Annotated in this window: 56 protein-coding genes and 1 pseudogene (1 of these 57 only partly in view); 32 read left to right on the plus strand and 25 right to left on the minus strand. The window is 67.9% G+C overall.

All coding sequences use genetic code 11. From position 1 onward, the window contains the following. The 8 genes from ACWIGI_RS34840 to ACWIGI_RS34875 all read left to right on the plus strand — a co-directional run. The coding region (locus tag ACWIGI_RS34840; RefSeq protein WP_454207653.1) for an SDR family oxidoreductase at positions 1-180 on the plus strand (180 nt) is incomplete at its 5' end. Continuing rightward, positions 177-1064, plus strand: coding sequence for an NAD(P)-dependent oxidoreductase (locus tag ACWIGI_RS34845; RefSeq protein WP_454207655.1), 888 nt, complete (start codon positions 177-179; stop codon positions 1062-1064). The genes ACWIGI_RS34840 and ACWIGI_RS34845, both read left to right, overlap by 4 nt. Beyond that, positions 1061-2533, plus strand: coding sequence for an FAD-dependent oxidoreductase (locus tag ACWIGI_RS34850; protein ID WP_454207657.1), 1473 nt, complete (start codon positions 1061-1063; stop codon positions 2531-2533). Before ACWIGI_RS34845 ends, ACWIGI_RS34850 begins: the two co-directional genes overlap by 4 nt. Before the next feature lie 33 nt (positions 2534-2566). Next, positions 2567-3421 (plus strand): LLM class F420-dependent oxidoreductase, encoded by an 855-nt coding sequence (locus tag ACWIGI_RS34855; RefSeq protein WP_454207659.1) that lies wholly within the window; start codon positions 2567-2569, stop codon positions 3419-3421. A 55-nt stretch (positions 3422-3476) separates the two neighbouring features. Continuing rightward, positions 3477-4355, plus strand: coding sequence for an SDR family NAD(P)-dependent oxidoreductase (locus tag ACWIGI_RS34860; RefSeq protein WP_454207661.1), 879 nt, complete (start codon positions 3477-3479; stop codon positions 4353-4355). A gap of 78 nt (positions 4356-4433) precedes the next feature. Continuing rightward, positions 4434-5969: an aldehyde dehydrogenase family protein gene (locus tag ACWIGI_RS34865; protein WP_454207663.1), complete on the plus strand. Its 1536-nt coding sequence runs from the start codon at positions 4434-4436 to the stop codon at positions 5967-5969. Positions 5970-6001: 32 nt separating this feature from the next. Next, positions 6002-6502 (plus strand): SRPBCC family protein, encoded by a 501-nt coding sequence (locus ACWIGI_RS34870; RefSeq protein ID WP_454207802.1) that lies wholly within the window; start codon positions 6002-6004, stop codon positions 6500-6502. Between the two features lie 192 nt (positions 6503-6694). Further along, positions 6695-7021 carry a transposase gene (locus tag ACWIGI_RS34875; RefSeq protein ID WP_454207665.1) on the plus strand — a complete coding sequence of 109 codons (327 nt, stop codon included), beginning with the start codon at positions 6695-6697 and terminating at the stop codon, positions 7019-7021. Between the two features lie 181 nt (positions 7022-7202). Here the strand turns inward: ACWIGI_RS34875 and ACWIGI_RS34880 are convergent, their stop codons facing one another. The 3 genes and pseudogenes from ACWIGI_RS34880 to ACWIGI_RS34890 all read right to left on the minus strand — a co-directional run. Beyond that, positions 7203-7727, minus strand: a complete 525-nt coding sequence (locus ACWIGI_RS34880; protein WP_454207667.1) for an SRPBCC domain-containing protein — start codon at positions 7725-7727, stop codon at positions 7203-7205. Positions 7728-7782: 55 nt separating this feature from the next. Further along, entirely contained in the window at positions 7783-8175 is a 393-nt protein-coding gene (locus tag ACWIGI_RS34885) for a VOC family protein (protein ID WP_454207804.1), read from the minus strand. Between the two features lie 72 nt (positions 8176-8247). After that, a pseudogene (locus tag ACWIGI_RS34890) lies at positions 8248-8517 on the minus strand (ArsR/SmtB family transcription factor); the annotation flags it as partial. A gap of 189 nt (positions 8518-8706) precedes the next feature. Between ACWIGI_RS34890 and ACWIGI_RS34895 the strand changes: the two are divergent. Together ACWIGI_RS34895 and ACWIGI_RS34900 are read left to right on the plus strand one after the other, a co-directional pair. Further along, complete coding sequence (locus ACWIGI_RS34895; protein ID WP_454207669.1) at positions 8707-9315, plus strand: TetR/AcrR family transcriptional regulator; 609 nt, start codon at positions 8707-8709, stop codon at positions 9313-9315. After that, complete coding sequence (locus ACWIGI_RS34900; RefSeq protein ID WP_454207671.1) at positions 9312-9899, plus strand: GNAT family N-acetyltransferase; 588 nt, start codon at positions 9312-9314, stop codon at positions 9897-9899. The genes ACWIGI_RS34895 and ACWIGI_RS34900 overlap by 4 nt, the downstream gene beginning before the upstream one ends. Positions 9900-10093: 194 nt before the next feature. On the opposite strand, the gene ACWIGI_RS34905 is transcribed toward ACWIGI_RS34900, so the two are convergent. The 4 genes from ACWIGI_RS34905 to ACWIGI_RS34920 form a co-directional block, all read right to left on the minus strand. Next, entirely contained in the window at positions 10094-10666 is a 573-nt protein-coding gene (locus tag ACWIGI_RS34905) for a GNAT family N-acetyltransferase (RefSeq protein ID WP_454207673.1), read from the minus strand. A 261-nt stretch (positions 10667-10927) separates the two neighbouring features. Continuing rightward, positions 10928-12175, minus strand: coding sequence for a YncE family protein (locus ACWIGI_RS34910; RefSeq protein WP_454207675.1), 1248 nt, complete (start codon positions 12173-12175; stop codon positions 10928-10930). 87 nt (positions 12176-12262) lie between these two features. Beyond that, a complete protein-coding gene (locus ACWIGI_RS34915) occupies positions 12263-13213 on the minus strand; it encodes a TY-Chap domain-containing protein (protein WP_454207677.1) in 951 nt (316 codons plus the stop codon). A gap of 125 nt (positions 13214-13338) precedes the next feature. Beyond that, entirely contained in the window at positions 13339-14064 is a 726-nt protein-coding gene (locus tag ACWIGI_RS34920) for a hypothetical protein (protein WP_454207679.1), read from the minus strand. A gap of 592 nt (positions 14065-14656) precedes the next feature. Between ACWIGI_RS34920 and ACWIGI_RS34925 the strand changes: the two genes are divergently transcribed. Next, positions 14657-15625 (plus strand): oxygenase MpaB family protein, encoded by a 969-nt coding sequence (locus ACWIGI_RS34925; RefSeq protein WP_454207681.1) that lies wholly within the window; start codon positions 14657-14659, stop codon positions 15623-15625. A 313-nt stretch (positions 15626-15938) separates the two neighbouring features. After that, positions 15939-17021: an alpha/beta hydrolase family protein gene (locus tag ACWIGI_RS34930; RefSeq protein WP_454207682.1), complete on the plus strand. Its 1083-nt coding sequence runs from the start codon at positions 15939-15941 to the stop codon at positions 17019-17021. Between the two features lie 28 nt (positions 17022-17049). Here ACWIGI_RS34930 and ACWIGI_RS34935 read toward each other — a convergent pair whose 3' ends face one another. Beyond that, on the minus strand, positions 17050-17847 hold the full coding sequence (locus ACWIGI_RS34935; protein ID WP_454207684.1) for an SDR family NAD(P)-dependent oxidoreductase: 798 nt from the start codon (positions 17845-17847) through the stop codon (positions 17050-17052). A gap of 292 nt (positions 17848-18139) precedes the next feature. Between ACWIGI_RS34935 and ACWIGI_RS34940 the strand changes: the two genes are divergently transcribed. After that, positions 18140-19501, plus strand: coding sequence for a WS/DGAT/MGAT family O-acyltransferase (locus ACWIGI_RS34940; protein ID WP_454207685.1), 1362 nt, complete (start codon positions 18140-18142; stop codon positions 19499-19501). A 12-nt stretch (positions 19502-19513) separates the two neighbouring features. On the opposite strand, the gene ACWIGI_RS34945 is transcribed toward ACWIGI_RS34940, so the two are convergent. The 13 genes from ACWIGI_RS34945 to ACWIGI_RS35005 all read right to left on the minus strand — a co-directional run bounded on the left by ACWIGI_RS34945 (position 19514) and on the right by ACWIGI_RS35005 (position 32321). Continuing rightward, positions 19514-20752, minus strand: a complete 1239-nt coding sequence (locus ACWIGI_RS34945) for a TetR/AcrR family transcriptional regulator (protein WP_454207687.1) — start codon at positions 20750-20752, stop codon at positions 19514-19516. A 222-nt stretch (positions 20753-20974) separates the two neighbouring features. Further along, positions 20975-22177 (minus strand): TetR/AcrR family transcriptional regulator, encoded by a 1203-nt coding sequence (locus ACWIGI_RS34950; protein WP_454207689.1) that lies wholly within the window; start codon positions 22175-22177, stop codon positions 20975-20977. Between the two features lie 38 nt (positions 22178-22215). Then, entirely contained in the window at positions 22216-22923 is a 708-nt protein-coding gene (locus ACWIGI_RS34955) for a hypothetical protein (RefSeq protein WP_454207691.1), read from the minus strand. Positions 22924-22935: 12 nt separating this feature from the next. After that, complete coding sequence (locus tag ACWIGI_RS34960; RefSeq protein ID WP_454207692.1) at positions 22936-24114, minus strand: MCE family protein; 1179 nt, start codon at positions 24112-24114, stop codon at positions 22936-22938. Beyond that, on the minus strand, positions 24111-25268 hold the full coding sequence (locus ACWIGI_RS34965) for an MCE family protein (protein WP_454207694.1): 1158 nt from the start codon (positions 25266-25268) through the stop codon (positions 24111-24113). Before ACWIGI_RS34965 ends, ACWIGI_RS34960 begins: the two co-directional genes overlap by 4 nt. Beyond that, entirely contained in the window at positions 25265-26371 is a 1107-nt protein-coding gene (locus ACWIGI_RS34970) for an MCE family protein (RefSeq protein ID WP_454207695.1), read from the minus strand. Before ACWIGI_RS34970 ends, ACWIGI_RS34965 begins: the two co-directional genes overlap by 4 nt. After that, a complete protein-coding gene (locus tag ACWIGI_RS34975; RefSeq protein WP_454207697.1) occupies positions 26371-27396 on the minus strand; it encodes an MCE family protein in 1026 nt (341 codons plus the stop codon). The genes ACWIGI_RS34970 and ACWIGI_RS34975 overlap by 1 nt, the downstream gene beginning before the upstream one ends. Then, positions 27387-28409 (minus strand): MlaD family protein, encoded by a 1023-nt coding sequence (locus ACWIGI_RS34980; RefSeq protein ID WP_454207699.1) that lies wholly within the window; start codon positions 28407-28409, stop codon positions 27387-27389. The genes ACWIGI_RS34975 and ACWIGI_RS34980 overlap by 10 nt, the downstream gene beginning before the upstream one ends. 3 nt (positions 28410-28412) lie before the next feature. After that, positions 28413-29855, minus strand: a complete 1443-nt coding sequence (locus tag ACWIGI_RS34985; RefSeq protein WP_454207701.1) for an MCE family protein — start codon at positions 29853-29855, stop codon at positions 28413-28415. A 4-nt stretch (positions 29856-29859) separates the two neighbouring features. Beyond that, positions 29860-30723 carry an ABC transporter permease gene (locus ACWIGI_RS34990; protein ID WP_454207702.1) on the minus strand — a complete coding sequence of 288 codons (864 nt, stop codon included), beginning with the start codon at positions 30721-30723 and terminating at the stop codon, positions 29860-29862. Between the two features lies 1 nt (position 30724). Further along, on the minus strand, positions 30725-31543 hold the full coding sequence (locus ACWIGI_RS34995) for an MlaE family ABC transporter permease (RefSeq protein ID WP_454207806.1): 819 nt from the start codon (positions 31541-31543) through the stop codon (positions 30725-30727). Positions 31544-31907: 364 nt separating this feature from the next. Beyond that, a complete protein-coding gene (locus ACWIGI_RS35000; protein WP_454207704.1) occupies positions 31908-32096 on the minus strand; it encodes a hypothetical protein in 189 nt (62 codons plus the stop codon). Then, entirely contained in the window at positions 32097-32321 is a 225-nt protein-coding gene (locus ACWIGI_RS35005) for a hypothetical protein (protein WP_454207706.1), read from the minus strand. A gap of 267 nt (positions 32322-32588) precedes the next feature. Between ACWIGI_RS35005 and ACWIGI_RS35010 the strand changes: the two genes are divergently transcribed. The 7 genes from ACWIGI_RS35010 to mug all read left to right on the plus strand — a co-directional run bounded on the left by ACWIGI_RS35010 (position 32589) and on the right by mug (position 38649). Beyond that, positions 32589-33359: an oxygenase MpaB family protein gene (locus ACWIGI_RS35010; RefSeq protein ID WP_454207708.1), complete on the plus strand. Its 771-nt coding sequence runs from the start codon at positions 32589-32591 to the stop codon at positions 33357-33359. A gap of 177 nt (positions 33360-33536) precedes the next feature. Further along, the gene (locus ACWIGI_RS35015; RefSeq protein WP_454207709.1) at positions 33537-33812 is read left to right on the plus strand and encodes a hypothetical protein; all 276 of its coding nucleotides are present in this window, start codon (positions 33537-33539) and stop codon (positions 33810-33812) included. Positions 33813-33888: 76 nt separating this feature from the next. Further along, positions 33889-34362, plus strand: a complete 474-nt coding sequence (locus tag ACWIGI_RS35020; RefSeq protein ID WP_454207711.1) for an SRPBCC family protein — start codon at positions 33889-33891, stop codon at positions 34360-34362. Between the two features lie 168 nt (positions 34363-34530). Further along, complete coding sequence (locus ACWIGI_RS35025; RefSeq protein WP_454207712.1) at positions 34531-35151, plus strand: hypothetical protein; 621 nt, start codon at positions 34531-34533, stop codon at positions 35149-35151. A gap of 49 nt (positions 35152-35200) precedes the next feature. Then, a complete protein-coding gene (locus ACWIGI_RS35030) occupies positions 35201-36352 on the plus strand; it encodes a hypothetical protein (protein ID WP_454207714.1) in 1152 nt (383 codons plus the stop codon). A 522-nt stretch (positions 36353-36874) separates the two neighbouring features. Beyond that, positions 36875-37657 (plus strand): hypothetical protein, encoded by a 783-nt coding sequence (locus ACWIGI_RS35035; RefSeq protein WP_454207716.1) that lies wholly within the window; start codon positions 36875-36877, stop codon positions 37655-37657. 434 nt (positions 37658-38091) lie between these two features. Beyond that, positions 38092-38649, plus strand: a complete 558-nt coding sequence (gene mug, locus ACWIGI_RS35040) for a G/U mismatch-specific DNA glycosylase (protein ID WP_454207717.1) — start codon at positions 38092-38094, stop codon at positions 38647-38649. A 53-nt stretch (positions 38650-38702) separates the two neighbouring features. Here mug and ACWIGI_RS35045 read toward each other — a convergent pair whose 3' ends face one another. The 3 genes from ACWIGI_RS35045 to ACWIGI_RS35055 are packed head-to-tail and all read right to left on the minus strand — an operon-like array spanning position 38703 to position 41268. After that, positions 38703-39965, minus strand: a complete 1263-nt coding sequence (locus ACWIGI_RS35045; protein WP_454207719.1) for an acyl-CoA dehydrogenase family protein — start codon at positions 39963-39965, stop codon at positions 38703-38705. 8 nt (positions 39966-39973) lie between these two features. After that, positions 39974-40975, minus strand: coding sequence for a phosphotransferase family protein (locus ACWIGI_RS35050; protein WP_454207721.1), 1002 nt, complete (start codon positions 40973-40975; stop codon positions 39974-39976). After that, positions 40972-41268: a DUF6285 domain-containing protein gene (locus tag ACWIGI_RS35055; RefSeq protein ID WP_454207723.1), complete on the minus strand. Its 297-nt coding sequence runs from the start codon at positions 41266-41268 to the stop codon at positions 40972-40974. The genes ACWIGI_RS35050 and ACWIGI_RS35055 overlap by 4 nt, the downstream gene beginning before the upstream one ends. A 517-nt stretch (positions 41269-41785) precedes the next feature. Between ACWIGI_RS35055 and ACWIGI_RS35060 the strand changes: the two genes are divergently transcribed. Next, complete coding sequence (locus ACWIGI_RS35060) at positions 41786-42493, plus strand: VOC family protein (protein WP_454207725.1); 708 nt, start codon at positions 41786-41788, stop codon at positions 42491-42493. A gap of 18 nt (positions 42494-42511) precedes the next feature. Here the strand turns inward: ACWIGI_RS35060 and ACWIGI_RS35065 are convergent, their stop codons facing one another. Continuing rightward, complete coding sequence (locus ACWIGI_RS35065; RefSeq protein ID WP_454207727.1) at positions 42512-43555, minus strand: TIGR03857 family LLM class F420-dependent oxidoreductase; 1044 nt, start codon at positions 43553-43555, stop codon at positions 42512-42514. A gap of 286 nt (positions 43556-43841) precedes the next feature. Between ACWIGI_RS35065 and ACWIGI_RS35070 the strand changes: the two genes are divergently transcribed. From ACWIGI_RS35070 to ACWIGI_RS35120, 11 genes are all read left to right on the plus strand, one after another. Next, the gene (locus tag ACWIGI_RS35070; protein ID WP_454207729.1) at positions 43842-44417 is read left to right on the plus strand and encodes a TetR/AcrR family transcriptional regulator; all 576 of its coding nucleotides are present in this window, start codon (positions 43842-43844) and stop codon (positions 44415-44417) included. A gap of 13 nt (positions 44418-44430) precedes the next feature. Then, positions 44431-45510 (plus strand): phosphotransferase family protein, encoded by a 1080-nt coding sequence (locus tag ACWIGI_RS35075; protein ID WP_454207731.1) that lies wholly within the window; start codon positions 44431-44433, stop codon positions 45508-45510. 81 nt (positions 45511-45591) lie between these two features. Beyond that, a complete protein-coding gene (locus tag ACWIGI_RS35080; protein ID WP_454207733.1) occupies positions 45592-46164 on the plus strand; it encodes a TetR/AcrR family transcriptional regulator in 573 nt (190 codons plus the stop codon). Between the two features lie 100 nt (positions 46165-46264). Continuing rightward, entirely contained in the window at positions 46265-46834 is a 570-nt protein-coding gene (locus ACWIGI_RS35085) for a nuclear transport factor 2 family protein (protein WP_454207735.1), read from the plus strand. After that, a complete protein-coding gene (locus ACWIGI_RS35090) occupies positions 46831-47778 on the plus strand; it encodes an oxidoreductase (protein WP_454207737.1) in 948 nt (315 codons plus the stop codon). Before ACWIGI_RS35085 ends, ACWIGI_RS35090 begins: the two co-directional genes overlap by 4 nt. Before the next feature lie 59 nt (positions 47779-47837). After that, positions 47838-48698 carry a TIGR03619 family F420-dependent LLM class oxidoreductase gene (locus ACWIGI_RS35095; RefSeq protein ID WP_454207739.1) on the plus strand — a complete coding sequence of 287 codons (861 nt, stop codon included), beginning with the start codon at positions 47838-47840 and terminating at the stop codon, positions 48696-48698. A gap of 133 nt (positions 48699-48831) precedes the next feature. Continuing rightward, on the plus strand, positions 48832-49293 hold the full coding sequence (locus ACWIGI_RS35100; protein WP_454207741.1) for a MarR family winged helix-turn-helix transcriptional regulator: 462 nt from the start codon (positions 48832-48834) through the stop codon (positions 49291-49293). Positions 49294-49573: 280 nt separating this feature from the next. Beyond that, the gene (locus ACWIGI_RS35105) at positions 49574-50896 is read left to right on the plus strand and encodes a lipase family protein (protein ID WP_454207743.1); all 1323 of its coding nucleotides are present in this window, start codon (positions 49574-49576) and stop codon (positions 50894-50896) included. 204 nt (positions 50897-51100) lie between these two features. After that, positions 51101-51388 carry a hypothetical protein gene (locus ACWIGI_RS35110; protein ID WP_454207745.1) on the plus strand — a complete coding sequence of 96 codons (288 nt, stop codon included), beginning with the start codon at positions 51101-51103 and terminating at the stop codon, positions 51386-51388. Between the two features lie 103 nt (positions 51389-51491). Continuing rightward, on the plus strand, positions 51492-51884 hold the full coding sequence (locus ACWIGI_RS35115) for a PPOX class F420-dependent oxidoreductase (protein ID WP_454207746.1): 393 nt from the start codon (positions 51492-51494) through the stop codon (positions 51882-51884). A gap of 399 nt (positions 51885-52283) precedes the next feature. Then, positions 52284-56292 carry the 5' portion of an amino acid adenylation domain-containing protein gene (locus ACWIGI_RS35120; protein WP_454207747.1) on the plus strand. Its footprint extends 2180 nt past the window's final position, so 4009 of the gene's 6189 nt are visible here — the first part of the coding sequence; the start codon lies at positions 52284-52286; its stop codon lies off the right edge, out of view.

The raw sequence follows: 56292 nt of genomic DNA on the forward strand, positions 1-56292 counted from the left end.
GACGCGACCAAGAACGTGACCCCGGACGTGATCGTGGAGGACATGGTCAAGCGGCTGCCGCTCAAGCGCATGGGCACCCCGGAGGATCTCGTCGGCGCCTGCCTGTATCTGCTCTCGGACGAGGCGTCGTGGGTGACCGGGCAGATCTTCAATGTCGATGGCGGGCAGGTCATTCGATGACCGCCGACCCCGCGGCCGTACCCGTAGGGTTCATCGGCCTCGGCAACATGGGCGCCCCGATCGCCACCCGCCTGCTGGCGTGGCCGGGCGGGCTCACCGTCTGCGACGTGCGCCCCGAAGCCACCGAACCCTTCACCACCGCCGGCGCGCGAGCGGTATCGACCCCGGCCGAACTCGCCGAGCACGCGCGGGTGATCTGCGTGACCGTCATCGACGACGCCCAGGTGCGCGAGGTGCTCACCGGGCCGCAGGGCATCCTGCGCACCGCCGCACCGGGCACCGTCGTCGCGGTGCACTCGACCATCAGCGATCGGACCGCGGAGGAACTCGCCGCCGAATGCGCCGAGTACACGGTCGAATTCATCGACGCACCGGTCAGCGGCGGGGCCTCGGCCGCGCAGCGCGGGAGCCTCGCGGTCATGGCCGGCGGCAGCGACGCGGCCCTGGCGGCCATTCGAGAACCGTTCGCCTGCTTCTCCGATCGGCTCGTGCACACCGGGCCCGTCGGCACCGGCACCCGCATGAAGCTGGCCCGCAACCTGCTGCACTTCGTGTCCTTCACCGCAGCCACCGAGGCCCAGCGCCTGGCCGAGGCCGCCGGACTCGACCTGACCGCTCTGGGCAAGATCGTGCGCCACTCCGACGCCATCACCGGCGGCGCGGGCTCGATCATGTTGCGCGACAACACCGCACCGATCGACCCCGACGACTTCTGGTTCCCCATCCTCACCCACGTGCGCAACCTGGGGGAGAAGGACCTGTCGCTGGCCGCGGACCTCGGCGAGCGCCTCGGGGTTGACCTGCCGCTGACCCGGCTCGCACTGGGGGGCCTGGCCGCCGGACTCGGCGTCGCGACGCCCGCACTCACCACGGAGAACTCATGACCGCGGACGCGAAAACCACCGAGCCGCTGCGCGGTTCGGACATCACCGACTGGACCGACACCGCCGACGTCGTCATCGCCGGCTACGGCATCGCCGGGGTGTGCGCGGCCATCGAGGCCGCCCGCGCCGGGGCCGACGTGCTCGTGCTCGAACGCACCGGCGGCTGGGGCGGCGCGGCGGCCCTGGCCGGCGGATTCGTCTACCTCGGCGGCGGCACGCCTCTGCAGCGCGCGCTCGGCTTCGACGACAGCGCCGAGAACATGGAGCGCTTCCTGCTCGCGGCGGTCGGCGAACAGGCCGATCCGGTGCGCATCGCGGACTACTGCCGCGGCAGCGTCGAGCACTACGGCTGGCTGACCGACTGCGGCGTGGTGTTCAAGGAGGAGTTCTGGGGCGAACCCGGGTGGGAGCCGCCGCACGACCAGGGCCTGATGTACTCCGGCGGCGAGAACGCCGCGCCCTTCCACACCCTGGTTCCCCCGGCGCCGCGCGGGCATGTCCCGCAGATGCAGAACAAGCGCACCGGCGAGCGCGGCGGCGGCTACATGCTGATGAAGCCGCTCATCGAGACCGCCGAAAAGCTCGGCGTCCGTGTCGAATACGACGTGCGCCTGCAGCGGCTCGTCGTCGGTGACGACGGGCGCGTGGCCGGTATCGCCGCCCGCCGCTACGGTCAGGACCTCACCATCGCCGCCCGGCGCGGCGTGGTGCTGGCCACCGGCAGCTTCGCCTACAACCAGGACATGGTCGCCGCCCACGCGCCGCGCCTGATCGGCCGCCCCGCGGCGGCGATCGAGGAACACGACGGCATCGGCATCCTCGTCGCCCAGGCCGTCGGCGCGCAGGTCGAGGCCATGGACGCCACCGAGGTCGCGTTCTTCGGCGACCCGCAACTGCTCGCGCGCGGCATCCTGGTGAACGGGGAGGGCAGGCGCTTCATCGCCGAGGACACCTATCCCGGCCGGATCGGCCAGGCCGCGCTGATCGAGCAGGACAACCAGGCGTTCCTGGTCATCGACGAGGACAGTCACGACGCGGCGCTGAAAACCACCACCGCCACCCCGTTCTTCCGCCAGCAGCCCAGCTGGGTCGCCGAGACGGCCGCCGAACTCGAAGTCGAGATGGGGCTGCCCGAGAACTCGCTGCGGCAGACGGTCTCCGCGTACAACGAGCACGCGGCCCAGGGCGCCGACCCCGAACAGGGCAAGAAGGCCGAGTGGCTCACCCCGATCGGATCGCCGGTGGCCGCGTTCGACATGCGCGGGTTCACCGCCGGATTCCCCCTCGGCGGTCTGCGCACCGACCTGGACGGGCAGGTCCTGGACGAGGCGAACGCACCTATCCCGGGCCTGTTCGCCGCCGGGCGCTGCACGGCGGGCATCTGCACCGGCGGGTACGCCAGTGGAGCGTCCCTGGGCGACAGCAGCTTCTACGGCCGCCGCGCCGGCCGCACCGCCGCTGCCCGGTGACCGCACCGCACTCACGAAAGAGATAGGCCCCGTATGCGATTCGGAGTCGTACTGTTCACCAGCGACCGCGGCATCACCCCCGCGGTCGCGGCCAAGGCCGCCGAGGACCGCGGCTTCCGGTCCTTCTTCGTCCCCGAGCACACCCACATCCCGGTCAAACGCGAAGCCGCGCATCCCGGCACCGGGGACGCGTCCCTGCCCGACGATCGCTACACCCGCACCCTGGATCCGTGGGTGTCCCTCGCCATGGCCGCGGCGGTGACCGAGACGATCGAACTGTCCACCGCGGTCGCGCTGCCGGTCGAGCACGACCCGATCACCCTGGCCAAGACGATCGCCACCCTCGATCATCTCTCCGGCGGCCGGGTCACCCTCGGCGCCGGATTCGGCTGGAACACCGACGAACTCGCCGACCACGGGGTACCGCCGAACAAGCGGCGCACCGTGCTGCGGGAGTACATCGAGGCCATGCGGGAGCTGTGGACGCGCGAGGAGTCCAGCTACTCCGGTAATTACGTGAACTTCGGACCCAGCTGGGCGTGGCCCAAACCGGCGCAATCGCACGTCCCGGTGCTCATCGGGGCGGCGGGTACCGAGAAGACGTTCGAGTGGATCGCCCGTACCGGCGACGGCTGGATCACCACCCCGACCGAGACCGATATCTCGTCCAGAATCGCACTGCTGCACAAGATTTGGGCGGATGCCGGGCGTGAAGGCAAGCCGCGGGTGCTGGCGCTGGACTTCAAACCGGATCGGGACCGGCTCGCGCGCTGGTCCGAGGACGGGGTCACCGATGTGATCTACGGACTGCCGGACCGGTCCGCGGAGGACGTGCTGCAGTATCTCGACCGGCTCTCGGGCAAACTCGCCGGCCTCGACCTGCCGTAGGACACACTCGTTCGACACGCGTCGTGCCGCGCTGCGGCAGTGAGGATCTCGCACCATGTCCGAAGAACACACCCTCGCGGGCCGCGCGGCCGTGGTCGTGGGCGGCGCCAGCGGCGTCGGCCTCGAGGTCGCGCGGGCGCTGGCCGTCCACGGCGCGGGCGTCGTCATCAACTCCCGTAATCCGGACGCGGTGCGCCGCGCGACGGAATCGCTTGCCGGCGAGGGCGGCCGGGTGATCGGTGTCGCGGGCTCGGCCGCCGACGAGCGTGTCGCGGCCGAGCTCGTCGCCACCTGCGAGGCGACCTACGGTGCGGTCGACGTGCTCGTGAACTGCGCGGGTATCGCCGAACCGCCCGGATCCTCGATCCTGAACGTCACCATCGCCCAGTGGCGGGAGTTGCTCGACTCGCACCTGACCACGGTGTTCAACACCTGCCGCCTCGTCGCGCCGGGCATGGCCGCGCGGGGCGGCGGATCGATCATCAACACCGGATCGTTCGCCTACCTCGGTGACTACGGCGGCACCGGCTACCCGGCGGGCAAGGGCGCGGTCGCCAGTCTGGGGTTGGCGCTCGCGGCGGAACTGCGGGCATCGGGGGTCCGGGTCAACACCGTGTGCCCGGGCGCCAAGACCAGGCTCTCGACCGGACCCGAGTACGAGGAACACATTCGCGACCTGAACCGGCGCGGGCTGCTCGACGAGATGACCATGCGGGGCTCCCTGGACGCCCCGCCCGCCGAGTACGCCGCCGCGCTGTACCTGTACCTGGCCTCGGATGCCGCCCGCGAGGTGACCGGTGAAATCTTCATCGCCGCCGGTGGTTTCGTCGGAAAGTTCGAACGACCGGGCATGACGGTGCTCGGTTATCGCGACCACGCGAACGAGCCGCCGTGGTCGATCGACGAACTGCGAAAGCTGACAGGCCGGGGCTGAGCGCCCACCGAGAACATCGAAACACAGTGTGCACCAGCCGGATCGGGGATTCGGCGCCGTGAGGAAGAAGGACCCGTAATGGCGATCGTCAGTGCCGTGCCGACTCCGGAGGGCGATCGCCGCCGACTGGCGTTGCTGAGTCCGGTGGACCGCCGCCCGATCGGCGAAGTGCCGGTCGACAGCGCGGCGGACGTGCTCGCGGCGGTCGAGCGCGCCCGCGCCGCCCAGATCGATTGGGCCGCACGCAGTGTCGCCGACCGGGCGGCGGTGTTGCGCAAGGCCGTCGGGGTGATCAGCGCGCGCCGGGCCGAGATCGCCGAGACCATCACCCTCGAAACCGGCAAACCCCAGGTCGAGGCACTCGGTGTGGAGATCGTGCCCTCGTGCGATTTCCTCAACTACTGGGCCACGCGCGCGCACCGCACCCTGCGCCCGCACCGGCGGCCACTGCACGGGTACCTGCGCCCGTTCAAACAGCTGTATATGCAGTACCAGCCGCTGGGCGTGGTCGCGGTGATCACCCCGTGGAACGCGCCGTTCGTGCTCACCCTCAATCCCGTCGTGCAGGCCCTGCTCGCGGGCAACGCCGTGGTGTTCAAGCCCTCGGAGGTCGCCCCGCGGTCGGGGGAGTGGGTGGCCCGCGTCCTGCACGAGGCCGGGGTGCCGAGCGATGTCGTGCAGGTGCTGCACGGTGACGGGGAAACCGGTGCCGCCCTTGTCGATTCCGATATCGACAAGGTGTGCTTCACCGGCAGCGTCGGGACCGGACGCAAGATCGCGAGCCGGTGCGCGGAACGGTTCGTCCCGTGTTCGCTCGAGCTCGGCGGCAAGGACGCGATGATCGTGTGCGCCGACGCCGATCTCGAACGCGCCGCCGCCGGGGCGGTGTACCTGTCGATGTTCAACACCGGGCAGGTGTGTATGAGCGTCGAGCGGATCTACGTGGTGGAATCCGTCGCGGACGCGTTCATCGACCTCGTCACCCGCAAGGCCGGCGAGGTCACCTACGGGCCTGGTGACACCGACATGGGCCCGCTGTTCTGGGACCGCCAGCGCGACCTGGTCGCTCAGCACATCCAGGACGCGAAAGACAAAGGCGCACAGGTGCTCGTCGGCGGCGAGGTCGGGGAGGGGGAGGGCCTGTACTTCCAGCCGACGGTGCTGGTCGACGTCGATCACGACATGAAGGTCATGACCGAGGAGACCTTCGGACCCGTCGCGGCGATCGTGCGGGTGCGCGACGAGGAGGAGGCGATCCGCCTCGCCAACGACTGCCGCTACGGTCTCAGCGGGTCGGTCTTCACCCGGGACCGTGCGCGCGCCCGCCGCATCGCCGCCCGCCTGACCACCGGATCGGTGGTGCACAACGACGCCGGGGTCATCTACGGGTGCCCCGAGGCGCCGTTCGGCGGCCGCAAGGACAGCGGCCTGGGCCAGGTCAACGGCGTGGACGCGCTGCGCGGGTTCACCCACGCCCAGCCGGTGCTGCTGGACCGCTGGCAGCCCAAACGCGAAAGCATCTGGTACCCCTACACCGCGAAGACGACCCGCGATCTCGACGATCTGATCCGCGTCGGCTTCGGCACCCGCCTGCTCCGCCGCATCCTGTCCTGATCCGCTCTCCCCGAAGGAAACCCATGGGCACCCTGCACCCCTGCCGTCCCGTCGATCTGACCTTCGTCGACACCGCCCCGCACCGCTTCTCGAACTCGGTCGAGTTGAACGTCACTCCCGCACAGGTTTTCGAGGTCCTCGCCGAAGCCGACTCGTGGTCGCGCTGGGCCTCGGTGATCACCGGCGTCACCTGGACCAGTCCCGAACCGCACGGGGTCGGCACCACCCGCACCGTTCGGATGCGCGCGGGCATGGTCGGCAACGAGGAGTTCCTGGCCTGGAATCCCAACACCCACATGGCCTTCCGCTTCAACGAGTCCGGGACCAAGGGCATCACCGCGTTCGCCGAGGACTACCGCATCGTCCCCACCCCCACCGGTTGCCGCCTCACCTGGACCCTGGCGATGAGCGGCGACAAACCCACCGAGGTGTCCCTGCGCCTGTTCGCCCCGTTGATGAACATGACCTTCCGCCGGTTCCTGCGCAACCTGCGCACACTCACCGATAGCCGGTTCGCCATTAGCGCCGCGTGACACACCCGGCGAAGCTATTGACGTACCGAGGTACCCACGTCCAAACTTCCAACCAGTAACCGGACGACCCCGTCCGCTGGTGTGCGAGAACAACGGCCACCGCACCGATCCGCCCCCGGTCCCCGGGTCCTGACCATCCGGTCCGGGGGCGCCCGATCGGCGCTGTGTCCCGCTCGAGGAAGACGTCATCCCATGACAAGGCGCTATCCGGCAGAGGTTCGCGAACGGGCCATTAGCCTGGCCCTGGAAGCCCTCGACGAGTTCACCTCCCCCTACGCCGCGGCCCGCGCGATAGGCCCCCAGGTCGGCGTCCACTACGAGACCCTGCGCGTCTGGGTGAAAGCCGCCCTGGCCCAACACGGTCGCCCGATAGCCGAGGCCGCGGCCCTGTCCCCCGCCGAACGCGCCGAGTTGCTGCGCCTGCGCCGCCAGGTCCGAGCCCTCCTGCAGGCCAACAGCATCCTGAAGTCGGCCCGCCGTCCGGGCCCGGACTGCGCCGCCCACTCCTGCGCGTACTGATCCGGCGACTTTCGCGGCCACGAAGGTCCGGCCGGTTCGGTCAGTGCGGTATGCGGTGCGGGCTCAGGCGGTCAACCCTTCTGTACGGAGGGCCAACGCCCGCGCAGCGGCATGAGCGGATAGGCCCAGTCGGTGATCCGGTCCTAACCGATGAAAAAAGTTGCCGCGGTGGCGAATTCGTTCACGCTCGCTCGTCGGGCAGGTTCTGCGCGGCCCAGCGCCGACCGGGTTCGGGGTCGAGACCGAAACGCTCGGCGTAGCTTTCGTGGATCTCGCGCCACGGCTTGTGCGCGTCGCTGTCGGAGAGGAAGCCGCCGGCCAGGTGGGGTTCGAGTCGCGAGAGGTAGGTCTGCCAGCCGGTGGCGGTCTGCGCGACAGGGAGGCCGGTGACGGTGGTGGTGAAGGTCAACCGGCACCCGTCCGGCTCGGCGACGAGTTCGAAGCTCTGGGACTGCCCGTCGAAGTCCCAGGCCAGCCGATGCGGCGCGTCGACCTCGGTGACCTCGAGAGTCATCCCGCCGAGGTCGATGACCTCGCCCTTCTCCGGCGTCCAGGGCGCGGCACCGGGAAAGAACTGCTCGAGCTCGGCGGGCACGCTGACGGCCTGCCAGACGCGCTCGGCCGGGTACGGCAGCGAGCGCTCGAAGCGAAGCGTCGGATGACCGTCGATGATCTCGTAGGTTCCGTAGGCCACGGTGTCGTTCACAGGTTCTTCCTCTCGTTCGGTGCCCGGTGATCGGCGATCGCCGGTGAATCTCAGGTCAGCCGTGGTGATGGTGAATCTGAATCAGGTTTCCGCAGGTGTCGTCGAATATCGCCGTGGTCGTCTGCCCCATCGCGGCGGGCGGCTGGGTGAACTGGACGCCGAGACCGACCAGCCGTCGATACTCGGCCTCGACGTCGTCGACGTCGAACGAGTTGAACGGCACACCGTCGTCGAACAGCGCGTCCCGGAAGACTTTCGCCGCAGGATGGCCCAGCGGCTCGAGGACGAGCTCGACACCGTCGGAGTCGTACGGTGAGACGACGGTGAGCCACCGCGCCTCACCACCCAGCGCGACATCGTGCTTGACCATGAATCCCAGCACGTCGGTATAGAACTGCCGCGCGTGTTCCTGATCGTCGACGAAAAGGCTGACCCACGTGACCCGCATGCCCGTCCTGTGCACCGACGCGGTGTCCGCGTGCACTTCGCTCACGGGCAGCTGCGCCTCGACGGGCGCGGCCGGCCAACTGCCGAGAACCGGCGCGAGTGCGGTGGTATCCAGGTGTAGCACCCGGTATCGGCCCTGACGTTCCGTCGTGACCAGCCCCGCCGCCTCGAGCACCGTGAGGTGCTGTGACACGGCCTGCCGCGACGAGGTCAACCCGTGGTTGGTGACCAGCCGCGCACACAGCTCGAACAGCGACTGTCCGTCCCGGACCCGCAACTCGTCGACGATGGCCCGCCGTGTCGGGTCCGCCAGCGCCTTGTACACGTCGTTCACGCCACCCACGATATGCAAGTGTTCACTTGCACGTCAAGCGCAAGTGAACACTTGCATGTTGACGCGGGGTTGCACGTCCGGTCGCCCTCCAGCGGGAAAGCGCCAGAGGTGGGGGTCGAGAACCCCGACCGATGCGAATTGGTACCGGGCCCCTACTATGTAATGAACATTTGTTCATTACATAGCCCAGGGGGAGACATGGCACGCACCGCTGATCAGAGCGCAGCCATGACCGCGGCGACACGGAGCACAGTCCAGACCGCGGCCGTGCGAGTCTTCGCCCGGCACGGATACGCGGCATCCACCATCCGCGACATCGCGGTGGAGGCCGGTGTCAGCATCGGCACGATCTACCGTCACTACCCGACCAAAGACGCGCTGTATGCCGACCTGCTCGACCAGGCGCTGACCGGCCTTCTCGCCCTGACAGAGGAGCTGTCCGGCCCGGGCAGCCCGGTTGAGACGATCCGAAAATTCACCGCTCGGTACCTGTCCGGTCTCACCGCCGACGACCGCGCCGCGGAGTTCATGATCGTCGTCAACCAAGGCGTCGCAGCCGGTAGCCCGGCCGCCTCGATCGCTCGGCTCCACGACGCCCACCGCGCGATGTGGCGCGCCTTCGAAAACTTGATTCGTCGAGGTCGGGCGGACGGTGAGTTCGGCCACGGCGATCCGGCACAACTCACTACCTGCTACTTCGCGATGCTCGGCGGCCTCACCTCGATTCGGGTCACCCTGGGAGCCGAGTTCACCGCCCCCGACGTCGACGTCGTACTCACTTTGCTGACAGAAGGACGCACGAGATGATCGAGATCGAACATGGCGACAAGCTGGGCGAGAGCTACCGGCGACGGATCACCGAGGTGCTGGTGCGGGGATTCGCTGAGGACTTCGCCTATTTCTCTTCCGACCCAGAGCAATTGACCGCAGCGTTCGAGCACATGCTCCTGCTGGAGCGTTTCGTCGTGGCCCTCGTCGATGGAGAACCAGCCGCCATCGCATCGGTAACCACCGGCGATCAGGAGTGTTTCGCGCCCCGGCTGCGAGAGTTCCGCCGCCACCTCGGACTCTTCCACGGGACCATCAGCTACCCGATCGTGCGCTCGCAATTCCTCGGTGCGCCGGAAGAGGCACGGGAGGGGCTGGCCGAGATCGGTTTCGTCACCACTGCCCCCGCCCACCAGGGGCGTGGGGTGGGCACCGCACTGATGCGGCACATCATCGCGATTCCCGGCTACGACGAGTTCGTCCTGCGCGAGATCAAAGACACCAATACGCCCGCTCTCAACCTCTACCGCAAGCTCGGCTTCAGCGAATACCAGCGACGCCCTGTCCGTTTCGCGGGCCGCGCCGGCTTCAGCCACTACCTCTCACTTCACCTGAAGACGTAATCCGGGCGCGTGTGCGATGCGCCGGTCCGAAGCGAATGCGTCATGCGTTCAGCGGGCTGAGATGACCTTGGCCCGTTGATCTTCGGCCTGCGCCGCGCTGGGCACTCGAACCGCCCGCCACGCGGCATTTCCGTGCGCTGTCGGGAAGTGCGTCAGATGGTGCAGGGTCGGGCTCGCGGCCAGCTGCATCGGGGCTATCGCTGTTTGATCCAGTACATCCCGCGACCGGATTCGGCTGGAGCACGCTTCTCGCGGGGCGCGACGCGATCGAGGCGATAACCCAGCTTCCGGGCGACTGCGGCACTGCGATGGTTGGCTTCATCGCAGTGGATCTCGACCCTGTCGATACCCGGGAGTGCCAACGCGCACTCGGTCAACGCGCCCGCGCTTCGGGTCATCACACCACGGCCGGTGTGTTCCGTGTGGCACCAGTAGCCGATCTCGACCGCTGCCGGGCCGAGACGGTCGTGTAAGCCGATCGCGCCCAGCAGAGTGCCGTCGCTACCGAAGATGCCGTAGTTGAATCCCCGATCCCCGGTGGGCCAGCTCGCGGCGACGACCTCGCCGAATGCGCGTTGTCGCTCCAGAGTGGTCGGTTCGGCGAGCCAGTCCATCCAGGGATGAATATGCTCGTAAGACTTCGTGATCGCCTCGAATCGTGCTCGCAGGTCTTCAGGCCGCCAACGACGAATCAGCAAGTCCTGCAGTTCGATCCGCTGCGGTGGGCCGACTCCTGGTGCCAGGGCCGGCGACGATTCCACATCCACACGGGTGATAGTGGCGGTCTTATCGGCACCACTGCAACTCGATTCCCGCCTGCACGGGTACGGCGGCAAGAACCCACCGACCTCGCGTTGCGATTCGCCGATCGGCTGGGTCTGTGCTTCCTGATATCCGCTCATCGGCGGGCGCGCGCAGCCTCGGCGGCCGTGATGTGCTCTGCCTGGCGATCTTCCGATGCCCGCCATGGCCGGTACGAGCGCCACATGCGGCAGAATAGCCCGTTGCACAACTCCTGGCGGCCCCGCCTATCGGGTGGCGGGCCGGTCGATGATGGAGAGAGTGCCCCGCCCGTATATGTACAGGGCGTGGGTGTTCGGATCGACGGCAACCGCACTCGGGTCGGATACGGTCACGGTGTCGATGAGCGCGCCCGTGTCCGAATCGAGTGCGACGACCATGTTCTTCGGACCTATGGCCATGTAGAACGTGCGCGTTGCCGGATCGACCGCCTGGCTCTCCGGGGCGTAGGGAGATCCGCCGAAAGTGGCTGGGTTTGCGATCTTTCGGCTGGTCAAGGCATCGACATCGGTGAGGACGACGGGGTTCCATCGCCAACTGCTCCCGTAGAGCGTGCGTGATCGGTCATCGAAGAAGAATTGCGACGTTGGGGCCGCTGCCGGCACCTCCGCGATCACGGCGTTGGTCACCATGTCGACGATGTGAAGCGTGACGCCGCGCTCCGCGAGTACGAAAGCTCGTTGCCCGCGGGGGTCGAGAACGAAGTCGGAGGCTTCCTCACTGAACGGAATCGGGGGATTCGCGGTCGTGGCACCGGCGGGAATCACCGTCAGCGTGCTCGGGGAACCGGGCAGGTCGTAAACCATCCGGCAGGACCGGTTGCAGTTGAGAACGTATGCGGTGTGGGAGTTCTCGTCGACATCGATCTCCATCGCGTCCTTGTCCACCGGCACGGTCGCGGTGATCGTCATAGACGGAATGTCAACGATGCTGACGAATTGCTCGTCGACGCGAGTGGGATCACCCCACAACAGATGGAACGTATTCGCAGCCGAGTCGAGCGCGACATCACGGGGACCGTCCGGGAGTGGGATTGGGAGTGGGAGTGTCGAAACAACACTGCGGGATTCGAGATCGACTACCGACAAGATGGCTTGCCCGGATGGATCGTAGGTGAAGACGTACAGGATGTCCCCTTCCGGATCGAGGATGATCCGGCCGCCCCGCGGACCTTCGCTGATCGTGATCGTGGTCCGCGCTTCGGCGGGGGAAACCTGTGTGGTCGCCGGGCTTTCCTGCGGTGTGAGCATGCCGTTTTCGGTTGCACCCGTGGAGTTGTCGTTGCCGGCTACCGCGTACCCGACCACCACCGTGGCTGCGACGGCGACGCTCGCGAGAATTGCCGCTCGCCGCCGATACACCGGCTCTCGTGCTGCGACTTTCGGCGCGAACTCGTCGAGGTCCCCCTGTGTAGCGGCCGGAGGTTCCTGCGGCGCTGTGTTACCCGATGAACCCTGCTCGTCGGCCTCGTGCATCGTTCCCCTCCACGTCGATCTTGAATAGCGTGAAGGAGGTTAGTGTCAGGCCCTTTCGTTCGGCTTGTAGTCCGACTGCGGTGCGAATCAGGGCCGGCCGTTGGCTTCGTGATCCAGCGGCTCGCGATCGAGACCGAGTTCGAGCGGCAGGTAGCTCAGGCGGTTGTGTTCACCGAACGCGGAGAATCTGAGGTCCCTGGGGGAATCGACCGCGACAACATCACGCAGCGTCATCATCACGCGTGCGGCCACCCCGCGAAGACTCGGTTCGGCTTCGTCGACAGCGGACGGCATTCGCCAGGTCCGAAGGCTCTTGTCGCTCGCACGCCACCCGAGATCGACCATCCCGGTTTCGAACTGTTTCGCATCCGGCGCGACGACTTTCGGCACACCCGTCTCGAAAGCGAGTGTGTGGCTGTGCGCGTGTGTGAGCATCGCGAACACCCAGGAGTTGTCGGTCGACAGATACAGTTCGGAGTGGGGCTGGAGGGTGTGCAAGGTCCAATCGAGTCGATCGACGAAGTCGGCCCACGTCGTGCACCGGGCCGGAGCGCCGCGTTCGGAAGGTCGGTCCGAGACGAGGCGGTAGGAGTTGTAACCCGGACCGAAGTCGTTGCTCCAGAGCCGGATTCGCAAGCGCTGCAACTCCATACCGAGACCGTCGCGCATGACTTCCGCCAACGGACGCGTGATCTTCAATCGGTCGTTGTGGTCGGTGAACTGATGCGACCACCCCAATGTCCACGTCGGGTCGTGGTACCCGCAGAAAAGCGAGGAACCTTCGCATCGGCGCAGGATGTCGGCGATGGACCGGGCGCGCTCCGGGTCCTGCGGAACGGTGCCGGAGATCCAGACCTCCGAGTCGTTGACGATCTGAAATCGCACGTAGCAACCAGTTTCATGATCGAGGACCTCGATGTAGTGCTCGGTGTCCGGGTCGGGGTCCTCGCCCATTTCGAATCCTTCGAGGTTCGCCTCGATCTGCTCCTCGTGGAACGTGGTCATCTCCCGGGCCAACTCGTCCCAGCTCTCGGTCATGCACCCTCCCTCTGCGCGCTCGAACAGCCTATCGAGCTCACTCGTGGTCGGATCCCGTGAGTGCTCGCGGCGAATGCACTGAACGCGGCATCGGTGCGATCGCCGGTGGTGGATCAGCGAATACCTCAGCCCTCCACCTCTTGATAAGCGACAGTGAAACGGACACAGAGGATGTGATCGAGCATGTGCCCGACCGGTTCTGGAGGGTCGAGTTCGAAGTCGTACAGCACAACGCCCTCACCGGGAGCCAGATCAGGAGACACGCAGCCGGTAACCCGGCTGTAGGTTGCGACCAGCGGCAGCAGTCGAGTTGAGTCGGGGAAGTCCGTCCAGTCCGGAATCCCGTCAGGGCATCCGTTCATCTCGGCAAGGGTGCCCATTCGTCGAGGCTGAACAGGGCCGAAGGATAACCGGTCCGGAGCCGTGAATCCGGCGTGAACCTCACGAAGGTAGCTCCGCAGCGGCGGCGGCACGCTGTCCCACAGCGGCGGGTTCGATTCGCCGAAGCTTGCGGGATCCCACCCGATCCAGCAAAGTACGTACCTTTGGTCCTCGATGTGCTCCAGCGCGTAGACCAGAACCCACTCGTCATCGAGTCGGCCAACGAAAACATCGGCGAGTTCGTCGTGCAGGGCCGCCGCGAATTCGGGCACCATCGCAAGGAAGTCGGAGTTCCACAGCCGCAGCGCTTCCTGGCAGCGGGCGTGAGGGGTGGCTGCCGCCGCGACGTCTCGCCAACGCTCGGGAACCGCTCCCAGATCCGGGGAACCAAAGGCCACCAGCGACACGACCTGAGACTCGTTCTCGACGAGTGCAAGCCCCCGCTCGACTTCGGCGATGGACACCGCCATCAATTGCCTCCTTGATTGGCTAACAGTTCCTGAATGATCTGCTCGAGTTGCGTGAGGAGTGCGTCCTCGAGTGCGACCTGCATCGCAACCCAAGTCGGAGATATAGAGGATGCGTGCGAGCGATACCAGGTGGTCGGCGTCGACCCAGGCGGTGTTCGGATACTTGGGGCGGGGCAGGATGACTCCGTTGCCGGTCGGATGCATCGACGGGGTCAGGCGCCGAACGGACCGTAGCAGTGAGGCACGAAGCCATGTCGGCGCAGAGTGATTGCCCTGCAGGCTAGCTCGTTCGCGGGTGGAGCGAATACGTTGTGCGGCAGAGCTTCGCGATGGATGTCACGGTCTGCGCCGTCACCCGGCGGATGCGCCTGTATGTTACTGGCAAATCCGGCGGTAGAGCGCGAGATTCCGTGCTACCGAAAGCTCGAGAAGTCGTATTTCGTCATTGACTGATCGCTGACCACCAGTTAAGTTAATGACAATTCTTGCTGGTACGCACTGTCGCGGAGGGGGAGATGAGCGGACGTTCCGTCGGTGGCTCGGTGTCCCTGTGCGGCATCGATCCGCGCCGCGCTATCAAGGGATGAGATCCATGACTGCTGCTCCTGATCCGTTTTCCTCGTCCGAGCCGCACCGGGAGCCGGAGGTGAAGAACCGGTTCGCCGTCGTCGGCGAACCGGCCGACGGGCGGGTCCGGCTGACCAACGAGCAGACCCGGATCCATATTCCGGCCATTCACCGGTCGGCGACCAAGAAGCCGCCGCAGCTGCAGGACGCGCTCGACTTCTGGCAGTTTGCCGGGGCCGCGGCCAACGTCGCCATGCAGCTGTCCTCGCCGGGGGTCGGGCGCGGCGTCGTGGAGAGCACGGTCGAGTCCGGATCGCTCATGGTGCACCCGTGGAAGCGGTTGCGCACCACGGCTTCCTACCTCGCGGTGGCCATTCTGGGTACGCCGGAGGAGAAGACCGAGTTCCGGGAGGCGGTCGACGTCGCGCACCGGCAGGTGAGGTCCGCGCCGGGTGCGAAGTTCAAGTACAACGCCTTCGACCCCAAGCTGCAGATGTGGGTCGCGGCCAGCATCTACATCGGGTTCGAGGACTCCTACCAGCTTTTGCACGGCAAGATGGACGCCGAACAGGCCGAGGCGTTCTACTCGACCTCGGCGACCCTGGGCACCACCCTGCAGGTGCGCGAGGCGATGTGGCCGCGGAACCGCGCCGAGTTCGACATCTACTGGAACGAGGCCTGCGAGCAGGTCCACCTGGACCCCGACGTCGCCCAGATGATCGACGACCTGCTGCACCTGCGCATGATCCACTGGTACCTGCGGATCATGTTCGGCGGCCTCCTGCGCTTCCTGACCACCGGCTTCCTGGCCCCCCACTTCCGCGAGCTGATGGGCGTGCCCTGGACCGAGACCGACCAGCGCCGCTTCGAAAACCTGTTCCTGTTCGTCGGTTTCGTGAACCGCTTCATCCCCAAGTTCATCCGCTTCGCCGGCACGAAGACGATGATGCGGAACGTGCAGTACCGGATTCGGAAGCAGAAGGCTCTGATCTGAGCCCGCGGTGAATCGACAGCCGGTCGGGATGTGCGTTGTCCCGGCCGGCTGACTCATTCGCTCAGCGGTGTAATCGAAGCCCTCGGACTCGTGCGGTCGCGCCACTTTCGGCAACCGATCGCGGATCGGATTGCCGGACAGGCGATCCGGCGATACCCTCATCGCGGGTCGGGGTGTGAGCAGCTCGGGAGTGGCTGCCTGGATTCCACCATTGGGGGCTTTGTTGTTCGTTCGAATTTCGCTGGTCGTGTGCGCCGTCGTCTCCGTCCTCGTGGGCGGCGGGACCGCGCGGGCCGATACCGTTGGCGCATCGGTGTTTCCGCCATTGGGCGGCGACCTCGCCGTCGGGCAGACGGTGATGCACCTGGTCGATGCGGGGCGGGCGGACCCGTTCCGGCCCGAGCAACGGCGTGAGCTGATGGTCTCGGTGTTCTACCCTGCGGGACAGGTGATTCCGTATCCGCCGGCCCACTATCTGTCCACCGAGCTGATTCCGGGAATCGAGCAGCGGTTCGGGATCCGGTTGCCCGGACTGCTGACCGGCTCGTTCACCGGCGCGCCCGCACTCGGGGGCGCCAAGTACCCGGTGGTGCTGTACTCGTCCGGAGGTGGCGACTCGCGGCTGTACGGCACGGGCCTCGCGGAGGACCTGGCCGCGCGGGGATACGTCGTGGTGACCATCGACCATCCCTACGAGGCATCGGCGGTCGAATTCCCCGGCGGCAGAATCGTTCTCCATGAAGCAGCGGGGGAGTTCAACCCCGAGCTGCGAACCCGGTACGTCGACGCCCGGCTGGCCGACACCCGCTTCGTGCTCGACTCCCTGACCGAGCTGGGACGCGGCGGCAACCCCGACGCCGGACAGCGCGTGCTGCCGGCGGGCCTCGGCGAGGTGCTCGACCTCGAAAACGTCGGCATGGTCGGGCATTCCTCCGGCGGGTATGTCGCCGTCGAAGCCATGCACCGGGATCCGCGCATCGACGCGGCGGTCGATCTCGACGGGCAGATCGGCGTCGACGAGGCGTTCGGGCGCGCGGTCACCGAGGGAACAGACAAGCCCGTGCTGGTCATGACGAGCGAGCAGATCGAACAGGTCGGCGACGCGAACCCCTCGCTGGACGCGTTCTGGCGCAACTCATCCGGCTGGCGCCGCCACCTGATCATGGGCGGCGCCGCCCACTACGACTTCACGGATCTGAGCGCCCTCGTGCCGGACCCGCTGCGCGGGTCGGTGAACTTCGTCGGCCCGATCGGCGCACACCGCGCGGCGGCCCTCACCCGCACCTGCGTGGCGGCGATGTTCGACAAGTTCCTCCGGGGCCGCGACGGCACCGCACTCGATCGTCCACTCACCGACCCCGAACTCACCGAAGGACGACCGGCCCACGACTCCTGAGCACACCGGCACGCGCGGCCGCGCGACGTCACCGCCGCGCGAACGCCCTGCCGAAATCACTGCTGACCCGGTCCGCACCGATCAGGCGCTGAATCGGTGACAGCAGACCGGGGGCGAGGCAGCCGACCGCCGCGCCCAGCCGCAGCTCGAGCGGCGCGACCACGATCTCGTCGACGTCGTCCCGGATCGCCCGGACGACGGCCGACGCGACGTGTTCGGGTGCGCTGGTGCGGATTCCGGGCGGCAGCGCGGTCCCGCTCTCGGCGAACATGCCCGCCGAACGGATGAATCCGGGCTCGACGATCGACACACCCACACCGTGCTCGGCCATCTCGTGGCGCAGCGCTAGCGAGAACCCGCGCAGCCCGAACTTGGTCGCGTTGTAGACGCTCGCGCACGGCGCCGGGAGCTGGCTCGCGATCGACCCCATGAAGACCAGGTGACCGGACCCGCGCACGCACATCGACTCGCCGAAGACGTGCGCCAGGGCCATGGGCGAGCCCAGGTTCACCCCGACCGCGGTGGCGAGCTGCGGGACCGTGAAATCGTGGAGCCGGCCCGCCGAGGGCAATCCCGCGTTGGCGATCAGGACATCGACCGGCCCCGCCGCGTCGCGCAGCCGCGCCGCGGCATCCGGTTGAGCCAGATCGGCGACGATGACCTGCGCGCCGAACTCGGCCGCGAGCGCGTGCAGGGTCTCGGCCCGGCGTCCGGTGAGCACCAGGCGCGCCCCCTGCGCGGTGAGTTCGCGGGCGATCGCGTGGCCCAGGCCGCCGGTCGCGCCGGTGAGTAGCACTGTGGCTCCGGTCAATTGAACTTTCGGCATCGCTGAATCTCCTTTCGGGCCGTCGGCGGCGATGGCGATCGGCGATCGAGTGATCACGACCATGGGGTTCCCCGCGGTGGCGTCCGTACGCACCGTCCCCCTGTCGATAGCCCTGGACTATGGCACAGGACCGAACCTCATGCAAGCCACCTGTGTGAGAATTATTAGTAACTTAGGATCACATGTCATAGCGAAACAACGTGTGTAATAGTGAGTTTCGATCCCATCGAATGGCAGCGTCGCCTTCTAATCTCAGATTCGATCGAAACTTAACTGCCCGGAGGGATGCCTGATGGATTTCCTGAGCCCGATCGACGCGGTGTTCTTGGCCGGTGAAACCCGCGAACACCCGATGCACGTCGGCGCGATCCAGCTCTACGAACCGCCCGAGGACGCCGCCCCGGACTTCGCCGCGACCCTGTTCGCCGACATGATCGGCGCGGGCGCGGTGGAGCCCCTGTTCCGCAAGCGCCCGGGCCGGGCGCTGGGCTTCTTCTCCAACCTCACGTGGGACCGCGATGCCGGGGTGGACCTGGACTATCACCTGCGCCGCTCGGCGCTACCCGCTCCCGGCGGCATCCCCGAACTGCTCGGCCTGGTCTCGCGATTGCACGGCGGACTGCTCGACCGGCACCGGCCGCTATGGGAAGCCCATCTGATCGACGGATTGGCCGACGGTCGTTTCGCGGTCTACCTCAAGCTGCATCACGCCCTGGTGGACGGCATGAGCGGCCGCCGGCTCCTGCATCGCACCCTGAGCACCGATCCCCTCGATACGTCACTGCCGGTGCCGTGGACCGTGTCCGGCGCCCGGCGGGACAGCGCGCCGCCGTCACCGCTCGCCGCGGCGGCGGACCTGCTGCGCGCGGGCCTCGACGAAGCCCGCACCGCTCTGCCCGCGCTCGCCCGCGTCGCGAACACCGTGCTGTCCGAACGCCTCACGCTCCCGATGACCGCCGAGCCGACCATGCTGAACGTTCCGATCGGCGGCGCCCGCGACATCGCGGTCGGATCCTGGCCGATGGAGCGAATTCGCCTGGTACGCAAAGCGACCGGCACCACGGTCAACGACGTGGTGCTGGCGATGTGCGCGGGCGCCCTGCGCGGGTATCTCCGGGAACGAGCGGCGCTGCCGGCACGACCGCTGACCGCCATGGTCCCCGTCTCCATGCGCGGCGCCGACGCCGATGCCGGCGGCAACGCGCTCGGGATGATCCTGGCGAACCTGGGCACCCATCTCGAGGACCCGGCCGAGCGGATCCGCGTGATCAGTGAGTCGACGGGCGAGGGCAAGCGAATCCTGGGCGATCTCAGCAAGACTCAGGCGATGGCGTTCTCGGCCCTGTTGCTCGCGCCCCTGGGAGTGGTTCAGGTACCGGGATTCCAGCGGCTGCCCAGGGCGCCGTTCAACATCATCATCTCCAACGTGCCCGGTCCGTCCGAACCGCTGTACTGCCGTGGCGCGCGCCTGGACGGAAACTTCCCGCTGGGCATTCCGTTCGACGGGCAGGCGCTGAACATCACCGTGGCCACGAACGCCGACAACCTCGACTTCGGGATCGTCGGCTGCCGGCGCTCGGTGCCGCAGTTGTCGCGGTTGCTCGCGCATCTCGACGATGCCCTGCGCGCGCTGGAGCACGCCACCGGCGCCTGACCGGCCGACGTATCAGGCGTCGCGGCCGAAGAGAATGGCGCGCATCAGGTGTGCGACACGGGCTCTGGAGCACGCGGGATCGGCCGACCCGTACCGCCGGCCCAGGTCGACCACCAGCGCCAGCGCCGTGTGCACCAGCAGCCGGGCTTCCTGCGGGGTGAGCTGCGGGCGCACCGCGACCAGGAGTTTCGCCCACTCCTCGACATTGAGACGTTGAATGTTGCGCAGCAAGGTGCGTTCGGCGGTGTCGACGTTGCCGATCTCCGCGTAGTAGACGAACGTCAGCTCGCGGTCGTCGAAGGACCCCTCCACGTACAGCTCGATCAGACGCGACAGCGCCTGCTTGGGGGTGTCGGATTCGGCGATCGCGGGACCGATCGCATCGGAGACCAGTTTCGCCGCGCGCCGGAACGCGGCGGTGAGGATGTCACCCTTGCTGCGGTAGTAGCGGTACACCGCCGACGGCGCCTGCAGCCCGGTCGCCGCCGCGATGTCCTCCACGCTGACATTGGGATAACCCCGCTCGTGGAACAGCGTGATCGCCTGTCGCAGGAGCAGTTCCGGGGTGAAGGTCGGCTGCACTTCCTCCGGTGGACTGCGCTCGGGCTCGACCGCGGGCAACTCGCAGCTACACACCGCGATCGCGGCGGATCGCAACCGGCGGTGCATCGTCTTGGCGGGCAGGTTCACGTGGTGATCGCCCAAACTGCCGATGATGCTGAAAAGCGCCTGTGCGAGAACGGCTTTGTCGACGTCGTCGAGCTCGGGGCGGAATTCGCCCAGTAGCGCGGTCCCGGCCGCGTGCACGGTCATCAGCTCGGCGCTCAGCTCGCGGCGGTCCTCGGGCCGCAGATACCGGGCCTGCCAGCGCAACAGCGCGGCGCCGCGGCGATTGGCGATCGAGGCGGTCAGCAGCGCATCGAAGATCAGGTTCGCGCGTTCGGCTACCGGACGGCTCGCTTCCTCGGCCGACAGTCGCACCAATTGCACGGCGACCGTGCCCATGCGCAGCGTCTCTTCGCGGAACAGCGCGTACTTGCTGGGGAAGTGGCGGTAGAGCGCGGTGGAACTGATGTCGAGTCGCGCCGCGATGTCGTCCATGCTGACGCCGTGGTACCCGAGGGTGCTGAACGCTTCGGCGGCGGTGGCCGCGATCATCGCGCGCCGGTTCTTCGGCCTGCGGCGCACCGGTCGTGCTTGGCCGGCGGCCGGGGAAACCTCCTGGATCTTGCGATCGGCACCCGCTGTCATGCGAGCGATGTTAACCGAACGGGAACCAGATTTTCAGCTCCGGAATGAATCAAAAGAAGAATGAACTATAGATCACATATGTGTAGCGATTCAGCCTATTTCGGCGATGTGTATGCCACATTCGGCCAGCTAGAACTGCTACAAAGATGTGGAACGTGTAGCAGTTCGATCATGAAAAGATGTGAGAACTCTCAATAACTTAAACGAGTCGACCGGGTACCGCTAGGGACGGTAGGACACCGGTCCCGCGTGACCGAAGAGCGCGGTCAGCATCAGCTCGATGACCCAGGGGTGTGGGCACGCTCGCTCGTCGTCTCCGAACACCCGCCCGTAGTCCACGACCAGTCCGAGCGCCACGTGCACCAGCACCTGGGCCTCGGCGGCCGTCAGCTCGGGACGCACCGCGATCAGCAACCGCGCCCACTCGTCCACGACCAGGCGATGCACCGTGGTCAGCGGAACCAATTCCTCCGGCGGCAGGTGGCCGAAGTCCGCGTAGTAGACGTAGGCCAGCTCCCGGTCGGCGAACGCGCCGCGGGCGTACACCCGCACCAGGGTCGCCAACGCCTCGGCCGGGCAGGTGGTTTCGGCGATCGCGGCGCCGATGGCCACCGACATGCGATCCGATACCCGCCGGAACGCCGCTGTCAGCAGGTCGCTCTTGCCGCGGAAGTAGCGATACACCGCCGAGGCGGCAGGCAGATCCGCGGCCGCCGCGATGTCCTCGACCGTCACGTTCGGGTAGCCGCGCTCGTAGAACAGGTGAATCGCGCGCTGGAGCAGCAGTTCGTGCTTGAGTCCGGCGCGGATCGGCACGGGCACCGTCGGCGGGTCGTCGGCAGCGGGGACGGGCAGATCGATGTCCGCCATCGCCCAGCACATCGACTTCAGCAGCGCCTTCATCGATTTGACCGCCAGCACGGCCCGGTGATCGCCGATGCTGCTGACGGCGCTGAACATCCCGACCGCCCGCACCCGCAGTTCACGCTCGGGCAGGTCGGGCCGCACGTCCCCGATCAACCCGCTCAACAGGGTGATCGCGGTGGCGAAACAGCCTTCGAGAGTGAGCCTTTCGGGCTCGGCGAGGTACCGGGTCTCCCACCGCGTGAGAGCGACGGTCGGGCGATTGGCGATCGTGCCCGAGACGATGCCCTCGATGGCCAGGTCCAGGCGCCGGCGCGGTGACCACGTCGCGGCCGCCGGGGGCAGCGTCGCCGCGGCCACCGTGGCGGCGCCGAGCCGCAGCAGTTCCTCGGCGAACAGCGCGTGTTTGCTGGGGTAGTGGCGGTACAGCGCGGCGGAGCTCACGTCGAGGCGGGCGGCGATGGTGTCCATGCTCACCCCGTGATAGCCGAGTTCGGCGAAGGCCGCGGCCGCGGTCTCGGCGATCTGGCTGCGCCGGTTCTTGGGGCGGCGGCGCACCACCCGAGCTCCTGTGCCGGCCGATGACGCTCGGCCGGGCTTCATGACTGCGGCAGTTGCGCCAACGGCGAGTTGACCTTGTTCACCAGCCACCGGTCGCCCGAACGCTCGAGCCACAGGATCATCGAGAGCTGGCCCGGCGCGGGCTGGCCCTTGGTGCCCAGGCTGGTGATCGTCTGCCCGATCACCACGATCGCCTCGGCGGAGTTCTCGTCGCCGGTGCGGATCGCGCACTGCACGTCGTCGGCCTTGGCGACCACCTGGCCCTGCACGAGCACCTCGCGCAGATCCTTACTGGTGGAGTCGAATTGCTTGCGCCAGTCGCCGGTCGCGCCGTCGAGCACCGAAGTGAAATAGGTGTCCAGGTCCTTCGCGTCGTAGGTGACCAGCACCGGCGCGTACCGGCACGCGGCCTCGCGGGCGGACTCGTGCGCGGCCAGCAGGTCGGCCTTGCTGTCGTCGCGCTGGTAGAGGAACACGTTCGAGGCCAGCGAGGTCACCAGGAGTAGCCCGGCCGCGACCAGCGCCGCGAGCTTGCCCTTCCTGCCGATCGAGGGCAGGCGCCGTGTGAAGGACCGCCCGGCCGCAGGTTCCGGATCGGGCGCGGGTTCGGTTGCGGGCGTGGCCTTCTCCGGCTCGGGCGCGGCCGACGCCGACTCGGCGGGCGATTCCTGCCGCGGCGCAGCACCTTCCACGTCGTCCGTGCTCGGTGCGGCCTTCTTGGTCAAATCGACGTCGTTCTCGCTCATGGGATCCTTCTCCTATCTCGCCGGAACGGGCTGGGACAACGCGTTCGGGTCCGCGCCGTCGGGGATGTCGGCGCCGTTGTCGGGCACGTTCGGGCGCGGTGCGTTGGCCGAACCGCGGACCTGCAGCGCGGGATTGCTGGTCACGCAGTAGTTGTAGAGCCGCACCCGGGTATCGACCTGAACCTCGGCGGGGGCGACGGGGATGGTCTCGTATTCGCACCACGGCCGCGGCCAGGGATCCACGAGCGTGTGATACGCGCCGTCGTGCGCGGGAATGCCGACCGCCTCGGACCCCGCGCGCAGGGCGGGGAACAACGCGGCGATGGCCGGGGCGCGCAGCTTCGCGGCCTTGGTGATGGCGACGAAGTTCGTCACGAGATTCGTGATGGGGTCCTGTGTTTCGCTGATGAACCCGTCGATCGTGGACAGATGCCCGGGGCCGTTGGTGAGCAGGCTCCGCAGCTCGGCATCGGCGGCGGTGAACTGGGCGAACAGCGCGGTGCCGGCCGCGGTGATGGTGCCCAGGTCCGGCTGCGCGTGCGAGGTGGTCTCACCGATCACCATCAGGTTCTCGAGCAGCTGCCGAGTTTGGGGCAGCAGATCGGTCAGCCCCGACATGGCCCGGCTCAGGCCCGAGATCATGTTCCGCAGTTTGTCCGGGCCACCGGCCAGCGCTTTGTCGAGTTCGTCGACGATCACGGTGAGCCGGTCGGGGTTCATGCCGCCGATGAAGCCGGCGAGGTTGGACAGCACCGACTGCATCTGCACGGGAGTCGTTGTGCGCGTACGGTCCACGACCGCGCCGTCGAGCAGGTACGGGCCGGAATCGGCGTCGGGGCGGAAGTCCAGGAACTGCTCGCCCGCTGCGGACAGCCTGCCCACCGAGACCGTGCCGCCCTCGGGGATCTTGACGGTGTCCTCGATCTCGGCGACCGCGGCGACACCGTCGCCCTCGACCCGGATCTGCGCGACCCGGCCGACGGGCGCGCCGCGGAAGGACACGTCGTTGCCCTCGACCAGTCCGCCGGAGGACGCCATCATCACCGTGACGGTGTAGGTGTGGGGAATCGGGTTGAACCGCAGCACATTCGCCGCCAGGTACACGCATCCGACCGCCAGCACCACGACCAGTCCGATGTTGGCGACGAAAATGCGGCGGCGGACAAGCCATTGCCACAGAGGGGGATTCATCGCGGTGCCTCCTCGGAGGTGTCCTGGCCGGCATCGGGCGCGGGCGCGGGCGCGTCGGGCACGACCGGCTGGACCGGGCTGTTGAGTCGTCCGAACACCTTCTCCAGCACCTGGATGAAGCTGCCCATGAACGCGGGCAGGTCGCCGAGTTCGGGCAGGCGGCTGCCGGTGGGATCGGTGAGCGCGCCGAGGCTCAGGTACGAGATGGTCGCCGAGACCGCCAGCGTCGGACCGCGCATGCTGGCCACGACCCGGGGCGAGAGCTGGTTCAGGCCGTTGAGCATGGCGGTCAGGTCGTCGGCCTGGGCGAAGCCGGCCATGAGTTTCTGGATGCTGTCGAAGAGGCTCACGAAGTCCTCGCCGCTGGTGTTGCTGAAGTCCTCGAGCGCGGCCATCGTGGTCGAGACCTTCGTCAGCAGATCGACGATGCGCTGATTGTTCTCGTTGAAGAGTCCGATCAGCTCGGGGAACGTGTCGGCGGCCTGGCCGAGTTCGGCTTTGCGGCTCGCCAATTCGGTGGTGAGCACGTCGAGTCCGCCCAGGACCCCGTCCAGGTCGCCGGTGCGCTGGTTGAGCGCGGTGATCACGCTGGTCATCTCGGTGATGAGGTGGGCGAGCTGCGGACCGCGGCCGGCGAACATGGAGTTCATCTCGGAGGTGATGCGCGCGGCCTGGTTGATGCCGCCGCCGTTGATCAGCATGGAGATCGACATCATGAGCTGTTCCACCGAGGCGCCGGTGGCGGTGTGATCGGTGCCGATGGTGTCGCCGTCGCGCAGGAGTTCACCGCTCTCCTGCTCCGAGGGCAGCGCCAGGGCCACGAACATGTCGCCCAGGGGGGTGGCCTGGCGCAGTTCCACGGTGGTGCCGCGCGGCAGCGGAATGTCCTCGCGGATCAGCATTTCCACGTTGGCGATGAAGTTGGTCGAGGTGATGTTCGTGACCACGCCGACGTCGCTTCCGCCGATCTTGACGTGGGCGCGGTCGGGCAGGTTGAGGGCGTCGCGGAAGCTGGCGTGCACCGTGTAGCCGGGTGCGCCGATTCCGGGTTTGGGCATCGGCATGCTGCTCACCGTCACCGCGCACCCGGTCGCGCTCAGTAGCGTGGCCGCGCTGATGCCCAGTGCGGCAACGGATGTGGCGAGTCGTGTCATTTCATCTCCGTGATGCCGAGCAGGGCAGAGGTCAGACCGAAATCGGGCCCCATGTCGGCGATCTTTCCGGTGCGGCAGCCGTCGAGGCGCATCTGAACGCGTTCGCAGAACGTCGACAGGATCTCGCCGTCGATCACGGACTTGTCCAGCAGGCCGTGCAGGCGCAGCGCCTGGTGCTCGCGGCTGGTGGCGTTGGCCAGGTTCTGGAACATCAGCGGTCCGACGTCGACGATCTCGGTGAGCGCGCGCGAGTTGGCCCGCATCTGTTCGGTGATGCTCACGAACCGGGTCATCGCGCCCGCGAGCTGGTCACGGTTGTCCCCGACCAGGGCCGCGGTGTTGTTGACGAAGTCGTTCAGCTGGACGAGCACCGCCTGCAGACCGGGGGCCTGCTGGCCCATCAGATCGACCAGCTGGGTCAGGGTGCCGCTGAAATCGCGCACGGTCTGATCGTTCTGGGCGATGATCGAGGTGATCTCGTTGAGCTTGATGATCGTGTTGGCGATCTGGTCCTTGTTCGCGAAGGTCACCTCGAACGCCGAGGACAGCGCGTCCAGGGTTTCGCGGAGCCGGTCACCGTTCCCGTTGAGCAGCGGGAACAGCACCCGGCTGGCCATCGGCCCGGTTTCGTTATCGCCCTTGAGCGCCGCACCGAGCTGATCGAAGTTCTCCAGGATCCGGTCCAGTTCGACCGGTGTTCTGGTGCGCTGCAACGGGATGTGCGCGTTCGGCGCGAGCGTCTCGCCGCTGCCGTTGTAGGCCGGTGCGAGCTCGACGTGCCGGTTCGTGATCAGCTGCGGGTTCACCAGGGCCGCGATCGCGTCGGCGGGGATCTGCACATCGGATTCGATGCTCATCACCACCTCGACGTAACTGCCGCGCGGGGTCACCGATTCGACGGTGCCGACCGGGACACCCAGGACCGCGACCTCGTTGCCGGCGTAGAGCCCGGCGACGTTCTCGAAGTCCGCGCTGATCCGCATCTGCGAGCCGAGGTACTGCTTGGGAACGCCGGTGATGCTGTTGGGCAGCATCGAGCAGCCCGCCGTCAGCAGCGCGGCGCAGCACACGGTCGCCAGTTTGGCGGCGAGACGGCTTCTCATCAGTTGCACCCCTGAATCGCTTGGGCGAAGCACAGCCAGTTGTCCGGGAAAAGCCATGGCGCGTAAACGTTTCCGTACGGTCCGTCGCCGAGGACGTTGTTGAACTGGCGCAGCGTCACGGGCATGACCTCGTAGAGCCGGCCCAGGTTGTCGCGGTTCTTCTCGAGACCCTCGGACATGGTGTTCAGGTCCGAGATGAGCGGGCCGATCTGGTTGTTGTTCTCGAGGCCCATCTCCTGCAGCACGCGGGAGAGCTCGGCGACGTTGTCCAGCAGCGAGCGCAGCAGATCCTGCCGCTTCTGCACGGCGGCGCCGATGGCCTGCCCCTGGGTCAGCAGCACCAGCACGCTGTTCTGGTTGTCCGCGGCCAGCTGCGAGACGGTGTCCATGCTCTTGAGCAGGGTGTCCACCGCGTCACGGCGGTCGTTGACGACCTTGGCCAGCGAGCCGATGCTGTCCAGGGCCTGCACCGCGAGTTCGGGGGATTCACCCATCTGCGCACTGACCGCGTCCAGCGCCGACCGCAGCTTCTGCGGGTCGATGCCCTCGATGCGCTCGAAGGAGTTCTGGTACTTCGGATCCTGGACGACCTTGCTCAGGTTGTACGGGACCGTGGTGCGGTCGATGCGGATGCGGTTGTCCGGCAAGCCGTTTCCGTCGCCGGGGGTGAGTTCGATGTGCAGTCGGCCGAGGATGGTCGACATCTTCACCGCGGCGCGCGCGTCGGCTCCCAGGCGCAGGTCGTGGCGCACGCGCAGGTCGACCACCACCTTGTCCCCCTCGAGACGGACGGCACCGACCTGACCGACCTCGATGCCCGAGACGTCGACCGTGGCGCCGGGTCGCAGCCCGGCCGCCTGCGCGAATTCGGCTTCGACGGTGATATCGCCCAGGCGGGCCTGCTTGATCGCGATGGAGCCGACGAGCAGCGCCGCCACCAGGCCCGCGGCCAGCAGGCCCATGCGCAGGTGGCGATTGGTCAGCACACCGGAGACGAGTTCGCCGAGTCGGGTGATCACCGGCATACCTCCGACTGTGAGTTGCCGCCGACCTGCGAGAACAGGCCCGGGGGCAGCAGGATGTTGTAGAGCGAGACATCCAAGCGGCACAGGTAGGCGTTGCCGTAGGCGCCGTAGTTGGAGAATCGCGCGATGGAGTTGAGCATCTCGGGTAGCTGGATCGCGGCCTCGTCGAGCGCGGCGCCGTTGAGCAGCAGCAGGCTGACACCGTCGGTCGCGTCGTTCTGCGCGCGCACCAGGCCGGGCTTGACCATGGTGACGATGTGCACCAGTGAGTCGGTCGCGGTGGCGATCTGATCCACCGAGCCCTTGAGCGCGTCGCCTTGGGCGTACAGGCCCTGCATGAGCGAACGCGTCTGGGTGATCAGGGTTTCCAGCTCGCCGCTGCGGTTGGCCAGACCCGCCATGACGCTGCTCAGGTTCGTCAGCACGTCACCGAGGATCTGATCGCGCTGGCCGAAGGTGCCGGCGAGTTCGGCGGCCTGGGTGATCAGCGCGCTGAGCGAGACGTTGTTGCCCTGCAGCGCCTGCACCAGGGTCTCCGACAGCGAGTTGACCTGGTCGGGCTGGAGCACGGTGAACAGCGGTTCGAAACCCGACAGCAGCGAGGACACGTCGAAGGACGGTTCGGTCTGCTCGATGGGGATCTGATCGCCCGGTTCCATCGGCGTTCCGGGCTTGTCCCCGGGCATCAGCGCGACGTAGCGCTGGCCGATCAGGTTCTGGTAGCGCACCAGGGCTTTGGTGGTCGTGGTCGGGTGCTGATCGGACTGGATCCGGAAATCGACCCGGGCGCGGTAGCCGTCGGTGAAGTCGATCTTGTCCACGCGGCCGACGCGGACGCCGGCCATGCGGATGTCATCGCCGACGCGCAAACCCAGCACGTCGGAGAACACCGCCGAGTAGTTCTCGGTGTCCCCGGCGACCGAGCGGTGCAGGGTCGACCACATGGTGTAGGTCACCACCGACGCCAGCACGGCGAAGAGGCTGAATCCGATCAGCGCTTTTCGTGACTTCATAACTCACGCACCACCTTCCGGCGCATCGGAGACCTCGAGGTAGCCGCCGCGCAGCACCGAACCGAGCAGCAGGGTCTGTGCCATGTTGGGCTTGCCGCCCACGAGCGCGGCGATCGCGGCGTCACCGCGCAACCCGGCCGGAACCGTCGCGCCGCCGCCCGAGGGCGCGGTGTACGAGGCCGGGGCGGTGATTCCGGGAATGGCCGGCAGGCCCGGAATCGACGGCAGCAGCTGGGTTCCGGCGGGAACGCCGGGCACCGTGGACGGGACACCGGGTACCGCCGGAACACCGGGCAGGCTCACCACGGGCGCGGGACCCGCGGCCGAAAGATGCTGGGGGAGCATCTGTTGCGGGTAGTCCTGGACCGGCGCGGCATCGGGAACGGTCGAGCCGCCGCAGCGCGGGCCGCGCAGATCACCGTACGTGGGGCAATCCTCGGCGGTGTACTGCTGGAACGGGGTCAGCGACACGTCCATCTTCCACACCATCTGGCGCTTGGGGCCGAAGGTGAACACCGTCTGCAATCGCGCGATCGCGGAATTGAGGTTGCTGACCGCGAAGGGGATGGCGTCGGGGTCCTGGGCCAGGCTGCTGAACAACTCGTCCAGGCCCGAGACCAGGAACTTGCCCGCGTCCGGATTGGCGCCGAACAGTCCGTTGACCGTGTCGATGGCGGTGCCGCCGTTGGTCAGCAGCGCGACCATGGCCGCGCGCTGCTCGGTCAGGGTCCGGGCGGTGGTGACCGACTCGGACAGCACGCCGACCAGTTCGGGAGCGGACTGGCTCAGCGCGGTGGCCGCGCGGCCGAGATCGCCCAGCATGTCGCCGATTCCGTCGATGGCGTGCACCTGGGTCAGCCAGTTGTCCAGTCGCTCGATCGTCGAGCCGGGCACTCGCGAGCCGGGATCCAGCGCGGCCGACAGCGTGGCGAGGACGCGGCCGAGCTTCTCGGGCTGAATGTTGTTCAGCACGTTGCGCAGGACGTTGAGGGTGGTCTGCAGCTGGATCGTCGCCTCGCTGGTGTCCTCGGCGATGGTCGATCCGGAGCTGAGCTTGTCGGTGCCGGTGGGCGTGTTGTCCACGAGCTCGATCGCGGTCACACCGAACAGGTTGTTCGGGATCACGCGGGCGGTCACGTTCGCCGGAATCGTGCCCGCCAGAGCGGGTTTGAGCCAGATGGAGGCCTGCTGGCGCGCGCCCTTGGCGGCGATCTCCACGTCGACGACCCGGCCCACGATGATGCCGCGGAACTTCACGTCGGCATTGGCGGGCAGGCCGTCACCGGTGCTGGTGAGGACGGCGGTGACGGGCACCTTGTCCTCGAAGCGCCCGTTGTAGCGCATCACCAGCAGCAGCAACGCCATGGTGAGGGCGAGCAGCATGCACAGGCCCGCCAGGGTCAGGTCGCGAGCCTTGGGCCCGCGACCACTGGGATCGAGAATCATTGTGCTACCCCGAGATCCGGAAACCGGGGTCGATTCCCCAGATGGCGAGTGTCAGGAAGAGGTCGATGAACACCGTGACGACGATGACCATCTTGATCGCGCGGCCGGCGGCCACACCCACGCCTTCGGGGCCGCCGGTGGCGACGAAGCCGTAGTAGCACTGGATGAAGGTCGCGGTCATCACGAACACGACGACTTTGATCAGTGACCAGAACACGTCCGGGCCGAGCAGGAATTGATAGAAGTAGTGGTCGTAGGTGCCGGTGGTGGTGCCGCCGAGCACGAGCACGGTGAGCTTGGTGACCATGTACGCCACCGCGAGACCCACGCTGTACAGCGGGATGATGGTCAGCGTGGCCGCGATCATGCGGGTGCTGATCAGGTAGGGCAGCGGCCGGATCGCGATGGATTCCAGCGCGTCGATCTCGTCGGAGATGCGCATCGCGCCCAGTTGCGCGGTGAACCGGCAGCCCGCCTGGATGGCGAAGGCGATCGCGGCGATGATGGGCGCCAGTTCGCGGGTGGTGGCGAAGCCGGAGATCGCGCCGGTGAGCGGGCTCATGGTGAGCAGGTTCAGGGCGCTGTAGGACTCCATGCCGACGGTGATGCCGGCGAATCCGCAGAGCACGATGACGATGCCGATCGTGCCGCCGCCGACGATCAGGGAGCCGTTGCCCCAGCCGACGTCGGCGGTCAGGCGGGCGACTTCCTTGCGATAGTGCTTGAGTACGAACGGGATTGCGGCCATCGCCTGGAAGAACGTGATGACCTGGTGGCCCAGGCGCTGATTGGCCTGGACCGGCACGGCCACGGCGTTGGACACCGCCCGGATCGGCTTGAGCGCCGCCGGGGTGTAACTGCTACTCACCTCAGATCACCTTCGTCGGCAGGATCGTGTTGTACAGCTGGGTGATGATGATGTTGGTCGCGAAGAGCATGAGCGCGGAGGTCACCACGGCCGAGTTCACCGCGTTGGCGACACCGCCGGGGCCGCCGTGCGCGTGTAATCCGATGTCGCAGGCGATGATCGCGGTCAGCGCGCCGAAGATCGCCGCCTTCAGCAGCGCCACGATGAGGTCGTTGGCGACCGCGAACGAGGCGAAGGACGAGATGAACGACCCGGGCGTGCCCGACTGGGCGTAGATGTTGAAGATGTACGCCGTCGTGAATCCGACGAAGACGATGAACCCGCACAGCAGCATGCTCACCAATACCGCCGCGGCCAATCGGGGAGCGACCAGCCGGCGGACCGGGTCCACGCCCATGACCATCATGGCGTCGATTTCTTCGCGGATCGTGCGCGAGCCGAGATCGGCGCAGATCGCCGATCCGACCGCGCCGGCGATCATCAATGAGGTCACCAATGGTGCGCCCTGGCGGATGACGCCGAGTCCGGCGACCGATCCGATGAAGGTGGTCGCGCCGACCTGATTGACCAGTGCGCCGATTTGAATCGACACGACGACCGCGACGGGAATGGCGACCAGCACGGTCGGGATCGCGGACACGCTCGTCATGAACGCGCACTGTTTGATGAATTCCTGGTACGGGAATCGCCTGCGGATCAGGGAAATGATCAATTGCACGAAGGCGTCCCGGGCCAAACTCACTTGGCGGCCGAGGGTTTCGAGCGATCGTTGCGGGTGATTGCGCCACAGTGTGGTGACGCTGGCCGAAAGCTTTTCCAGCTCACCGGGTTCCGGGGTTGGTTCGGTGGTGGTCGGCTTCTTGTTCAAGGTGGCAGTCACGTGCCGACGATCCTTTCTTGCCGCTCATCGCCGCCACGGACCGTCAATGGTTCGCCCGATGGCTGCAAGCGTGTGAAGTGTTACACAGGGCGCGACCGGCGCACAAGTGCTAAGTAACTGCTCGTTCTTGTTGTGAAGCGATCAGTTCGAATCGCGGTGTGGAGTGGTCGCAGAAGAGGAAACGCAGGTCAGATTGCCTTGTACTGCGTATATAGGGCGACTTGGCATCCGCACCGCTCGCGTGCGAAGAGGTGCGGATTGCATCAAGTGACTGATCGTTCCGGATGTTGTTGAAGCGTTTGGGCTACGACTGCTCGGTGAGGTAGTGCTCCAGGAACACGAGCAGAAATCCCACCGCGGCGATGCCGGCGGCGACCGTGCTCAGCACCGCGAGCCACAGGCCGTAGCGGAGAACGGGATTGACGCGCGTACGCCCACCGAGGACCTTGATACCGATCACCAGGATGTCGATGAGCCAGACCAGAATCATCATCTACGTCATGTACACATTCGCGAAAGTGAGCACGGGCCAGCACACGATCGACCCGAGGAACGAGATGATCACGTCCACCCCGTGCATGTCCTTGAGGTGCGAGGTGTGGGTGAGCGTCCACACGACGCCGATCAGGCCGTACGGGATTCCGATGATGATCAGCGTCCCGAGAAACTCCGACACCTTCATCTCGTAACTGAGTAGTCGATCCAGCCGCTTGAGCATCTGACACAGTCCTTTCGCATGCTTGCAGGCATGGGCACGTGCGCGATCACCGCTCGGCTGGGTCGCGTCGTTGCTCCGATTGCCACCGCCCCCTCGCTTCCGGCGAGGCGGCACAGCAGCGTATGTTACTCATAATTCTGAGATTTGGAAGACGCATTCGCCCGGGACTTCCTCGGCATTTTTCTGACCCAGAGCTGGCTTGACCCGTGTTGACGGTCGCGAATCTGCGATCTAAGTTATGAGCCATTCACATGTCTGGAGGGGTACATGGTGGAAGCGCCTCGTGCCGGCGCGCGGCTGCGCCGGCACCTGGGTGATCGTCGATTCCTGCTGATGCTGCCCAGGGCGGTCGGACTGCAGGTGCTCGAGCCCGCGATCGCGGCCGCACTGGCCGAGCACGCTCCGAATCGCCTGTGGGAGCACAAGAAACGCACGATCAACCAGATGATCTACATGGCGCACGCGGAGCGCGACATGCGGCCGGTCATCCAGCACGCACACGAGCACGTCAAAGGGCTCGACGCGGGCGGGCGGCGGTATCACGCGCTGAATCCGGAGGTGTTCCTGTTCCAGCACGCGACCTATGTCGACGCGCTGATGAAGGCGTCGGAGATCTTCGGGCCCGCGATCCCCGCGGGAGAACGCGCACGGTTCTACGACGAGTGCTGTACGTGGTATCGCGGTCACGGAGTGAGCGACCGTTCGCTACCCGCCACGTGGGAGGAGTTCACGGAGTACTTCGATGCCGCGTGCCGCGACCGGCTCCGGCTCGACCCCGCGGGCGCCGCGCTGGCGGAACAGGTGCTGCGGCCCGACGCGTGGATCGTGCGCCGGGTGCCGCGGGCCGCCGTGCTGGCGATGCAACACGACCGCGTCGCGGAGCTGCTCGGAGTGCGGGTGCGCGAGGCGGATCGGTTGGCGCTGCGCGGTTTCGCCGCGGGCGTCAGGTCGAGCTTCGCCGTGTCGCCCCGGCGAGTGCGGACGATCCCGCAGGCGAGATCTCGCAGAACCGGTGGGTACTTGAGTGATGTTTCTTGAGCTGTAAGTGCTGAAATGCTTATCCACTAAGCGGAATGATGAGTAACATAATCCGCGTTGAGATGAAGTAGAGCGCGGGAGGTTCGCATGCACGGTGAGACGCACGGTAGATGCGACAACCTGTCATGGCGTGGGTCGGAGAATGCGAGGCGCGCAGCGGGCGGGGCGGGGACCGCGATGACCAGGCCGCACGTGTACGGCGGCAATGGTCCGCACCTGGCCACGATGACGCTGTCGCGCAGTGGTTTTCATCGGACTCGCGAACAAGGGGTGGGTTCGGGCGGTGTCGCCGGCGGGGGAGCGCGCGGCAGGCTGGTGGGCCGGGTGCTGGGGACCGAGCTGACCGTGTTCGAGTTCCTGCTCGTGCTGGGCGCTATAGGCGCCGCGTACACGGGGGCGCGCGCGACGCGGGCGCTGGTGGTTCGGGCGCTGCGCGTGGTGGTTCGCCGGTGAGAGTGGTGCGGGTGCCGGTACGCCGGTGCGCCGGGCTGTTCGGAGTTGTTCATTCACGCGGGAGGGGAAGCGTCCCATGGGTTCTCTGGTGATGAGCAGGGAAATGCCCTGCGGTCCGGAAGCCGTTTTCGACACGATCGTTCGCCCGGCCACCTGGCACCGCTGGTTCAGCATTCATCGCGGATTCGTGCGCGAGCCACCCGAGCTGCTGAGTGAAGGGGCGACCCTGCTCTCGCGGGTGACCCTCCTCGGCGCGGACGATGAGCTCGAGTGGACCGTGGAGGTGCTCGACGCCCCCTTCCGTATGGTGCTGCTCGGCAGCGGAAGCGGCGGGGCGCGCAGCGAGTTCACCTATTGGCTGCGCCCGTCCGAGGCGGGCACCACCCTCACGATCGGCGGCGTCTTCACCGGTCCCGAGTTCACCCCGGAGCACTCCGCGGCCCTCGAGGACCACGGCCGCGCCGAGCTCGCCCACACCCTGGATCTGCTGTCGGAGATCACGTGCGCGGGTAGCGCGGGTCGGGTGAACGCCGCCCTGCCTGAGCAATAAGTTCAGGGTGATTCTGGCTTAAACAGCAACTTGACGTGCGCATACTGTGGTGTATGTTAATACGTGTTCGGCACACGAGATCTCTCTGTTTGCTCAGCTCGTGTGCCGGACCCTCGCCCGACGCCCTGCGGTCCGTACCCCACCGCAGGCCGTCTCATAGGGCGAGTCATGGGGGAAACCCTGCGTGGCCAGTTACCCACTACACCCCTGCGCCACGCAGGCCCACCCGCCTCTGCATCTCCGTGCGGCGATGGCCGGAAGCCGGCGGTGGCGTACCGGTCGGCATCGGCCGGCACTGTCGGTGCATCGGGGAGCGCCGTCACCGTCTCGCGCAAAGGACCGGGTTTGGGAGCCTTCACGATGATCAAGGAAGTGCCGGGCACCCCGGAAGCCCTGTTCGACACCATCATCCGGCCGATGACGTGGGCACACTGGTTCACCCTGCATCACGATTTCGTCGGGCGTCCGCCGGACACGCTCGTCGGCGGGGGGACGCTTCGATCCGAAGTGCTGCTGTTCGGTGTCACGGCCGAGGTCGAATGGACGATCCCGGTGTACCGGGAACCCGATCGAATCGTGTTGCAGGGCAGGGCACACACCGGACTGCGGTGCGAGTTCGACTACTGGTTCCATCGCACCGGTACCGGGGTCACGATCACCGCGGGCAGCATCTTCACCGCTCCCTCGATGAAACGCGCTGTCGCACAGGCTCTCGAAGAGCGCGGGCGCGACGAACTCGACAGAACCCTCGCGCAGCTCGCCGCACTTGCGACCGCACACGAGCGTTGAGAACCGCGGCGCCGTAGTCCAGTTCGCCTATCGTCCGGAAGTAGCGCCCATGCCCGAGCCTTCCTTCGCCGCCAACGATCTCCTGGCCCCGGCCTGGCGGATACTGCGCGGGTTCCACCCGGAGCTGGCGGACTTTCTGCACGGAGCGAGTGTGGAAGAGCTCGAACGGCCGGACGGCGGGGCGTTGCGCATGTTCAAGGAGTGCGGGGCGACCGGGCTCATCGTCGCCGAAAGCGCAGGGGGAGTAGGTGCTTCGGCCGAGGACATGGCGTACATCTATCGGGCGATCGGCTCGCGCGCCCCTTCGCTCGCCGTCGCCTCGTCCTTCCATCACATGTCCCTGGCGGCGCTCATCGAACTCGCCGCCACCGCGCCGGCGGCCGAGGGCGAGGCGGTCCAGTTCCTGATCGCCGCGGGCGCGCTCGTCACCTCGGGCTTCGTCGACGACATCCCCGGCAGCGGGCGAACCCTGCCCCGGACCGCCGGCGTGCGCGTGGACGCGGACCGGCATCTCGTCAGCGGCTACGTACACCCCTGCTCGATGGCGCGGTCGATGGATATTCTGTTGTGCCCCAACGGCACCCAGGACGGGAGTCTGAGCATCGCGCTGGTCGCCGCCGGTACTCCCGGCCTGCGGATGCGGCGATCCTGGAACAGCCCGCTGCTGCGCGCCACCGAAACCGAGGAGATCGTCCTCACCGATGTCCTGGCCTCGGCCGTCCTGACCGGGATCGGGCCCGAGCGTCACGCCGACATCGAACGCATCGCCCAGCTGTGGTCCTCGATGCTGGTGATTGCGTCCTACCTCGGCATGGCGACCGCGCTCATGCAGCGGGTACTCGACGTCTCCGGCCGCGATCCCGCACCGTTCGTCTCGGCCGCCGCCGCGGTGGAATCGGCGTGGAGCGCACTGCTTCTCAGCTGTCGCGAGTTCGACGCCGGTCGCCGCGACACCGCCTCGGCGGCCCGCGTCATGCACATTCGCTGCGCGCTGCGGGACAACCTGTCCCGCATCACGTCGAACCTGATCGAGGCGATGGGCGCGCGGGCGTTCAACGACACCTTCGAGATGCCCTACCTCGCGGGCTGCCTGCACGCGCTGGCCCTGCACCTGCCGAGCCGGCACAGCATCGCACCCCACCTGTACGAGTTCCATCGCAGCGGGTCGTTCGAGGTGCCCTCGCCGATCTCTCCGAATTGACCCCGGTGTGAGGTGCGCGGCCGGTGGCCATTCGCTCGCCACCCGGTGGCCGTGGACGATGCCCGAATTTCGCCGCGCACGGCGTGTTTTCGAATTAGCTACGGCGTCATTGAATGCCAGGAGAATAGGCCTATGCGCAATTTGGCGTAGGGACCTGGCTATCCCAATCTACTCGTTCGACAAGTCTGAAAATACCCTCACCGTTCGACACTGTCGTACGAAGTTGCAAAGAGGACTCGCCCGTGTTCTCGCCCACGGTCCCTACGAAAAGTTCCTCTGAACAGGAAGTTTCATCGTTCGAAGCTCTCGAGCCGACGCCATGGGGTAACAGCGGGGCAACGTTTGTGGCGCGGGGTTGGAACGGAGGGAATTCTCCGGGAAGCGCCGACGTAAATAGTTCCGGATCGAATTCATATTTCTAGGAATGTGGCACGTTGATACCCATCACAATGGTCAAATGACCAGCATCGTGTCAGGGTTGAGAATGTAAATCGTTGAAAGAATTCGAGGAGACACAGGCTCATGCGCACCAAGGGATTCACACTCTTCACCGCCGTGACCGGAGCCGCGATGGCGATGACCGTGGCAGCCGCCACCGCGACCGCGACCGAGATCGACGCGCCGCCCGCGGCGGCTCCCGTCGCCGAAGTGGTCGATCAGCAGGCGCCCGTCGATCCGGCCGCGGAGTTCCCCAACTTCCGGCCGGGTTCCCCGGACACCCCCGCCATCGATCCCGAGGACTTCGCGCTGGTCGACCAGCGCCGTCGCGACCTCATCGGCGCGGCCGCGCTCGACGGCGCCGCGCACGGTTCGGCCGAAGGCGCGGCGACGGGCGCGATCATCGGAACCGCGGTGGGCGTCGGAATCACCACCGCGGCCGGTGCGGCTTCGGCCGCCACCGGAGCGGGCGTCGGCGCCGCGGCGGGAGCCGCCGCCGGCCTGGCGGCGGGCCCGGTCATCGGTGCGACGGCCGGTGCCGCGGCGGGATGCATTGCCGGAACGCCGATTCCGATCGCGGGCTGCATGATCGGCGGTGTCGCCGGGGGCGCGGCGGGAGCGGCGATCGGCGCGGTGGCCGGCCCCGCGGTCGGCGCGGGCGCCGGTGCGCTGGCGGGCGCGGGACTCGGCGCCGGGCTGGCGGTCGTGGCCGGCGTTCCGGTGACCGCCACCACCGCCGCGATCGGTACGGCGATCGGCGCGGGCGCGGGAGCGGCCGCCGGGGCCGCGATCGCCGCGGCCGACGCCAATACCGGCCTGGCGCAGCAGAATCTGGACGACCTCAACGCCTTCGCCTACAACTGGTGACCTCGGGGGCACGAAAGCCCCTCGCGCGCAGCCGGTCCTCCCGCTCGATGTTTCGAGGGGTGAGGACGGGCTGTGCCACGGCCACGGCTACGACGACCGCTCCGATTGCGTCGATGTTGATGGAACGGACAGACACATATATCCGTCGAAGTGAACAATGAACAGGATCAGTAGCCGATTCTGCCCGGAATATGTACTAACATAGTGATGGTCGTTCGCGACCGCCGCGCAGTGCGCGAAGTCAGCGTTCACGACGAGTCGCAGGGCAGATGCGAGAACCGGTCGTGGCGCGGTGTCGACAGTTCGCGGACCGGTTCCGGCGGTACTGGGGGATCGCCGGCCCGGCCGCGACTGTCCCCGTGATACCCAGGAGCGCGTCGCGGTTCGCGAGCCCCGCCGGTCCCGGGTGGCCGGTACATGGGCAGACTGGGCGTATGGCTTCCGGATCCCCAGCTCGGCCGTCGCCCGCGGACCTGGCCGCGGCGCAGGACACCACCATTCCCAGCGTGATCGGACCCGGGCTCCGGGTGCTGTTCTGCGGAATAAATCCCGGACTGTGGTCCGGCGCCACCGGGAACCACTTCGCCCGTCCCGGCAATCGGTTCTGGCCCGCCCTGCACCGATCCGGTTTCACCCCGCGCCAGTTTCGACCCGACGAGCAGCAGGAGCTGCTCGGGTTGGGCTTGGGCATCACCAACGTGGCGGCGCGCACGACCGCCAAGGCGGACGAGCTGACCGCGGACGAATTGCGCGCCGGCGGAAAGGATCTGGTAGATCGGGTCGAGCGCTTCACACCCGGGGTGCTGGCCGTGCTCGGGATCGGCGCCTACCGCACGGCCTTCGGCCGCCCGCGCACCACGATCGGCCCCCAACCCGAGCGCATCGGCGACACCGCGATCTGGGTCCTGCCCAACCCCAGCGGCCTCAACGCCCATTACACCCTCGATGCCCTCGCCGCTGAGTTCCGCGCGCTGCGCGAAGCGATCGGTTGACGCGTGGGACCGGTGTATCCCTGCTCGGCGTGGCCCAGGCTGCGCACCGAACGTCAAATCCCTTTGACCGCAGCGCGTTCCATGAATCCGAACAGATAACCCGCGACGCGCCGCATCTGAATCTCTTCGGCGCCCTCGGTGATCCGGTACCGGCGATGATGGCGGTAGATGTGCTCGAACGGCTTGTGCCGGGAGTATCCGAGCCCGCCGTGGACCTGCATGGCCTGATCCGCGGCGGCGCAGCACAGCCGGTTCGCCCAGTAGTTGCACATCGACACCTGCTCCGAGGCCGCGAACGTGCCGTGGGTGTCCATCGTCCACGCGGTCTTGTGAATGAGCGCCCGGAGCATCTCGCACTGGGTGTGCAGCTCCACCAGCGGGAACTGAATGGCTTGATTGGACGCCAGTGGCTTTCCGAAAGGCTTGCGCTCCTTCGCGTATGCCACCGCCTGATCGATACAGTACTGGGCCGCACCGAGGCTGGAGGCGGCCTGCCGGATGCGGTTCTCGTTGAAGAAGTGCTGCACCACGCCCAGGCCGCGGCCTTCGGATCCGAAGATCGTCGAATCCGGTACGCGCACATCGGTCAGTGAGATGCGCGCGTGATCGGTCGGCATATTGAACGTCCACAGGTACTCCTCGACGCGGAAACCGGGGGCGTCGGTGGGCACCAGGAAAGCGGTGATGCCGTGGCCGTCGCCTGCCCGGCCCGAGGTGCGCGCGAAGATGAGGTCCGCGGTGGCCAGATGCACCCCGGTGTTCCAGGTCTTGGCGCCGTTGATGATCCAGTCGTCACCGTCCCGAACGGCGGTCGTCTCCATGTGCGTGGCGTCGGAGCCGTGATCGGGTTCGGTGATACCGAACGCGAAGAACGCGGTGCCGGCGGCCAGACCGTCCACCCACTGTTCCCGTTGCTCCGGGGAGCCGTACTCGAGCATGAGCAACAGACCCACGTTGTTGGCGACGACGGCGTGCTCGTTCTGCAGGTCGCAGTGCAGGCCCAGACCCCGCCGGGCCAGATGCTCGCGAATCACCGCCATGGCGAGGTTGGTTCCGTCCCGGCCGCCGAATTCCCGGGGGAAAGCGTAGCGGTAGTGCCCGGCCGCATCGGCCAGTCTGCGCGCTTCGGCGAGCAGCTGCTCCCAGTCGGCAGCGGGCAGACCGCCGCGGTCCCAGTCGGTGCGCGCGTCTTCTCGGCGATGGTCGAAGAAGCGTACGTTGTCGTGCTGTTGCTCGAGCGGCGTGATCTGGGTGTCGATGAAGGAATCCAATTCCCCCAGGTACGCGGTCAGGTCGGCCGGCAGTTCGAAATCCACTCTGTCTCCTACTGTTTCGAGTCCGGTCGGATCTGCATGAGCAGGTCCCATTCGATCTCCGACACCCGGCGCCCACTGGCGGCCATGACGATGTCGCGGACGGTTCCGTCCACGTGCGCGGCGGCCTGTGCGGCCAGCCCGACGCCCCAGGACAGGGTGCCCATCACCTTCCACCAGCGGAATCGCTCCACATCGAATGTCGCTCCGGTGGACTCGTATCCGCGCACGAAGGCCGAGCGGTCGGCGATGCCGCCGAACTCGTGGGCGTCCTGTCGAAATCGCCACATCCGCAGGGCGGGCCACGCCGCGTCCCGCATCGGATCGCCATGGCGCTGAGCGCCTTCCCAGTCCAGCACCGCGCGCAGCCCGGTCTCGTCGACGATGAGGTTCCCGTTGCGCATATCGGTGTGCAGCAGTGCGGGGCGCGGCGGCGGGCCGGGCAGTGCGCGTTCGAGCCAGCGCAGCGCCAGCGCGAAGACCGGCCGGTCGCCGAGCAGCTCGCGCACCCCGCGCTCGGCGTCGGCCAAGGCTCCGGCGGCAGGATCGGGACCCGCGGACGGCACGGTGTCCGGGACGTCGGCGGGATCGACCGCGTGCAGTCTGCCCATCGCCTCGCCCCACCGATGGGCGACCGTCGCCGCGCTTCCGGTCGCCGCGACCAGCCGCAGAACCTTGCGTGGCACGGTCTCCCCGGCCACGAACTCCGAAATCAGGAACGGCTCGCCGATGACGGTTCGGTCCGCGCACACCGCCACCACTTCCGGGACCGGAACGCCATGGGCGCGTGCGGTTTCCCGCACCGCGGCCTCGGCGTCGACGGGCATGAGCTCGACCGCGGGCGGAACGATCGTCGCGATCAAGGCGCGGCTGTCGGCCGCCGTGTGTGCGCGGAAGGCGACATTGCGTCGGCGAGCGCCCGCGGACAGGATCTCGAGATCGGTGATCCGCACCGGTGCGGCGAGGGATTCGGTGAGAAATCCGGCCAGGCCCGCGGTCGGGTCGGCGTTCATTCGCCGGCCCAGCCGTCGTAGCCGGGTTTGGCGATCGTCAGATCGGCGCGCACGGTCTCCGTCAGTGCCTGCCACAGTGCCGCATCGTCGTCATCGCGTACCGAGGCGAGCAGTTCGACTTCCCGGCGGGCCGCGTCGGGGCCGAGTTCGACTTCGCGCCGCAGGATTCGGGCCAGATTCGCACCCACCCGCGCTCGGTGCCGCAGCTCCGGTGGCAGGGCCGGAAGCAGCGTGTCCTCCAGCAACTCGGCCAGCGATTCGAGCAGATCGGCTGCAGACGGTCGGTTCTGCACGGCGGCTCCCTTCGTGGGGTGCGTCCGGAACCCGGACGTCCCTCCTGTCATACCCGGATCGCCTCTCGCGGGTGCGGAGTTCAATGAAGAATCATCAAGAACATTCTCTGCTTCGCTCGGGTTCGCTAGGTGCCGATGCCTACTTGAAGTGACCCGATACAGGCGGTTTCATGCGACGAGACGTGGAATGCGCGTCTGAATGTCATCGGTGAGTCGAGGGCGCGAGGTGGAACAGTCAATTACATAATCGAGGTGAATCGGTAGCTGCGCACCGGCTGGACGCCGCACGGAGGAGCGGGCTCGGAGTTCGTGGACCCGGCACGGCCGCGACCCGCCTTCACCCGATGGCGCGTCGGCGCGGTTCGATCCGTGTGAGACCTGTCAGCACGTCGCCGATCGGCGTGCGCGGCAGGTCGGATATCGGCCTCCAGATAGCAATTTTCTGTCGCTGACCAGCAAATACAGTTCTTCTCACACCCATGTGCCGATCCCGGATCCGGTCTCTACCTTCGAGCAGATGACCGAGAGAACAATCCCCGGGCTCAAGGCCCGCGACGTGGAACCGGTGGCGGAGTTCTACACCGCGCTCGGGTTCGAGATCACCTTCCAGCAGACCTCGCCCTACCGGTTCCTGAGCGTCCGGCGCGGCGGCATCGAGTTGAATTTCCACGGGGACAGGCACTTCGACCCGGCGACCTCGACACACGGTTGTGTCGTGCACACCGAGCGGGTCGACCACCTGTATGCCGTGTTCACCGAGGCGCTGGTGGCCCGCTACGGGCGAGTGCCGCTCGAGGGGACGCCGCGGGTGGGTTCGCTGCAGGACATGACCTACGGCGTGCGGCAGTTCCTGCTGATCGACCCCGGCGGCAACACCCTGCAGATCTGCCAGGCGATCAGCGCCGACCAATCGCATCGGCCCGTCCCGCGCGAAACCTTCGCGCGGGCAGTGCATATGGGCGCGCTCTTCGCCGACTCCAAGCAGGACCTGGAAGCGGCGGTCAAGGTTTTGGACCGAGCGCTGGGCCGCACCGACGAAGAGCCCACCGCGGTACAGCTGGTGCAGCTGCTCGTACTGCGTGCCGACGTGGCGATCCGCCAGGGCGACAGGGGATTCGCCGCCACCCTGCTGAACCGGGTGCGCGGGCTGGAGCTGAGCGCGGACCAGCGGGAGGAGCTGGCCGACGAACTGCGCCGTGCGGGTGAACTCGCCGTAGACGGCTGAGCGGCAGGGGAATCGGAGTCAGCTGTCCGGCGATCCGTACTCGGCGAGCACCGGTGCGAGTTCGTCCGGGCTCGCACCGTGCAGGATGACCCGATCCGCGCCGTAGGCGAACTCGTCGCGGATCCGTGCCACGCACCGGGCGGGGGATCCGGTGGCCGCCGCCGCGAGCCAGTCGCCGGGCAGCAGGCCGGCGATGTGCTCGAGCTGGTCCACGGTGGCCTTCGCGTCGATGGCGCCCGGCACGGAGCCCACCACGGGATCGTCTCGAAACCGCTGCAGCACAGCGGGATCCCAGTCGTTGGTGCGAACCATCAGGTCGCCGTAGCCCTGCAGGTACGTGGCCAGCCGGCCGACCGTCTTGCGCAGACGGTCGGCCTCGGGCAGGTGATCGCCGACCGTGGCCAGGCACGACCACACCCGGACCGAGTCGGGGTCGCGACCGGCCTGCTCGGCCGCCCGTTTCACCGTCGCCACGCAGCGGGTCAGGGTTTCGGGCGGGAAGTAGGTGTGCAGGATGACGTCATCGAACACGCGCCCGCCCAGGGCGAGGGTGCGCGGCCCGAACGCGACCAGGGCCAGTGGGATGTCCTCGTCGAAGTCGGCGTCCAGGAACAGCACGGGGTAGCGGCCCATCGGGCCGTCGTGGCCGATGATCGTCTCCCCGCGCCACAGTCGCCGGGTGACGCGCGCCCAGTCCTCCATGTGCGCGGTGGTCACCTCGGGAATGCCGAACGCCGCGTAGATCGGCGCCACCCCGCGACCGATGCCGAGGGTGAATCTGCCGCCGGACAACCGGTGCATGGTCGTGGCCCACGAGGCGGTGACCAGCGGGTGCCGGGTGTTGCAATTGGTCGCGGCGGTGGCGATTCGCATCCGTGTGGTCACCGCACAGGCCGCGCCGACCAGGGACGACGCCTCCTTGACGTTCCACCGTTCGGAGATGAACGCCGTGCCGATGCCGAGCTCCTCGGCCTGTTCGGCCTCGTGGATCAGCGTCGCGGGTCCGGCGCCCCCGGCGCCCGCGAGCAGGTAGCAGCCGAGTTCCTCGTGAACCTGTGCCATGCACGTCCCCCTACCGAATACCGCGCGGGCCAACGCTTTCCGCGCCATCTGCCGGGCCGCGCTCGACGGAACCCGGGCGACAGGGCGTCGAGTCGTTGTCCGACACGCGACAAAATAACAGCGTTATCGGTCGATTGGGCGGTTTCGTGAGAATTGGTGGCGAACAGAGTGGACCGGCCGGTCGCGAGGACCCCTGTCGTTCGGTTCTCCCGCTTCTCGCCCGTGATCGCGGCTGTTAACGTAACGTCGTTTCCGGCCCCGGTTCGAGTGGAAGAGGAGCGTCATCGTGGCGAAACCCCTGCTGAGCTCGGACACGATCTACGACGAAGCCCTGCGCATCCTCGCGGACCAGGGCGCGGCCGGACTCACCATCCGGACCCTGGCCACCCAGCTGCGCTGCTCGAATTCCACGCTCTACCAACAGGTCGGCTCGGCCGAGCAGCTCACCCGCGGCGTCGTCGCCCACGCCTTCGCCCGGCTCGAGATCTCCTTCGACGCCGACGCGGTCTGGGAGGTGGCCGTCCAATCCTGGTGCCTGGCACTGCGCGGGGCGCTGCTGGAGCAGCCCGAGCTGTGCAAACTCATGACCGTCGCCGACCGCGGCGTCGTCATCGACTACGCGGAACGACTGCTGGTGGTCCTCGAACGCGACGGCTTCAGTCGCGCCCGGGCGATCGAGATCGGCGGCATTCTCGCCCACGTCACCCTCAGCATGAGCCTGTCCGACATAGCGGCGCCGGGGGAGTGGGACGACCCCCGCGTCTTCGCCACCACGGTCCGCTGGCTCATCCACGGCATGGCGCTGACCCGTGCGGAAGAACTGCTCGGCGCGCGAACAGATCCGGTCGTCACCGCCCGGTAGGCAAGGAACCATCATGACCACTGCCTCGTCCGACTCCACCGCGCTGCCGTCGAGTCCGGCGGACCTCACCCCCGAATGGCTCGGCGCCGTTCTGGGCGTGCAGGTTTCGTCGGTGCGCGTCGATCCGATCGGCACCGGCCAGACCGGCGCGACCTACCGTCTGACCCCGGCCTATGCCGCCGCGGGGTCGCATCCGGTGTCGCTGGTGGCGAAGCTGCCCTCCCAGGAGCCGGGCGTGCGCGAACGCGTCGCCCTGGGATACCGCGCCGAACACGCCTTCTACACCCGCGTGGCCGACACCGTAGCGGTACCCGTCCCCGAGGTCTTCCACTGCGAGATATCGTCCGACGGTTCCGAATTCGTGCTGCTCATCGCGGATCTGGCCCCGGCCGCGCAGGGTGATCAGCTGCGCGGTTGCGGTGCCGAGGACGCCCTGCTGGCGGTGCGGGCGCTGGCGGACCTGCACGGGCCGCGCTGGTGCGATCCGGCGTGGCTGTCGTTCGAGGGCATCGCGATGCCCAAAGCCGATGCCGACTTCGCCCGCGGCATGGGCGCACTTGCCGGGATCGCCCTGGAGAAGACGCTGTCGGGTCTGGGCGACCGCATGAGCGCCGCCGACCGAACCGTGCTGACCGAGGCGGCGAACCTCATCGAGCCCTGGCTCGGGCTGGACGCGGACCGCTTCTGCCTGCTGCACGGCGACTATCGGCTCGACAACCTCCTGTTCGACGCCGTGGCCCACACCGTCACGGTCGTGGACTGGCAAACCCTCACCGTCGGACTACCCGCCCGCGACCTCGCCTACTTCCTGGCCACGAGCATGGATCCCACCGCTCGCGAACGCGGCGAAGCCCGCCTCGTCGAGGCCTATCACCGCCGGCTGCTCGAGCACGCCGTGCGCGACTTCACCCTCGACCGCTGCTGGACCGACTACCGGCTCGGGATGCTCCAGATCCCGCTGCTGACCACCTTCGGCTACGCCTTCACCGCCACCACCGAACGCGGCGACGACATGATGCTCACCATGATCGAGCGCGGCTGCCATGCCATCCGCCATCTCGAAACCATCGCTCTCACACAGCAACTCGTGTAGGCAGCGCCCGCCGGACGACTTCCTCGGCGGTCCGTCATATTGGTACTTTACAGGTGGCTAGCCAGGTGTAAATATTGAGCGATGGACGCGGCAACGAGTACAGACGTAGGACGGCGAGCACTGCGCGGCCGAGCGGCCGAGACGGTCGAGCGGCTGCTCGATGCGGGCCTGGAGGTGTTGCGCGAGCAGAAATTCGAACAGCTGTCGATGCGCGAGGTCTGCCGCCGCGCCGGGGTGACCCACGCGACCGCCTACGGCTACTTCTCCGCGAAGGAACACCTGGTCTCGGAGATCTACTGGCGGCGCGTGAGCGCCTGGTGCGAGACCCCGCTCGCGGACGGCACCCCGCTCGAGCGCCTGGACGCGGTGTTCGCCGAACTGGCCGCGCTCTCGGCCGCCGAACCCGAGCTCAGCATCGCTGCCTCGGCGGCGGTGCTGAGCCGCGATCCCGATGTGGCGCGGGTGCGGACGCGCATCGGCGCCGCCATGAGCGCGCGCACCCGCCGCGCGGCCGGCGACTGCCATACCGACGTGCTCACCGCCCTCGACATCGCGGTCAGCGGTGCGATGGTGCAGGCGGGCATGGGCTACTTCACCTACCCGGAGATGGCGAGCCGCCTGAGCTCGATCGCCCACCTGCTGTTGCGCCCGTAGACCTTTCGATCCACCGCCCGGTGCGCGCCACGAGCCCGCCCCGGCGCCCCGCTGTACCGAACCGCGCGGCGGTTCACCGAAATAGATGAGGACACCCACCATGAGTTTCGATCGCGCCGAACTGGAATCGTTCTGGCAGAGCTGGCTGGAGATCAACCGGCGGGCCCAGGAACTCGGCGACTGGTCGGTCATGGCCGACCACTACGAACCCGACGCGTCCTACGGCTGGTCCTACTCGGCCACGGACCAGTTCATGGCCACCGGCCGGGACGAGATCCGGGATCTGGCCCTGGGCACCGAGATGCTCGGTTTCCAGGGCTGGGTCTACCCCTACCAGAGCGCGGTCATCGACGAGCAGAACGGCCAGGTCGTCGGCTTCTGGCGCCAGCGCAGCACCTTCACCGATCCCTCGGGCGCGCCGTACGAGATCCCCAGCCTGGGCTGCAGCTGGTTCCAGTACAGCGGCAACAACACCTGGTCCTGGCAGCGCGACATCTTCGACGCCGGCATCGCCGCCAAGACCGTCGGCCGAATGTTCAAGGACCGTACCAACACCCCCGAACTCGACGCCCGCGTCAAGGCCGCGACCAGCGGTCCCCAGCCCGGCCACTACCCGGGCCTGGAGCAGATGAGCAGCCCGCTGTGGCCGATCCCGGCGGTCGATCTGTGACCGGCGCACCCGAGCCGCGCTGGTCCCTCGACCGCGCCGGGGACCAGAGCGGGCGCGTCGCGGTCGTGACGGGCGCCAACACGGGCATCGGGCTGGAAATGGCCCGGGCCCTGGCACATCGGGGCGCGACGGTCGTGCTGGCCTGCCGCAACGCCGAGCGCGCCGCGGCGGCCCGCGCGGACATACTCGCCGGCGCCGCCGGCTCGAGCGTGCATGTCGAGGACCTCGACACCAGCAGTCTCGCCTCGGTTGCGCTGTGCGCCAATCGATTACGCGAGCGCTGGCCTGCCATCGACCTGCTGATCAACAACGCGGGTGTCATGGCCAAACAGCACACCGTCACCGAGGAGGGTTTCGAACTCGACTTCGTGACGAACTTCCTCGGGCACTTCGCCCTGACCGGGCACCTCGTGGACGCGCTGTCCGCCGCCCCCGCCGCCCGGATCGTGACGGTCAGCAGTCTCACCCACCGTCGTCGCACAGCGACCCTCGACTACGACGACCTGACCCTCGAGCGCGGCTTCGACTCGGAGGCCGCCTACGCGCGGTCGAAGCTGGCGTCGATGACGTTCATGATCGAACTCCAGCGGCGGCTCGCGGCCTCCGGCTCGCGCGCGATATCGCTGGCCGCGCACCCCGGCGGTGTGCGGACCGGCATTCTGCGCGAACAGAATCCCCTGGTTCGGCTCGTGTACAACCCCCGAATGACCTGGCTGACAGGCTGGTTCACCCAGGGCACGGTGGCAGGCGCCGAACCGATCCTGCGCGCGGCCCTGGATCCGGACGTCGCGGGCGGCGAGTTCTTCGGCCCCGGCGGGCGCTGGGAGCTCATCGGCCCACCGGTCCCGGTCACCATCTCGCGCCGCGCACAGGATCCGGCCGCCGGCGCCCGGTTGTGGGAGGTCGCCGAGCAGCTCACCGGGGTCCGTTTCCCCGGGGCGTGAACATCCCGGCGGGCGCCGTCGATCCGTCGACGGCGCCCCCGTTCGAGAAAAGACTAACGATGCGGTACTACATCAGCACCGGCTTCCTGGCGACCCGGGAGATTCCCGAGATCGCCCGCGCCGCCGACGCTCTCGGCTATGACGGGATGGGCCTGCCCGATCACGTCGTGAACCTCGCCGAGCTGGAGACGCCCTACCCCTACACCCGCAGCGGCAAGCGCCGCTGGGATCCCTTCGCGGACTGGCCCGATCCCTGGGTGCTGATCGGCGCCCTGGCCCAGGTCACCACTCGCCTGCGCTTCGTCACCACCGTGTACATCCCCGCGATGCGCGAACCCTACGCCGCGGCCAAGTCGATCGGCACCGCCGCGGTGCTGGCGGACGGGCGGGTCGAACTCGGTATCGGAGTCGGCTGGTGCCGCGAGGAATTCGAGCTCCTGGGCAGGCCCTTCGACCGCCGCGGCGCGCGCACCGAAGAACAGATCGAACTCATGCGCCGCCTGTGGGAGCCGGGCTGGACCGAATTCGACGGCGAGTTCTTCCGCACTCCCCGGCTCGCCATGAGCCCGCCCGCGCCGGCGATCCCGGTGCTGGTCGGCGGTCTCACCGACATCGCGCTGGCCCGCGCGGCACGCTACGACGGCTGGATCGGCGATCTCACCACCACCGACAAGGCCGTCGCCATCGCGGCGAAGCTGCGCGCGCTCCGCACCGCGGCGGGTCTGTCGATGGACGATTTCACCGTCATGGCCCCGCTGACCGACGCGCTGACCATCGAGGACTACGCCCGCGCCGAAGCCGGCGGCATCACCCACATCCTGACCATGCCGTGGATGTTCTACACCGGCCCGGACGCGACGACCGCGCAGAAGATCGCCGATATGGAACGCTTCCGCCATGACCTGAAACTCGACCGATAGCGCTGCAGCCCGGGCGGTCTCACCGTCCGGGCCGCGCAGTCCGAGCGCACGGGGCGCCCGCCCGGGACGACCGGCGGTACAGTGGGCGGGCAATCGGCCGGGCCGGTCGATCCGGTTCGCGGGACGGAGCCAGGTGACCACTCCCATCGGGGCGCTCGAATTCGAGGCGATGCTGCTCGGTCGCTACAGCCTCGTCACGCGGCGCGTCGCCGGGCAGCTGGACCGCAGCGCCTACGTGCTGCTGCACCGGCTCAGCGGTAGCGGGCCGATGTCCATCGGCCAGCTCAGCGACGCCCTGGGCCTGGACGTGTCCACGCTCAACCGTCAGACCTCCGCGATGGTGAAGACCGGTCTCCTCGAACGCATTCCCGACCCCGACGGCGGTATCGCCCGCAAGTTCCGCTGCACCGGTGCGGGTCTGGCGAAGATGGAGGTCGAGCGGACTTCGCGCGTGCATCACCTCGGCGCCATCCTGGCCGACTGGCCCGAGCACGAGGTCGCCGCACTCGTGGACCACCTCGCCCGGTTCAACTCCGCCCTCGAGCAGTACGACGCGCGGATGCGACCCCGCCAGCACGGGAACCCGGCACCCTAGGACAGCGCGTCGCGCGGGTGCCCGCGTGTGTGCCGTACCTCGCGATTGCGGGGGGAGTGCTGTGGCTCACCTCGAGCTATAGTAACTTCGTTACCGGTAACTGAGTTACCAGCAACACAACTGTGCGCGGCCCGTGCGAAACACACCGGGTTGTCGTCGAGCCGGCGTGCCCACCCGCACCCCTCGGCCGCGCAGGCCTCGTCCCGGCAGCGGACACCACGAGTACCGCCTGCCGGCCTGCGCCACAGCTGTTCCGATCTTGCAGAGAAAGACGACGACGATGTCAGTCGAAAAAACAGCGCGGCGCCGCGCGGTTCGGCGCCTGATGGCGATGACCGCGGCGATGTGCGTGGGAGCCGGGCTCGTGAGCGCGGTGGCCGCCCCGGCGCAGGCCGCGCCCGCCGAGGACTTCTATCTCCCGCCCGCGCAGTTCGATACCGCCGCCGGAGCGGTGATCAAGACCGCTGATCTGCCGGTTTACCTGGCGCAGCCCGGGGGAGACGGACAGTGGCCCCTCGCCGCCAAGACCGTCATGTACACCACCCGCACCCAGGACAACGCTCCCATCGCGGTCACGGGCACCTACATCGAGGCCACCCAGCCCTGGCAGGGGAAGGGCCCGCGCCCGACAGTGGTCATCGCCCCGGGCACCACCGGACAGGGCGATCAGTGCGCGCTGTCCAAGGCGTTCACCCTCGGCATGTACCTGGCCATCACCCCGCCGACGCTGTCCGCGAACCAGGAAGCGCTGTCGGCGATGGCGTGGAACCACCTGGGCGCGCGGGTCTTCGTGCCCGACTACATCGGCATGGGCACCCCCGGGGTGCACACCTACGCCAACCGCATCGAAGAGGCCCACGCGGTCCTGGACGCCGCCCGCGCGGCGAACACGCTCGCCGGCACCGGCTCGGACACCCCGATCGCGTTCTGGGGTTACTCCCAGGGCGGCGGCGCGACCGCCGCGGCCGCGGAGATGCACCCGACCTACGCCCCCGAGCTGAACCTCAAGGGCACCTGGGCGGGCGCGCCGACCGCGGACCTGTCCGAGATTCTCGGCGAGATCGAGGGCGCCCTGATCGGCGGCGCGATCGGCTTCGCGCTCAACGGCTTCATGGCCCGCTACCCCGATCTGAAGCCGGTTCTGGACGCGCGCACCACCGATGAGGGCAAGGCCCTGCTGTCGACGCTGGAGAACGAGTGCATCGCCGATGTGATCATGCGGCATCCGTTCCTGCGCACCACCGGTCTGACGGTCGATCAGCGACCGCTCACCGAGCACCTGCGTGAGATCCCCGAGGTGTCCACGATTCTGGCCCAGCAGCGCATCGGCACCCTGACCCCGCGCAGCCCGGTCCTGATCACCAGCGGCATCAACGACGACACCGTCCCGTACGCGCAGACCCGCACACTCGCGGACAACTGGTGCGGCGCGGGGGCGACGGTGACCTTCCGCACCAACCATCTGCCCCCGATCCTGCCGAAAGCCACCCTGCCCAACCACTTCGGGCCGGAGCTGATCGACGGGTTCGGCACCAACAACGCGATCAACTACCTGCTCGATCGCCTGAATGACGTTCCCCTGCAAGGCTGCACGATCGACTGAACGTCTCGGATCACCGCCGCCACGAGGGGTCGACGGTGACCCGGTAGTACACCTCCGCGCAGTGAAATCGGCGGCGAACCCACCTCGGGTTCGCCGCCGATTCGCATCGTGTGCATCATTGCGCGACCGTGAATGCTGCGCCGCGAGCCCGGTTCCGGTATGAACTGAGCTGCGAACGCACCTTCGGACAGGAGACGAGGACCCATGCAGGAGAACCCAACCCCGGTGTCGGAACTGTCCGAGATCGACGCGAGCGCGGCCATAGCCCTGGTGCGGTCCAAGGCGCCCGAGACCCGGTTCGGCCGGTTCACCGCCCGCCGTCCCGACAACGGTAAGTACGTGCAGGTCAACAGAATCGACGCCAACGGCACTGTGCTGTCCGGCGGCTGGACCTTCCTGGTCGACACCGCCAAGCAGGTCGTCGTGCGCACCGCGGTGAACCCGGAGAGCTTCGACACCAGAGCCGCGGTCCGGCAGGGCACCGTCTGCTGATCGGCACTCACCGCCGGCTTCGCGCGCCGACGGAGCGATCGGGACATGAAGACGAGCGTTTCAACCATCCACCCCGGCCTTCGGGACACGTAGGTTCGCAACCATGACCGAACTTCCCGAGAACCTGCGGAACATGCTGGACGGCAAGAACTTCGCGGTCGTCGCCACCCTGAACGAGGACGGCTCACCCCAGACGTCGGTGGTCTGGGTGGACCGCGAGGACGACGCCCTGGTGTTCACGACCACCGACCGGCGCCGCAAGGGTCGCAACCTCGCCCGCGATCCCCGGATCAGCGTGACCGTCATCGACTCCCTCGACCCCTATCGCGCCATCGACGTCGCGGGTACCGCCGAGCTGGTGCCCGACCCGGACAAGGAACTGCCGGCGCGGTTGTCCCGCAAGTACATGGGAGAACTGCCGCCGCCGGAGTCCGCGGAGGTGCGGCGGGTGATCGTGCGGGTGGTGCCGGAGCGGATCACCGTCCACGGTGTCTGACCGATAGCTCGCGCCCACGCGGCGGACCGGCGGTGTCGTCCGGGCCGGGGGACCGCCGGTTGCGCCCGGGACCGATTCGGGCGGAGTAGACGCGCGCCGAACATTCAGACCGTATCGCTATCACCGCAGGCCGAAGCGCGGTCTCGATCCCTTTGGGGCGGTGTTGATTTGCCGTGCATCAACCAGCCGCACCCACGGGCTTGCAATGGATCACGATCGATAACATGATGTCCCGACACAGTCAGAAGTGTCGATGCTGGGCCACGCCGTCGGGGGCGGGGAACCCCGTGGATTCGGGCGCGAGTGTCGCGCGAATCCGGCGGTCTTTTCTCGGGTGGGAATCCACCACGATGTCTGCTGTCTGAATTCAGCGAACAGCATGCTCACGACAGGATCTCTATGCGCGACAACCGCTTGCCGGCGACACCTCGGGCGGAGCGGAGGCGTCGCGACGGCGAACTGCGGGGGCGCGGCGTGGTGTCGCTGCTCGGCGCCGCCGTCACCCAGCATCCGGACGGGCTCGCGCTGGTCGGGACGGACCGCTCGCTGACCTACCGGGAGCTGGACGAGGAGTCCAACCGGCTCGGCCGCACGCTGTGCGCGCTCGGCGCGGGACCCGAGGACCGTGTGGCGATCGTGCTGCCCCGCTCGGTGGATTCGGTCGTATCGACCTGGGCGATCACCAAGTCCGGCGCCGCGTTCGTACCCGTGGACCCGGCCTACCCGCGGGCGCGGGTCGACTACCTGCTCGCAGACAGCGGCTGCGCGTTCGGCATCACCCTGGCCCGGTACCTCGAGGAGTTGCCCGCCCACATCCACTGGCTCGTGCTCGACGACCCGCGGGTGACGGCCGAGCTGAACGCGGAATCGGCGCGGCCGATCTCGTACGCGGACCGGCGCGCGCAGCCACGCCCGGCGAACCTGGCCTACCTCATCTACACCTCCGGTTCCACGGGCCGCCCCAAGGGCGTCGGCGTGACCCACGCCGGGGTGCCCGCGCTGACCGCGGATCTGCGTACCTCGCTATCGGTCCATCGGAACGCGCGCGTGCTGCACTTCGCCTCCCCGAGTTTCGACGCCTCGATCCTGGAACTGCTGCTCGCCGTCGGCTCCTGCGCCACCCTGGTCGTCGCTCCGCAGACCATCCTCGGTGGCGGTGAGCTGGCGGACTTCCTGCACCGGCACCGCATCACCCACGCCTTCCTCACCCCGTCGGTCCTGGCAAGCCTCGACGCCCGCGAGCTGGAGGCGCTGACCACGATCGCTGTGGGCGGCGAACCCTGCCCGCCGGCGCTGGTGCGGCGCTGGAACTCCCCGCGCCGCCGATTCCACAACATCTACGGACCCACCGAATCCACGATCGCCGCCAGCCTGACCGGCCCGCTGCGCGCGGCCGACCCCGTTCCCATCGGCCGTCCCGTGGACGGTGTGCACCACCGAATCCTGGACACCCAGCTGCGCCCGGTCGCGCCCGGCGGCGTGGGGGAGCTGTACGTGAGCGGACCGGCGGTGGCCCGGGGATATCCCGGTCACCCGGAACCGACCGCGACGCGCTTCGTGCCCGACGTCCTGGGCCCGCCCGGCGCACGCATGTACCGAACCGGAGACCTGGTGCGGGCCAACCGCGACGGCGAGCTGGAATACCGCGGCCGCGGCGACCACCAGGTCAAGATCCGCGGGCACCGCATCGAACTGGGCGAGATCGACGCGACGCTCACCCGCATGCCGGGCGTCGTGGACGCGGTCACGGTGGACCGGACCACCTCGACCGGCAGCGTCGAACTCGTCGCGTTCGTGCGCACCGAGCGCACGCCCGCGCACACGGTAGTCGCCGAGCTGCGCGCCGCGCTGGCCGCGGAACTGCCGTCCTTCATGCAGCCCAACTCGATTCGCGTGCTGGCCGAGTTCCCGATCACGCCGTCGGGCAAGGTCGATCGGGCCGCCCTCGCCGCCCACACCGCCAGGTCCGCACCGATCGCGGGCGCGAGCGGGGTGGGCGAGGACCTGGTGCGCGAGGTGTTCGCCCGGGTGCTGGGAACCCGGGATCTCGACGGCGACAGCGACTTCTTCGCCTCCGGCGGGAACTCGCTGCTGGCGACCCAGGCCGCGGCCCGTCTGAGCGAGATCTGGAACCTGCGGATTCCACCGCAGCTGCTGTTCGAGTACCGCACCGCGATCCTGTTGACCGCCGCGATTCGCACCAGGCACTTCGATACCGCGCGCCCGCCGCTGCTGTCCGGGGTGCGTCCGGAGCGGATCCCGTTGTCGGCGAACCAGCTTCGCTTCTGGTTGCGCAATCAGTTCGACACCTCGGCCGCGGTGGACAACATCGGCTTCGCGCTGCGCCTGGACGGCGTCGACGAACCGAGCCTGACCCGCGCCCTGCTCGACGTGGTCACCCGGCACGAGGCGCTGCGCACCCGCTACCCCGCCGACGACCAGGGCCCGCACCAGCACATCGAACCCCCGGAGGCCCTGCTCGACCGTTTCGGGGTGCAGGACCTCGCGGACGCCGACCTGCCCGCCCGGGTCCGCGAGCTGCTCTGGCAGGGCTTCGACGTGACCGCCGAGGTGCCGCTGCGCGTTCGACTGTTGCGCACGCCGACCGAGAACGTGCTGGTGTGCGCGCTGCACCACATCTGCGCGGACGGCTCGTCCATGGCGCCGCTGGCACGCGACCTGGCCGATGCCTACGGCGCGCGGCTGGGTGGTGTCGCGCCCGCCTGGCAGGCGTTGTCGGTGCAGTACGCCGACTACGCGCTGTGGCAACGCGAACTACTCGGCTCGCTCGAGGACCCGGATTCGCTACTGTCGCAACAGCTTCGATACTGGCGCACCGAGCTCGACGGCCTGCCCGATCAACTCGACCTGCCCGCGGACCGGCGACGTCCCAGCGTGGCCTCGCTACGCGGAGCCACGGTGGACCGCACGCTGCCCGCACACACGCACACCGAGCTGCTGGACCTGGCCAACGCCCGGCAGGCGAGCCTGTTCATGGTGATGCGCACGGCGCTGGCGGTGCTGCTGGCCCGGCTGTCGGGCACCTCGGACATCGCGATCGGCGTCCCGATGACCGTGCGGTCCGAACCCGCCCTCGACGGGGTCGCGGGCATGTTCGTGAACACGACGGTGTCGCGGACCAGCGTGGATCTCGACGAGAGCTTCATCGATCTGCTCGCCCGCACCAGAACCCGCGACCTGGCCAACTTCGCGCATTCGGAAGTGCCGTTCGAGCTCGTCGTCGACGCCGTCGACCCGGTCCGATCGCCCGGGCGGCATCCGCTGTACCAGGTCGGTTTCGCGTTCCAGAACTTCACGCAGGCCGCGCTGTCCATGCCCGGCGCCACGACCTCGATGCTGGACGTCGCGGCCGAGACCGTGAAGTCCGACCTGCACATCGGTGTCATCGACACCCGCGGCGAGGACGGTTCACCCGGTCTCATCGGGATCCGGTTCGGTTACAGCACAGATCTTTTCGACAAGTCCACCGTCGAGCGCTTCCTGGACGGCTATCTCCGGCTGCTGCGATCGATCCTGGAGGACCCGCGGCGCCGGGTCGGGGATCTCGAACTCGTGCGCGAGGACGACGCCGAGCTGTCGAGCCACGGCGCGGAGCGGGAACTCGACGTGCACACCCTGTCCGGAGTAGTGGCGCGGCACGCTGCCCGGCGGCCGGACGACATCGCCATGACGTGCGCGGGCGAGTCGATCACCTACCGGGAGCTGTCCGAGCGGATCGCCCGCCTCGCGCGCTGGCTGATCGCGGAGCGCGCGGTGGGCCCGGAGTCGATCGTCGCGCTCGCCATGCACCGCTCGATCGACCAGGTGGTCGCCATGCACGCGGTCGTCGAGGCCGGCGCCGCGTGGGTGCCCATCGACCCCGAACACCCCGCCGATCGCATCGGATACGTGCTGGAATCGGCGCAACCGAGCTGCGTATTGTCCACCACCGCAGACGATTTCACCCTGGTCGAGGCGCACCTGATCGACACCCTCGACCTGAGCGCCTACCCCGGCGACCCGGTGTCCGACGACGAACGAGCCGGGCCGCTGCGGCCCGATCACGCCGCCTACGTCATGTACACCTCGGGCTCGACGGGCCGCCCCAAGGGCGTGGTGATCACCCACGCCGCGATCGCGAATCAGGTGGCGTGGATGTGCCGGCGCTATGCGATCGGTGTGCGAGATGTGTACCTGCACAAGACCGCCGCCACCTTCGACGTCTCGCTGTGGGGCTACTTCGTGCCGCTGTGGGCCGGCGCCCGGCTGGTGCTGGCCCGGCCCGGCGAACATCGCGACCCCGACGCGATCTGCCGTGCCATCGAGACGCACGCGGTGACCCTCACCGACGTCGTGCCCGCCATGGCCGCCCTGATCGCCCAGCATCGGACACCCGCGGCGCTGCGAT

It is taken from the genome of Nocardia sp. NPDC055321, assembly GCF_053645575.1.

What these genes read in the sequence shown, in the direction of transcription:
- ACWIGI_RS34845 (WP_454207655.1), top strand. Translation starts at nt 177, where the DNA reads ATGACCGCCGACCCCGCGGCCGTACCCGTAGGGTTCATCGGCCTCGGC.
- ACWIGI_RS34850 (WP_454207657.1), top strand. Translation starts at nt 1,061, where the DNA reads ATGACCGCGGACGCGAAAACCACCGAGCCGCTGCGCGGTTCGGACATC.
- ACWIGI_RS34855 (WP_454207659.1), top strand. Translation starts at nt 2,567, where the DNA reads ATGCGATTCGGAGTCGTACTGTTCACCAGCGACCGCGGCATCACCCCC.
- ACWIGI_RS34860 (WP_454207661.1), top strand. Translation starts at nt 3,477, where the DNA reads ATGTCCGAAGAACACACCCTCGCGGGCCGCGCGGCCGTGGTCGTGGGC.
- ACWIGI_RS34865 (WP_454207663.1), top strand. Translation starts at nt 4,434, where the DNA reads ATGGCGATCGTCAGTGCCGTGCCGACTCCGGAGGGCGATCGCCGCCGA.
- ACWIGI_RS34875 (WP_454207665.1), top strand. Translation starts at nt 6,695, where the DNA reads ATGACAAGGCGCTATCCGGCAGAGGTTCGCGAACGGGCCATTAGCCTG.
- ACWIGI_RS34885 (WP_454207804.1), bottom strand. Translation starts at nt 8,175, where the DNA reads ATGCGGGTCACGTGGGTCAGCCTTTTCGTCGACGATCAGGAACACGCG.
- ACWIGI_RS34895 (WP_454207669.1), top strand. Translation starts at nt 8,707, where the DNA reads ATGGCACGCACCGCTGATCAGAGCGCAGCCATGACCGCGGCGACACGG.
- ACWIGI_RS34900 (WP_454207671.1), top strand. Translation starts at nt 9,312, where the DNA reads ATGATCGAGATCGAACATGGCGACAAGCTGGGCGAGAGCTACCGGCGA.
- ACWIGI_RS34910 (WP_454207675.1), bottom strand. Translation starts at nt 12,175, where the DNA reads ATGCACGAGGCCGACGAGCAGGGTTCATCGGGTAACACAGCGCCGCAG.
- ACWIGI_RS34915 (WP_454207677.1), bottom strand. Translation starts at nt 13,213, where the DNA reads ATGACCGAGAGCTGGGACGAGTTGGCCCGGGAGATGACCACGTTCCAC.
- ACWIGI_RS34920 (WP_454207679.1), bottom strand. Translation starts at nt 14,064, where the DNA reads ATGGCGGTGTCCATCGCCGAAGTCGAGCGGGGGCTTGCACTCGTCGAG.
- ACWIGI_RS34925 (WP_454207681.1), top strand. Translation starts at nt 14,657, where the DNA reads ATGACTGCTGCTCCTGATCCGTTTTCCTCGTCCGAGCCGCACCGGGAG.
- ACWIGI_RS34935 (WP_454207684.1), bottom strand. Translation starts at nt 17,847, where the DNA reads ATGCCGAAAGTTCAATTGACCGGAGCCACAGTGCTACTCACCGGCGCG.
- ACWIGI_RS34940 (WP_454207685.1), top strand. Translation starts at nt 18,140, where the DNA reads ATGGATTTCCTGAGCCCGATCGACGCGGTGTTCTTGGCCGGTGAAACC.
- ACWIGI_RS34945 (WP_454207687.1), bottom strand. Translation starts at nt 20,752, where the DNA reads ATGACAGCGGGTGCCGATCGCAAGATCCAGGAGGTTTCCCCGGCCGCC.
- ACWIGI_RS34955 (WP_454207691.1), bottom strand. Translation starts at nt 22,923, where the DNA reads ATGAGCGAGAACGACGTCGATTTGACCAAGAAGGCCGCACCGAGCACG.
- ACWIGI_RS34960 (WP_454207692.1), bottom strand. Translation starts at nt 24,114, where the DNA reads ATGAATCCCCCTCTGTGGCAATGGCTTGTCCGCCGCCGCATTTTCGTC.
- ACWIGI_RS34965 (WP_454207694.1), bottom strand. Translation starts at nt 25,268, where the DNA reads ATGACACGACTCGCCACATCCGTTGCCGCACTGGGCATCAGCGCGGCC.
- ACWIGI_RS34970 (WP_454207695.1), bottom strand. Translation starts at nt 26,371, where the DNA reads ATGAGAAGCCGTCTCGCCGCCAAACTGGCGACCGTGTGCTGCGCCGCG.
- ACWIGI_RS34975 (WP_454207697.1), bottom strand. Translation starts at nt 27,396, where the DNA reads ATGCCGGTGATCACCCGACTCGGCGAACTCGTCTCCGGTGTGCTGACC.
- ACWIGI_RS34980 (WP_454207699.1), bottom strand. Translation starts at nt 28,409, where the DNA reads ATGAAGTCACGAAAAGCGCTGATCGGATTCAGCCTCTTCGCCGTGCTG.
- ACWIGI_RS34985 (WP_454207701.1), bottom strand. Translation starts at nt 29,855, where the DNA reads ATGATTCTCGATCCCAGTGGTCGCGGGCCCAAGGCTCGCGACCTGACC.
- ACWIGI_RS35000 (WP_454207704.1), bottom strand. Translation starts at nt 32,096, where the DNA reads ATGATGATTCTGGTCTGGCTCATCGACATCCTGGTGATCGGTATCAAG.
- ACWIGI_RS35005 (WP_454207706.1), bottom strand. Translation starts at nt 32,321, where the DNA reads ATGCTCAAGCGGCTGGATCGACTACTCAGTTACGAGATGAAGGTGTCG.
- ACWIGI_RS35010 (WP_454207708.1), top strand. Translation starts at nt 32,589, where the DNA reads ATGGTGGAAGCGCCTCGTGCCGGCGCGCGGCTGCGCCGGCACCTGGGT.
- ACWIGI_RS35015 (WP_454207709.1), top strand. Translation starts at nt 33,537, where the DNA reads ATGACCAGGCCGCACGTGTACGGCGGCAATGGTCCGCACCTGGCCACG.
- ACWIGI_RS35020 (WP_454207711.1), top strand. Translation starts at nt 33,889, where the DNA reads ATGGGTTCTCTGGTGATGAGCAGGGAAATGCCCTGCGGTCCGGAAGCC.
- ACWIGI_RS35025 (WP_454207712.1), top strand. Translation starts at nt 34,531, where the DNA reads ATGGGGGAAACCCTGCGTGGCCAGTTACCCACTACACCCCTGCGCCAC.
- ACWIGI_RS35030 (WP_454207714.1), top strand. Translation starts at nt 35,201, where the DNA reads ATGCCCGAGCCTTCCTTCGCCGCCAACGATCTCCTGGCCCCGGCCTGG.
- ACWIGI_RS35035 (WP_454207716.1), top strand. Translation starts at nt 36,875, where the DNA reads ATGCGCACCAAGGGATTCACACTCTTCACCGCCGTGACCGGAGCCGCG.
- mug (WP_454207717.1), top strand. Translation starts at nt 38,092, where the DNA reads ATGGCTTCCGGATCCCCAGCTCGGCCGTCGCCCGCGGACCTGGCCGCG.
- ACWIGI_RS35050 (WP_454207721.1), bottom strand. Translation starts at nt 40,975, where the DNA reads ATGAACGCCGACCCGACCGCGGGCCTGGCCGGATTTCTCACCGAATCC.
- ACWIGI_RS35060 (WP_454207725.1), top strand. Translation starts at nt 41,786, where the DNA reads ATGACCGAGAGAACAATCCCCGGGCTCAAGGCCCGCGACGTGGAACCG.
- ACWIGI_RS35065 (WP_454207727.1), bottom strand. Translation starts at nt 43,555, where the DNA reads ATGGCACAGGTTCACGAGGAACTCGGCTGCTACCTGCTCGCGGGCGCC.
- ACWIGI_RS35075 (WP_454207731.1), top strand. Translation starts at nt 44,431, where the DNA reads ATGACCACTGCCTCGTCCGACTCCACCGCGCTGCCGTCGAGTCCGGCG.
- ACWIGI_RS35080 (WP_454207733.1), top strand. Translation starts at nt 45,592, where the DNA reads ATGGACGCGGCAACGAGTACAGACGTAGGACGGCGAGCACTGCGCGGC.
- ACWIGI_RS35085 (WP_454207735.1), top strand. Translation starts at nt 46,265, where the DNA reads ATGAGTTTCGATCGCGCCGAACTGGAATCGTTCTGGCAGAGCTGGCTG.
- ACWIGI_RS35095 (WP_454207739.1), top strand. Translation starts at nt 47,838, where the DNA reads ATGCGGTACTACATCAGCACCGGCTTCCTGGCGACCCGGGAGATTCCC.
- ACWIGI_RS35105 (WP_454207743.1), top strand. Translation starts at nt 49,574, where the DNA reads ATGTCAGTCGAAAAAACAGCGCGGCGCCGCGCGGTTCGGCGCCTGATG.
- ACWIGI_RS35110 (WP_454207745.1), top strand. Translation starts at nt 51,101, where the DNA reads ATGCAGGAGAACCCAACCCCGGTGTCGGAACTGTCCGAGATCGACGCG.
- ACWIGI_RS35115 (WP_454207746.1), top strand. Translation starts at nt 51,492, where the DNA reads ATGACCGAACTTCCCGAGAACCTGCGGAACATGCTGGACGGCAAGAAC.